The organism is Streptomyces incarnatus, assembly GCF_001027185.1.
In the GTDB taxonomy this organism is placed as follows: Bacteria; Actinomycetota; Actinomycetes; order Streptomycetales; family Streptomycetaceae; genus Streptomyces; species Streptomyces puniciscabiei.
In genome coordinates this window covers 5,259,677-5,314,542 of the sequence record NZ_CP011497.1, presented here as the reverse complement: position 1 = coordinate 5,314,542, position 54,866 = coordinate 5,259,677, and the positions used below count along the sequence as shown (strand labels likewise).

59 protein-coding genes, 1 tRNA gene and 1 pseudogene (2 of these 61 running past the window's edge) are annotated in these 54,866 nt (G+C 70.7%); 27 read left to right on the top strand and 34 right to left on the bottom strand.

Features of this window, described 5'->3' with window-relative positions; all coding sequences use genetic code 11:
• The 5 genes from ABB07_RS23935 to ABB07_RS23915 all read left to right on the top strand — a co-directional run.
• Positions 1-264: the 3' portion of a hypothetical protein gene (locus tag ABB07_RS23935; RefSeq protein ID WP_244189488.1), read on the top strand. 102 nt of this gene lie to the left of the window's left edge; the window shows 264 of its 366 coding nt (coding positions 103-366); its start codon lies off the left edge, out of view; it ends in the stop codon at positions 262-264.
• A gap of 16 nt (positions 265-280) precedes the next feature.
• Positions 281-1,183: a JmjC domain-containing protein gene (locus tag ABB07_RS23930; RefSeq protein WP_208900628.1), complete on the top strand. Its 903-nt coding sequence runs from the start codon at positions 281-283 to the stop codon at positions 1,181-1,183.
• 362 nt (positions 1,184-1,545) lie between these two features.
• The gene (locus ABB07_RS41785) at positions 1,546-1,686 is read left to right on the top strand and encodes a hypothetical protein (protein ID WP_341845898.1); all 141 of its coding nucleotides are present in this window, start codon (positions 1,546-1,548) and stop codon (positions 1,684-1,686) included.
• Positions 1,687-1,689: 3 nt separating this feature from the next.
• On the top strand, positions 1,690-2,262 hold the full coding sequence (locus ABB07_RS23920) for a DUF6879 family protein (protein ID WP_244189487.1): 573 nt from the start codon (positions 1,690-1,692) through the stop codon (positions 2,260-2,262).
• A 432-nt stretch (positions 2,263-2,694) separates the two neighbouring features.
• Complete coding sequence (locus ABB07_RS23915) at positions 2,695-2,970, top strand: hypothetical protein (protein WP_208900627.1); 276 nt, start codon at positions 2,695-2,697, stop codon at positions 2,968-2,970.
• Positions 2,971-3,244: 274 nt separating this feature from the next.
• On the opposite strand, the gene ABB07_RS23910 is transcribed toward ABB07_RS23915, so the two are convergent.
• Complete coding sequence (locus tag ABB07_RS23910) at positions 3,245-3,697, bottom strand: DUF2267 domain-containing protein (protein WP_208900626.1); 453 nt, start codon at positions 3,695-3,697, stop codon at positions 3,245-3,247.
• A gap of 213 nt (positions 3,698-3,910) precedes the next feature.
• A complete protein-coding gene (locus ABB07_RS23905) occupies positions 3,911-4,336 on the bottom strand; it encodes an Hsp20/alpha crystallin family protein (protein ID WP_208900625.1) in 426 nt (141 codons plus the stop codon).
• Between the two features lie 189 nt (positions 4,337-4,525).
• Here ABB07_RS23905 and ABB07_RS23900 point away from each other — a divergent pair, with 189 nt between their 5' ends.
• The gene (locus ABB07_RS23900) at positions 4,526-4,828 is read left to right on the top strand and encodes a hypothetical protein (RefSeq protein WP_208900624.1); all 303 of its coding nucleotides are present in this window, start codon (positions 4,526-4,528) and stop codon (positions 4,826-4,828) included.
• 136 nt (positions 4,829-4,964) lie between these two features.
• On the opposite strand, the gene ABB07_RS23895 is transcribed toward ABB07_RS23900, so the two are convergent.
• On the bottom strand, positions 4,965-5,915 hold the full coding sequence (locus ABB07_RS23895) for a GlxA family transcriptional regulator (protein WP_208900623.1): 951 nt from the start codon (positions 5,913-5,915) through the stop codon (positions 4,965-4,967).
• Between the two features lie 151 nt (positions 5,916-6,066).
• On the opposite strand from ABB07_RS23895, the gene ABB07_RS23890 reads away from it, so the two are divergent.
• Positions 6,067-6,570 carry a hypothetical protein gene (locus ABB07_RS23890; RefSeq protein WP_208900622.1) on the top strand — a complete coding sequence of 168 codons (504 nt, stop codon included), beginning with the start codon at positions 6,067-6,069 and terminating at the stop codon, positions 6,568-6,570.
• 26 nt (positions 6,571-6,596) lie between these two features.
• Here the strand turns inward: ABB07_RS23890 and ABB07_RS23885 are convergent, their stop codons facing one another.
• Together ABB07_RS23885 and ABB07_RS23880 are read right to left on the bottom strand one after the other, a co-directional pair.
• Positions 6,597-8,141: an MFS transporter gene (locus ABB07_RS23885; protein WP_208900621.1), complete on the bottom strand. Its 1,545-nt coding sequence runs from the start codon at positions 8,139-8,141 to the stop codon at positions 6,597-6,599.
• A 137-nt stretch (positions 8,142-8,278) separates the two neighbouring features.
• Complete coding sequence (locus ABB07_RS23880; protein WP_244189486.1) at positions 8,279-9,598, bottom strand: DUF445 domain-containing protein; 1,320 nt, start codon at positions 9,596-9,598, stop codon at positions 8,279-8,281.
• A 261-nt stretch (positions 9,599-9,859) separates the two neighbouring features.
• Between ABB07_RS23880 and ABB07_RS23875 the strand changes: the two genes are divergently transcribed.
• Together ABB07_RS23875 and rdgB are read left to right on the top strand one after the other, a co-directional pair.
• Complete coding sequence (locus tag ABB07_RS23875; RefSeq protein WP_208900620.1) at positions 9,860-11,230, top strand: SGNH/GDSL hydrolase family protein; 1,371 nt, start codon at positions 9,860-9,862, stop codon at positions 11,228-11,230.
• Between the two features lie 46 nt (positions 11,231-11,276).
• Positions 11,277-11,879 (top strand): RdgB/HAM1 family non-canonical purine NTP pyrophosphatase, encoded by a 603-nt coding sequence (rdgB, locus tag ABB07_RS23870; RefSeq protein ID WP_208900619.1) that lies wholly within the window; start codon positions 11,277-11,279, stop codon positions 11,877-11,879.
• 52 nt (positions 11,880-11,931) lie between these two features.
• Here rdgB and ABB07_RS23865 read toward each other — a convergent pair.
• The 4 genes and pseudogenes from ABB07_RS23865 to bcp form a co-directional block, all read right to left on the bottom strand.
• Positions 11,932-12,015: transfer RNA gene (locus ABB07_RS23865), tRNA-Leu, on the bottom strand.
• Positions 12,016-12,690, bottom strand: coding sequence for an HNH endonuclease (locus ABB07_RS23860; protein ID WP_208900618.1), 675 nt, complete (start codon positions 12,688-12,690; stop codon positions 12,016-12,018). It lies immediately after the preceding tRNA gene.
• Between the two features lie 87 nt (positions 12,691-12,777).
• Positions 12,778-13,047: pseudogene (locus ABB07_RS23855) on the bottom strand (HNH endonuclease); the annotation flags it as partial.
• A 141-nt stretch (positions 13,048-13,188) separates the two neighbouring features.
• Positions 13,189-13,656, bottom strand: coding sequence for a thioredoxin-dependent thiol peroxidase (gene bcp / locus ABB07_RS23850; protein WP_208900617.1), 468 nt, complete (start codon positions 13,654-13,656; stop codon positions 13,189-13,191).
• A gap of 103 nt (positions 13,657-13,759) precedes the next feature.
• On the opposite strand from bcp, the gene ABB07_RS23845 reads away from it, so the two are divergent.
• The 3 genes from ABB07_RS23845 to ABB07_RS23835 all read left to right on the top strand — a co-directional run bounded on the left by ABB07_RS23845 (position 13,760) and on the right by ABB07_RS23835 (position 14,805).
• Positions 13,760-14,089, top strand: a complete 330-nt coding sequence (locus ABB07_RS23845) for a DUF3618 domain-containing protein (RefSeq protein ID WP_208900616.1) — start codon at positions 13,760-13,762, stop codon at positions 14,087-14,089.
• A gap of 43 nt (positions 14,090-14,132) precedes the next feature.
• Positions 14,133-14,492 carry a GroES family chaperonin gene (locus ABB07_RS23840; RefSeq protein ID WP_031159553.1) on the top strand — a complete coding sequence of 120 codons (360 nt, stop codon included), beginning with the start codon at positions 14,133-14,135 and terminating at the stop codon, positions 14,490-14,492.
• A gap of 76 nt (positions 14,493-14,568) precedes the next feature.
• Positions 14,569-14,805, top strand: coding sequence for a DMT family transporter (locus ABB07_RS23835; protein ID WP_425264823.1), 237 nt, complete (start codon positions 14,569-14,571; stop codon positions 14,803-14,805).
• A 32-nt stretch (positions 14,806-14,837) separates the two neighbouring features.
• Here the strand turns inward: ABB07_RS23835 and ABB07_RS23830 are convergent, their stop codons facing one another.
• Positions 14,838-17,741 (bottom strand): transglycosylase domain-containing protein, encoded by a 2,904-nt coding sequence (locus tag ABB07_RS23830; protein WP_208900615.1) that lies wholly within the window; start codon positions 17,739-17,741, stop codon positions 14,838-14,840.
• Positions 17,742-19,008: 1,267 nt separating this feature from the next.
• On the opposite strand from ABB07_RS23830, the gene ABB07_RS23825 reads away from it, so the two are divergent.
• The 4 genes from ABB07_RS23825 to ABB07_RS23810 are packed head-to-tail and all read left to right on the top strand — an operon-like array spanning position 19,009 to position 22,336.
• Entirely contained in the window at positions 19,009-19,809 is an 801-nt protein-coding gene (locus tag ABB07_RS23825; protein ID WP_244189485.1) for an ABC transporter permease, read from the top strand.
• A 37-nt stretch (positions 19,810-19,846) separates the two neighbouring features.
• On the top strand, positions 19,847-20,623 hold the full coding sequence (locus tag ABB07_RS23820) for an ABC transporter permease (RefSeq protein ID WP_208903587.1): 777 nt from the start codon (positions 19,847-19,849) through the stop codon (positions 20,621-20,623).
• Between the two features lie 3 nt (positions 20,624-20,626).
• A complete protein-coding gene (locus ABB07_RS23815) occupies positions 20,627-21,631 on the top strand; it encodes an ABC transporter ATP-binding protein (RefSeq protein ID WP_208900614.1) in 1,005 nt (334 codons plus the stop codon).
• A 9-nt stretch (positions 21,632-21,640) separates the two neighbouring features.
• On the top strand, positions 21,641-22,336 hold the full coding sequence (locus ABB07_RS23810; protein WP_208900613.1) for a DUF1707 SHOCT-like domain-containing protein: 696 nt from the start codon (positions 21,641-21,643) through the stop codon (positions 22,334-22,336).
• Between the two features lie 15 nt (positions 22,337-22,351).
• Here ABB07_RS23810 and ABB07_RS23805 read toward each other — a convergent pair whose 3' ends face one another.
• From ABB07_RS23805 to ABB07_RS23795, 3 genes are all read right to left on the bottom strand, one after another.
• The gene (locus tag ABB07_RS23805; RefSeq protein ID WP_208900612.1) at positions 22,352-22,750 is read right to left on the bottom strand and encodes a hypothetical protein; all 399 of its coding nucleotides are present in this window, start codon (positions 22,748-22,750) and stop codon (positions 22,352-22,354) included.
• A 107-nt stretch (positions 22,751-22,857) separates the two neighbouring features.
• Positions 22,858-23,595: a ribonuclease PH gene (gene rph, locus ABB07_RS23800; RefSeq protein ID WP_208900611.1), complete on the bottom strand. Its 738-nt coding sequence runs from the start codon at positions 23,593-23,595 to the stop codon at positions 22,858-22,860.
• Positions 23,596-23,698: 103 nt separating this feature from the next.
• Positions 23,699-23,932 (bottom strand): PTS sugar transporter subunit IIB, encoded by a 234-nt coding sequence (locus ABB07_RS23795; protein WP_030782705.1) that lies wholly within the window; start codon positions 23,930-23,932, stop codon positions 23,699-23,701.
• A gap of 216 nt (positions 23,933-24,148) precedes the next feature.
• Between ABB07_RS23795 and ABB07_RS23790 the strand changes: the two genes are divergently transcribed.
• Positions 24,149-25,465 (top strand): PTS transporter subunit EIIC, encoded by a 1,317-nt coding sequence (locus ABB07_RS23790; RefSeq protein WP_208900610.1) that lies wholly within the window; start codon positions 24,149-24,151, stop codon positions 25,463-25,465.
• A gap of 165 nt (positions 25,466-25,630) precedes the next feature.
• Positions 25,631-26,896 carry a PTS transporter subunit EIIC gene (locus ABB07_RS23785; RefSeq protein ID WP_208900609.1) on the top strand — a complete coding sequence of 422 codons (1,266 nt, stop codon included), beginning with the start codon at positions 25,631-25,633 and terminating at the stop codon, positions 26,894-26,896.
• A 75-nt stretch (positions 26,897-26,971) separates the two neighbouring features.
• Here the strand turns inward: ABB07_RS23785 and ABB07_RS23780 are convergent, their stop codons facing one another.
• Complete coding sequence (locus ABB07_RS23780; RefSeq protein WP_208900608.1) at positions 26,972-27,724, bottom strand: MBL fold metallo-hydrolase; 753 nt, start codon at positions 27,722-27,724, stop codon at positions 26,972-26,974.
• Positions 27,725-27,951: 227 nt separating this feature from the next.
• On the opposite strand from ABB07_RS23780, the gene ABB07_RS23775 reads away from it, so the two are divergent.
• Positions 27,952-28,404, top strand: coding sequence for a type II toxin-antitoxin system PemK/MazF family toxin (locus ABB07_RS23775; RefSeq protein WP_208900607.1), 453 nt, complete (start codon positions 27,952-27,954; stop codon positions 28,402-28,404).
• Here ABB07_RS23775 and ABB07_RS23770 read toward each other — a convergent pair whose 3' ends face one another.
• The 9 genes from ABB07_RS23770 to clpS all read right to left on the bottom strand — a co-directional run bounded on the left by ABB07_RS23770 (position 28,405) and on the right by clpS (position 36,173).
• A complete protein-coding gene (locus tag ABB07_RS23770; protein ID WP_208900606.1) occupies positions 28,405-28,854 on the bottom strand; it encodes a hypothetical protein in 450 nt (149 codons plus the stop codon).
• Positions 28,855-28,993: 139 nt separating this feature from the next.
• On the bottom strand, positions 28,994-31,060 hold the full coding sequence (locus ABB07_RS23765) for a putative Ig domain-containing protein (RefSeq protein ID WP_208900605.1): 2,067 nt from the start codon (positions 31,058-31,060) through the stop codon (positions 28,994-28,996).
• 270 nt (positions 31,061-31,330) lie between these two features.
• Positions 31,331-32,281 carry a PLP-dependent cysteine synthase family protein gene (locus ABB07_RS23760; protein WP_208900604.1) on the bottom strand — a complete coding sequence of 317 codons (951 nt, stop codon included), beginning with the start codon at positions 32,279-32,281 and terminating at the stop codon, positions 31,331-31,333.
• A 17-nt stretch (positions 32,282-32,298) separates the two neighbouring features.
• Positions 32,299-32,577: a MoaD/ThiS family protein gene (locus ABB07_RS23755; RefSeq protein ID WP_055708394.1), complete on the bottom strand. Its 279-nt coding sequence runs from the start codon at positions 32,575-32,577 to the stop codon at positions 32,299-32,301.
• Positions 32,578-32,665: 88 nt separating this feature from the next.
• Complete coding sequence (locus ABB07_RS41780) at positions 32,666-32,761, bottom strand: putative leader peptide (RefSeq protein ID WP_023550193.1); 96 nt, start codon at positions 32,759-32,761, stop codon at positions 32,666-32,668.
• A 79-nt stretch (positions 32,762-32,840) separates the two neighbouring features.
• Entirely contained in the window at positions 32,841-33,263 is a 423-nt protein-coding gene (locus ABB07_RS23750; RefSeq protein WP_208900603.1) for a M67 family metallopeptidase, read from the bottom strand.
• A gap of 135 nt (positions 33,264-33,398) precedes the next feature.
• Positions 33,399-34,835, bottom strand: coding sequence for an amino acid permease (locus ABB07_RS23745; RefSeq protein WP_208900602.1), 1,437 nt, complete (start codon positions 34,833-34,835; stop codon positions 33,399-33,401).
• Between the two features lie 372 nt (positions 34,836-35,207).
• Complete coding sequence (locus tag ABB07_RS23740; RefSeq protein ID WP_208900601.1) at positions 35,208-35,813, bottom strand: DUF2017 domain-containing protein; 606 nt, start codon at positions 35,811-35,813, stop codon at positions 35,208-35,210.
• 42 nt (positions 35,814-35,855) lie between these two features.
• Complete coding sequence (gene clpS / locus ABB07_RS23735) at positions 35,856-36,173, bottom strand: ATP-dependent Clp protease adapter ClpS (RefSeq protein WP_023550189.1); 318 nt, start codon at positions 36,171-36,173, stop codon at positions 35,856-35,858.
• 57 nt (positions 36,174-36,230) lie between these two features.
• On the opposite strand from clpS, the gene ABB07_RS23730 reads away from it, so the two are divergent.
• Both ABB07_RS23730 and ABB07_RS23725 read left to right on the top strand, forming a co-directional pair.
• Positions 36,231-37,577 (top strand): nicotinate phosphoribosyltransferase, encoded by a 1,347-nt coding sequence (locus ABB07_RS23730; protein WP_208900600.1) that lies wholly within the window; start codon positions 36,231-36,233, stop codon positions 37,575-37,577.
• Between the two features lie 97 nt (positions 37,578-37,674).
• Positions 37,675-38,268 (top strand): nicotinamidase, encoded by a 594-nt coding sequence (locus ABB07_RS23725; protein ID WP_208900599.1) that lies wholly within the window; start codon positions 37,675-37,677, stop codon positions 38,266-38,268.
• Here the strand turns inward: ABB07_RS23725 and ABB07_RS23720 are convergent.
• Complete coding sequence (locus tag ABB07_RS23720) at positions 38,265-38,588, bottom strand: hypothetical protein (RefSeq protein ID WP_208900598.1); 324 nt, start codon at positions 38,586-38,588, stop codon at positions 38,265-38,267. The genes ABB07_RS23725 and ABB07_RS23720 overlap by 4 nt on opposite strands.
• A 121-nt stretch (positions 38,589-38,709) precedes the next feature.
• Entirely contained in the window at positions 38,710-41,067 is a 2,358-nt protein-coding gene (locus ABB07_RS23715) for an immune inhibitor A domain-containing protein (protein WP_208900597.1), read from the bottom strand.
• A gap of 277 nt (positions 41,068-41,344) precedes the next feature.
• Between ABB07_RS23715 and ABB07_RS23710 the strand changes: the two genes are divergently transcribed.
• The gene (locus tag ABB07_RS23710; protein WP_208900596.1) at positions 41,345-41,602 is read left to right on the top strand and encodes a hypothetical protein; all 258 of its coding nucleotides are present in this window, start codon (positions 41,345-41,347) and stop codon (positions 41,600-41,602) included.
• A gap of 69 nt (positions 41,603-41,671) precedes the next feature.
• Here ABB07_RS23710 and ABB07_RS23705 read toward each other — a convergent pair whose 3' ends face one another.
• Positions 41,672-42,487 (bottom strand): RDD family protein, encoded by an 816-nt coding sequence (locus tag ABB07_RS23705; protein ID WP_208900595.1) that lies wholly within the window; start codon positions 42,485-42,487, stop codon positions 41,672-41,674.
• A gap of 89 nt (positions 42,488-42,576) precedes the next feature.
• On the bottom strand, positions 42,577-44,394 hold the full coding sequence (locus tag ABB07_RS23700; RefSeq protein ID WP_208900594.1) for an RDD family protein: 1,818 nt from the start codon (positions 44,392-44,394) through the stop codon (positions 42,577-42,579).
• A 245-nt stretch (positions 44,395-44,639) separates the two neighbouring features.
• Between ABB07_RS23700 and ABB07_RS23695 the strand changes: the two genes are divergently transcribed.
• Positions 44,640-45,053, top strand: coding sequence for an SsgA family sporulation/cell division regulator (locus ABB07_RS23695; RefSeq protein ID WP_208900593.1), 414 nt, complete (start codon positions 44,640-44,642; stop codon positions 45,051-45,053).
• Between the two features lie 26 nt (positions 45,054-45,079).
• On the opposite strand, the gene ABB07_RS23690 is transcribed toward ABB07_RS23695, so the two are convergent.
• Both ABB07_RS23690 and hppD read right to left on the bottom strand, forming a co-directional pair.
• Positions 45,080-46,495, bottom strand: coding sequence for an FAD-binding oxidoreductase (locus tag ABB07_RS23690; protein ID WP_208900592.1), 1,416 nt, complete (start codon positions 46,493-46,495; stop codon positions 45,080-45,082).
• Between the two features lie 98 nt (positions 46,496-46,593).
• Complete coding sequence (gene hppD / locus ABB07_RS23685; RefSeq protein WP_208900591.1) at positions 46,594-47,739, bottom strand: 4-hydroxyphenylpyruvate dioxygenase; 1,146 nt, start codon at positions 47,737-47,739, stop codon at positions 46,594-46,596.
• A gap of 122 nt (positions 47,740-47,861) precedes the next feature.
• Between hppD and ABB07_RS23680 the strand changes: the two genes are divergently transcribed.
• From ABB07_RS23680 to ABB07_RS23670, 3 genes are all read left to right on the top strand, one after another.
• Complete coding sequence (locus ABB07_RS23680; protein ID WP_208900590.1) at positions 47,862-48,335, top strand: Lrp/AsnC family transcriptional regulator; 474 nt, start codon at positions 47,862-47,864, stop codon at positions 48,333-48,335.
• Positions 48,336-48,414: 79 nt separating this feature from the next.
• Positions 48,415-48,654 (top strand): ribbon-helix-helix domain-containing protein, encoded by a 240-nt coding sequence (locus ABB07_RS23675; protein ID WP_208900589.1) that lies wholly within the window; start codon positions 48,415-48,417, stop codon positions 48,652-48,654.
• Positions 48,655-48,665: 11 nt separating this feature from the next.
• Complete coding sequence (locus tag ABB07_RS23670) at positions 48,666-49,091, top strand: type II toxin-antitoxin system VapC family toxin (RefSeq protein WP_208900588.1); 426 nt, start codon at positions 48,666-48,668, stop codon at positions 49,089-49,091.
• 37 nt (positions 49,092-49,128) lie between these two features.
• Here the strand turns inward: ABB07_RS23670 and ABB07_RS23665 are convergent, their stop codons facing one another.
• From ABB07_RS23665 to ABB07_RS23655, 3 genes are read right to left on the bottom strand one after another with little or no spacing between them, the layout of a single operon-like run.
• Positions 49,129-49,920, bottom strand: a complete 792-nt coding sequence (locus ABB07_RS23665; protein ID WP_208900587.1) for a S16 family serine protease — start codon at positions 49,918-49,920, stop codon at positions 49,129-49,131.
• A gap of 32 nt (positions 49,921-49,952) precedes the next feature.
• Entirely contained in the window at positions 49,953-51,062 is a 1,110-nt protein-coding gene (gene menC, locus ABB07_RS23660) for an o-succinylbenzoate synthase (protein WP_208900586.1), read from the bottom strand.
• Positions 51,059-51,805 carry a chorismate synthase gene (locus ABB07_RS23655; RefSeq protein ID WP_208900585.1) on the bottom strand — a complete coding sequence of 249 codons (747 nt, stop codon included), beginning with the start codon at positions 51,803-51,805 and terminating at the stop codon, positions 51,059-51,061. The genes menC and ABB07_RS23655 overlap by 4 nt, the downstream gene beginning before the upstream one ends.
• 103 nt (positions 51,806-51,908) lie before the next feature.
• Between ABB07_RS23655 and ABB07_RS23650 the strand changes: the two genes are divergently transcribed.
• Complete coding sequence (locus tag ABB07_RS23650; protein WP_208900584.1) at positions 51,909-53,462, top strand: PucR family transcriptional regulator; 1,554 nt, start codon at positions 51,909-51,911, stop codon at positions 53,460-53,462.
• Here ABB07_RS23650 and dapE read toward each other — a convergent pair.
• Both dapE and ABB07_RS23640 read right to left on the bottom strand, forming a co-directional pair.
• Positions 53,443-54,513, bottom strand: a complete 1,071-nt coding sequence (gene dapE, locus ABB07_RS23645) for a succinyl-diaminopimelate desuccinylase (protein ID WP_208900583.1) — start codon at positions 54,511-54,513, stop codon at positions 53,443-53,445. The two genes, ABB07_RS23650 and dapE, sit on opposite strands and share 20 nt — an antisense overlap.
• On the bottom strand, positions 54,510-54,866 hold the final stretch of the coding sequence (locus ABB07_RS23640; protein WP_208900582.1) for an amino acid permease. It continues 1,119 nt past the right edge of the window; only the last 357 of its 1,476 coding nucleotides appear in the window; its start codon lies beyond the right edge, outside the window — the gene reads right to left on this strand; its stop codon occupies positions 54,510-54,512. The genes dapE and ABB07_RS23640 overlap by 4 nt, the downstream gene beginning before the upstream one ends.

Below are 54,866 nucleotides of genomic sequence, written 5' to 3'. Positions count from 1 at the left end.
GGGCGCACATGGACGGATCCGGCAGTGGCGCTGAAGTGGCTGACGAAGCACTACCTCGAAAACCTTCCGTTCGAACGCGAGGACGGAAGGCGGGCGTACGCCGGCCTGGAGACGAAGCGCGAGTACGCGATCGACGTCCTGCCGGTCGGAGTCGATGTGAGCTGGGTGTACTACACACGGTCGGGCAACATCGTCTCGCTCAGCGTCGTGTGCTGCCCAAACCGCCACCACCCCGAGCTGGGGTGTCCGATGCCACCCTCTTGAACTCAAGGACATAGCCGTGTCGCTGCGCTTTTTACTGCCCGAGGATGACGTGACCAGGCTCCTCACCACGTGGCCCGACGAACCGCGCGTCTTCGAGCGTGGCAGGACCGAGCTCGACGAAGCGCTCACCGAGGATCTCCTCGAGGACTATGCCTTCACCGGCTGTGTTCCCGTCCACGAGATCGCGGTCGTGAAGGCCCCCGCACCTTCCCTGAACCAGAACGCATATATGACCAACGGCCGCACCGATGCGGTCAAACTCCGCAAGCTGTACGGCAACGGATACACGATCCGGCTCGGCAACCTTCAGCGGGTCATCCCGTTCTTGGCGACCGTCTCACGTGGCATCCAGAAAGAGAGCGGATTCTCCAACTACATCCATGCCTTCCTTACCCCGCCCGGTAATCAGGGATTACGGCACCACTGGGATCAACAGATGGCTGTGATCGTCCAGGTCCATGGCATCAAGCGCTGGCAGCTTTGGCGCCCGCCCGTCGAGTCTCCCATGAGGGAGTACAACGAATCCTGGCGTGTGTGGCGCCACCATTACATCCCCAACTGGGAAGCGGCGGGGCCGGACTTCGAGATCGACCTCAAGGCCGGACAGTCACTTCTCCTCCCGAGGGGCTGGGTTCACAACCCTCTTGTGGTTGACGAGAACGAGCACAGCGCCCACCTGACGTTCGCCATCCGCGAGCGCACCCCCTTGTGGCTGGCCGAGAAGCTCGTCGCGGACGCGATCGAAGACCCCGAGTTCAGGCGCATCCTCTTGCCAGGCGACGTCACCGGCCCGGCGCTTGTCGATCGCATGCGTGAGGTCCGACGTGCGCTTCACGCGCACCTGGACGGGCTCGACCTCGATGACCTTGTCTCGACCGTTCGACAGGCTGCGCTGACCGAGTTGGAGTACACCACGTAGTTCCCCGGATCCGCGGAAGAAGGAGACCAGGTATGGCCGCTCGGCGCGGCCATCAGAGCTTGCGACGGAATGCCAGGAGGGGCGTTATGACGACGATCGACGGCGAGTCGAGTCCGGGTTCGAGGCCGTGCGTGAGGCATTCGCGGAAAATTCGCCAAGCGCGGGGACAAGGTGCGGCGGTTTGCGTGTACCGGGGCGGGCGGTCGGCCGGTGGTGGACCTGTGGGGCGGTAGCGGATACCGGCACCGGTCGCCCGTAGTCGTCGGACACCCATCAACTGGTCGCCTCGGCCACGAAGGACGCGACTTCGGCGGCAGCACATCCGCTGGTCCAGCGCGGCGCACTCGCCCCCGGGGGCTCCAGTGGCCGAATACTGGCCCGAGTTCGCTGCGACAGGTAAGGCAGAAATTCCGGTCGGCCTATTGCTTTCCCACCAGGCCGGTCTCGTTGCGCTGGACCGGCCGGTACCGCTGACCGAAGAGGTAGGCGCTGAGGAAGGTTGACCCGTGCTCTTGGCCGGTGAGGACTGGCGGAGGACGTTCGACGCCATGCACGAAGAGGCGTGGCGCCTGGAGACTCTGCCCGTCTACCGCGTGCCGCAGGAGGAAGAGGCCGTCCGCCGGTTCCTGGCCGGGGAGCCGGTGACGCGTGAAGCGACGCAGCCCTGGTTCGACCGGGTCAAGGCGTACGTGGCCAGCGGCCGTAATGTCGGGCGCGTACACATCGTCACTCAACCCTTCACCGACTACCTTCGCTTCGAGTTCGAGCACTACCGTCACAACGTCGAAGCCGGCGAGGCGATCCGCATGCTCGACGTGACCGATCGGCCCAACCCCCTCGACGGCGTTGAGGACTTCTGGATGTTCGACCGATCGCGGATCGTACTGATGCACTACGAACCGGACGGGACACAGATCAGCCGGGAAGTCTACGAAGGCGACCTCGTGCCGTATCGGGAGTACCAGCGCAGCGCCCTGGCGGAATCGGTGCCCTTCGAGGAGTACGTGAGGGCGGGCTTGCGGCAGGTAGAAAGTTGCCGTAGGCCGCCCGCTTCTTGCGGCAGTGTCGTGCCTCCGTGAGCCGAGTCAAGGGCCCTCCGTTCCGCTGCGCTCCACTCCGGTGTCGCCTGGCGGCGATGGCTTTGCAGGCCACCCTTGACACGGCTCGCTCCGGTACGGGGAAGAAGCGAGCCGGCGGCCGGGGGAAGGCGGGGGGAGGTTGGCGGACCATCAGGTTCGTTGAATTCGCGCCAGGGCGGAGGGGTGCCTGGGCGAGTTGGGGCCGCGGCTGGTTTCGGGGAAGGGAGTTCGCGGCCGGCGACGACCAGGATTGGGGCGGGCGGCAGTGTGGGGTGGGTGCTTGCGGCAACTTGTGGGGATATTGGGGGGTTGGGATGCGAAGTGGCGGGATCGGCGCGTCGCTGGCGGCGTTGGAGGATTTGCACATAATCTCCGTCACTGAAAGAAGTCGATCTGTTACAGATCGTGTTCACCGAGCGCTATGGAGATGACATGCAAAAGCTTCACAAGGCTGCCGTCCTGGTCGCCGCCCTGGGGAGCGTCGGGCTGCTGGCCTCCGGGACCGCCTACGCCGGCGGTGAGGGCGGTGGGGGCGCCAGTGTGCTGCAGAGTTCCAACTGCAGGTCGCACGACCTCAACGCCGACGTCCTCGGCGAGGTCGGCATCCTCAACGGCGTCCTGGGCAACGCGCTGAACGGCGAGGGCGACCCGGGCGCGCAGGACACGCACATCGGGTCGACGATGGGCTGCAGCAACAGCGCCTTCTAAGAGGCGGTCGGTACCGCCTGACGGCGGAAAGCGGCGGCCGGTCAGCCTTCCGGTGGGCCGGCCGGCTCGCCCCGCCGACGGCAGGGGGAAGGCGTGGTGACCTCACTCGCGCGACGGGCATATCTGGCGAAGGCCGTATGCGCGTGAGGTTGCCACGCCATCCCTGTGGACGAAGAGCGAGGACCACAGGGCAAGGACGACAGAGCAAGGACGACAGAGCGAGTGAGCAAGCCCCCCGCGGCGACGGCTGGTTCCGCGGGGGGCTTGTGTGTGGCTACGCCGTCGGGGCCAGGTCGGCCCGGCCGAAGAGCAGGGCGTAACCCGCGGGGAGTTGGGCGAGGATGCGGGTGGTCAGGGGGTCTCCGATGCGGTCGGCCAGCACGCTGAGGACCGAGCTGGCGTCCCAGCGGGCCGTTGCGGGGGTCGCGCCCTCGATGCGGATGGCGATCGAGTCGACGAACTCCCTTGCCGTCAGGGGGCGGGTCACCGGGATCTGGGACGCGATCACCTGGGCCGCCTGTCTCGGGAGGGCCTGAGCCAGGGCCACCCGTTCCTCACCCGTCACATGGCCGCCCAGGGCCGAGAGGACCGTGCGGGTCACACGTTCCGCCTCCGCCCGCGTCGTGTACTGGCCCGCCTCACGCACCGCCTCCGTCAGTTCTTCCCAGGCCGTGGTGTCGGGCTGCGTGGGGATCGTCGTTCTCGGCTGCGGGGTCGTCACGGTCATCGTGGTGGCTCCTCCTCCGGACGCTTCGGTACATGAGCGGCTCGTCAGTTCGGGGCATCGGACGCCGGTTACCCCGTGACGGCGCTGGTATGAGTGGGTGTCAGGTCGGATCTGCGGGGGCGGCCCGAGTGGGGCGGTGACAGGCGGGCGCGTCCCGGGTCACGTACGTGGCCCGGGACGCGTGGTGCCGTCAGCCGCAGGGCGGCCCGACCGTCAGCCGCTGATCTGCTTACGGTCGCCGGTGCCGCCGCTGATCTGGATCCGGCGCGGCTTGGCCTGTTCGGCCACCGGGATGCGCAGGGTCAGGACACCGGCCTCGTACGACGCGTCGATGCGATCCACGTCGAGGGTCTCGCCGAGGAACAGCTGGCGGGTGAAGGTGCCCGTGGGGCGCTCGGCGACGAGCATCTCCGCGTCCTCGGGGGCCGGGCTGCGGCGCTCGGCGCGGACGTTGAGGACATTGCGCTCGACGTCCAGCTCGATCGTCTCGGGGTCGATGCCGGGCAGGTCGAAGTGGACCAGGAAATCGTCTCCGGCGCGATAGGCGTCCATCGGCATCGCGGCCGGACGCGTGGCGTCGCCCAAGAGCTGCTGGGTGAGCCGATCGAGTTCACGGAAGGGGTCCGTGCGCATGAGCATCACAGGTCACTCCTCTCCTCAGGGACTGGTATGCGATGCCCTACGGCTTCTTATATAACTCTCTGCCGGAAACTTGACAAGACGAGACTCAGGTTAGGAGAGCGCAGTCGGCTGCGCGTTAGCCTCGGGCCAGGCATCCCGCGAAAGCGGGGTGAAGCGGAGAGAAAACAGGAGAAAGAGGAGGCTGTGGTGGCCAGGGTTCCCAGTGCAGTGGTTGCCGCTACCGGGCTCGTCGGTGGCTACGGCGTGGCCCGTTGGACCAAGAAGCGGCAGCTCGGCGGGGCCGTACTGGCCGTCGCCGGGGCCACCGCCGCTCAGCAGTGGCGTGCGCGGGCCGGCGGGAAGGCCGCGGGCGCCCTCACCGCCGCCTATGTCGCCGCGTTCGCCGGGTCGCACCCGCTCGCGAAGAAGGTCGGCGCGTGGCCGTCCGTCCTCGGCGTCGCCGGCGCGGTCGCCCTCGCCTCCTGGGCCGTCGCCGACCGCAAGGCCTGAGCACACCCCAGACCCCAGATCCCGGGCCCAGGCCCCAGATCACAGATCCCGGCCCCGGGCACCCCTGTCCCTGGACCCCAAAACCCCAGGCCTCAGGCCCCAGAGGACCCGACCGCGCCCCGTAGATCGCCCTCGCTCACACCGCCCCCGCCCTGAACGCCTTCCGGTACGCCTGCGGGCTCGTCCCCACCACCCTCCGGAAGCGCTCCCGGAAGGCCGTCGGCGAGCCGAAACCCGTCTGGGCGGCGATCCGCTCCACCGGGTACGGCGTCGTCTCCAGCAGATGCTGGGCCCGCCGTACCCGCGCCCGGTGCAGCCACTGCAGCGGAGTCGTGCCGGTCTGCTCGCGGAAGCGGCGGTTGAGGGTGCGGGTGCTCATGCCGGCCCGGGCCGCGATCTCGTCCACCGTCAGGTCGCGGTCGCAGTGGTCCTCCAGCCAGTGCAGCAACGGCTCCAAGGTGGCACCCGACGGCGCCGGGGGCAGGTCGTGGACGATGAACTGGGCCTGGCCGCCCTCCCGTTCCAGCGGCATCACCGACATCCGTGCCGCGTGCGCGGCGACCGCCGAGCCGAAGTCCCTGCGGATCATGTGCAGGCACATGTCCAGCGCCGCCGCCGCGCCCGCCGAGGTCAGGAACTGGCCGTTGTCGACGTACAGGACGTTCGGGTCGACCCGCACCCTCGGGTGCCGCGCGGCCAGGTCCCCCGCCGCGCGCCAGTGCGTCGTCGCGCGCAGGCCGTCCAGCAGGCCCGTCGCCGCGAAGAGGAACGCGCCCACGCAGATCGAGGCGATCCGGGTGCCGTTCGCGGCCGCCTCGCGCAGCGCCCCGGTCACGCCCGGCGGCAACTCCTCCGGCGGTTCCGCCACCCCCGGCAGGATGATCGTGTCCGCCTCCGCCAGCGCTGCCAGACCGTACGGCGCCCGCACCGTGAAGGCGCCCGCGCTCACCTCCCCGCGCACCGAGCACACCCGCACCCGGTACGGCACCCGGCCGTCGGGCAGCCGCGCCCAGCCGAAGGTGTCGATGGGGGCGGAGAGGTCGAAGGGGATGACTCCGTCCAGCGCCAGTACGGCCACGGTGTGCATGGCGGGATCCTAGACATGCGGCGGATCGCCGCCAACCGCGCCCATCAGCGTCGTAACGGACCCACCGCAGCTCGTCCCTCTGGCGGGAATCCGTCGTAGCGTGGCACTTCTGCCACTTCTCCATGATCCGAGCGCCCCCTACCGTCACCGCGTGACCAAGTTCCTCCTCGCCGTCCACGTCCTCGCCGCCATCGTCGCCGTGGGCCCCGTGACCGTCGCCGCCAGCATGTTCCCGCCCGCGGCGCGCCGGGCCCTCGCCGCGCCCGGCGCTCCGGAGACGCCCGGCACTCCGGGCACTCAGGAAACGCAGGGCACCCCGGGCACCCCCGGTGCGACCGGCACCCTGCACCTGCTGCACCGCATCTGCCGGGTCTACGCCCTCGTCGGCGTCGTCGTACCGGTCTTCGGGTTCGCCACCGCGAGCGAGATGGGCGTGCTCGGCAGCGCCTGGCTGATCGCGTCGATCGTGCTGACCGCGCTGGCCGCCGTCGTCCTGGCGGCGCTGGTGCTTCCCGCCCAGAGCGCGTTGGCGGAGGGGCGGGGCACGCGGACACAGACCGCACGGCTGGCCATGTTCACCGGGATGTTCAACCTGCTGTGGGCCGCCGTGACCGTGCTGATGATCGTGCGGCCCGGCTCCACCACCGGGGCCTGACGGGAGCCGTCACGGGGTTACGGCCGTTACGGCCTGCTCGCCGCCGGTGGTGCCGCGGGCCCCGTGCCCGGTCCGCGCGTACCCCCCGCCGCCGCCCTGGCCCGGCTCGCCACCACCGTCAGCGGACGGGCGATGTCCTCCAGGGAGCGGCGCTCCGCCCGTACCGCGAGGAAGGCGGCGACCAGCCCCGCCGCGCACATCAGGGCCGCGCCGATGGAGAACGCCAGGACCGTGTCGCCCACCTTGCCCGTGCCGGTGAGGTCGGCGAACAGCAGCGGGCCGCTGATGCCGCCGGCCGCCGTACCGAGGGCGTAGAAGAACGCGATGGACATCGCGCGCGTCTCCATCGGGAAGATCTCGGAGACCGTCAGATACGCGCTGGAGGCGCCCGCCGAGGCGAAGAACAGGACCGCGCACCAGCAGGCCGTCAGCGTGCCCGCGCTCAGCACGCCCCGGCCGAACAGCCAGGCCGTGCCGAACAGCAGCAGACCCGACAGCAGGTACGTCGAGGAGATCATCACCCGCCGGCCCACCGTGTCGAACAGCCTGCCCAGCAGCAGCGGGCCGCAGAAGTTGCCGACCGCGATCACCGCGAAGTAGTAGCCGGTGCGGTCCGCGGGCACGTTGAAGAACTTCGTCAGGATCGCACCGAAGCCGAAGGTGATCGCGTTGTACAGGAACGCCTGGCCGATGAAGAGGGAGAAGCCGAGGACGGCACGCCTGCGGTAGTGGCCGAAGACCGTCCGGGCGATCTCCAGGAACGTCACGCTCCCGCGCTGGTGGATCTCCAGCTCGCCGTGCGGCTCCGGCAGCGTCACGCCCTTCTCCCGCTCCACCTCGCGCTCGATGCCGGAGACGATCTCCTCCGCCTCCCGGTCCCTGCCGTGGATCAGCAGCCAGCGCGGGCTCTCCGGGACGTGCCGCCGTACCAGCAGGATCACCAGGGCGAGTACGGCTCCGAGGGCGAACGTCAGCCGCCAGCCGACGTTCTTGGCCAGCAGGTCCGTGTCGAGCGCCACGATCGACAGCAGCGAACCGCCCACCGCGCCCAGCCAGAAGCTGCCGTTGATGATCAGGTCCACCCGGCCGCGGTGCTCGGCCGGGATCAGCTCGTCGATCGCCGAGTTGATCGCCGCGTACTCACCGCCGATGCCGAAGCCGGTCAGGAAGCGGAACAGGAAGAACCACCAGGCCTCCCAGGAGACCGCGGTGAGCGCCGTCGCCGCCAGGTACACCGCCAGGGTGATCATGAAGAGCTTCTTGCGGCCGAAGCGGTCGGTCAGCCGGCCCCAGAAGAGGGCGCCCGAGCAGGCGCCCGCCACATACAGCGCGGCGGCGGTGCCGGTGATCTGCCCGGAGGTGATCGACAACCCGCTGCCGGGCTCGGCCAGCCGACTGGCGATGTTGCCGACGACCGTGACCTCAAGGCCGTCCAGGATCCAGACCGTGCCCAGGCCGATCACGATCGTCCAGTGCCAGCGGGACCAGGGCAGACGGTCCAGCCGGGCGGGGATGTCCGTGGTGATCGTCCGGCCGCTCCGCGGCGACGGTGCCTCGGCGCTCACGCCCATGGGCTCCCTCCTCGTCGAAGGACGTCCCCCCTGAGCGGGGGGACAGCAGCACGAGTGCCCGTGACGGGTGAATTCAGGCACCGACCGGCCCGGGCACCGAGCGATTCAGGCGCCACGCGCCTCAGGCGCCGACCCGTTCACGCACCGAGCGTCCGCGTCACCGTATAGATCAGCAGGCCCGCCAGGGAGCCCACCACCGTGCCGTTGATCCGGATGAACTGCAGGTCACGACCGATGTGCGCCTCGATCTTCCGAGTGGTGTGCTCGGCGTCCCAGCTCGCCACCGTATCCGTGATCAGCGAGGTGATCTCCCTGCGGTACGTCGTCACCACGTGCACCGCCGCACCCTCCACCCAGCTGTCCACCTTCCCCTGCACCTTCGGCTCGGTCGCCATCCGCGCCCCCAGCGACAACAGCGCACCACGCACCCGCAACCGCAGCTCGCTCCGCTCGTCCTCGGCCGCCGCCACCACCATCGCCCGTACGGCCGTCCACGCGGACGCGATCAGATCCTGCACCTCGCCCCGGCCCAGCACCTCCCCCTTGAGCCGCTCCACCCGCACCCGGGTGTCCGTATCGGACTGCAGATCGGAGGCGAAGTCGGTGAGGAAACGGTCCAACGCGCCACGCGCCGGATGCGACGGCATGTCCCGCATCTCGACGACGAACCGCAGCAACTCCTTGTAGACCCGCTCCCCGACCTTCCGGTCCACGAACCGCGGCGTCCAACCCGGCGCACCGCCCTCCACGGCCACCATCACATCGTCCCGGTGCAGCACCAGCCAGTCGTGCGCCCGGGCGACCACCAGATCCACCGCCCGCCGGTGCCCACCGTCGGCGACGATCCCCTCCAGCATCTTGCCGATACCCGGCGCGACCTCCTTGGTGTTCGCCCGCCGCGTGATCGCCTCGCTCACCACCGCCTGCACATCCCGGTCCCGCAGCACCGTCAGCGCCCCGCGCAACGCCGTCGCCAGCTCCGCCGTCACCCGGTCCGCGTGCTCCGGCTCCGCCAGCCACGCCCCCAGCCGACTGCCGATGCCCACCGCCCGCAGCCGCTGCCGTACGACGTCCTCGGACAGGAAGTTCTCCCCCACGAACTCCCCCAGCGACACACCCAGCTGATCCTTCTTCGTCGGGATGATCGCGGTGTGCGGGATCGGCAGCCCGAGCGGGTGCCGGAACAGCGCCGTCACGGCGAACCAGTCCGCCAGCGCGCCCACCATGCCCGCCTCGGCAGCCGCCGCGACATAGCCGGCCCACGGCCCCGCACCCTCGTGCGACGCGAGCCTGGCCAGGACATAGACCAGCGCCACGAACAGCAGCATGCTCGTCGCCGTGAGCTTCATGCGCCGCACCCCGCGCCGGCGCTCCTCGTCGGCCGGGGTGAAGGCCGTCATGGTCTTGTACGACACACCCCCGGCCGGCACCGCTTCCGTCTGGGTCGTCGGTTCCATCGGCTCCACCCGTTCAGCTCCGCCCGCTCGTGACCCCGTCCGGTGACCCCATCCGGTGGTCCCCTTCCAGTGACCCCATCCGGTGATCCCGCACACAATTGTCCCTTCCTGACCGACTCCCGGAACGGAACAAGAGTTCCCGGCGTCTGTCAGAAAGGGGATTTCGGCAGGGCCCTGACAGCCCTCCCCGGCCCATGACGCATCATGGGCACACCAAGATCGGAGCCTCGGGCTCCCATCCCCGAGGAGAACAACGCAAGCGTGACCAGACGTCGTGGTTATGCGCTGATGAGTGCGCTCATCGCACTCGTCCTGGCCATGTCCGCCGCCATCTACTTCACCGTGGCGGCCGACGACGGCACCCCGCTCGGCGCCCTCACCGACAACCGCCCCCACCACGGCGCCTCCGTCGCCCCCGCCTCCACCGGCACCTGGGTCGGCGCCTGGTCCGCCTCCCCCGTGGGCGGCGAACCCGGCACCGAGACCGGCGGCCTCGCAGGCCACTCCGTGCGCAACGTCATCCACACCAGCACCGGCGGCACCAGCGCCCGCATCACACTCTCCAACCTCTACGGCCACGAACCGCTGACCATCACCCACGCCTCGATCGCGCTCTCCGCCGGCGACGGCACCGCCGCCGCCGACCCGGACACCATGCGCCGCCTCACCTTCAACGGCGCCACCAGCGCGGTCATCCCCGCAGGCGAACAGATCGTCAGCGACGCCGTACGCCTCGCCGTCCCGCACGACAGCGACGTCCTCGTCACCACCTACTCCCCCACCCCGTCCGGCCCCGTCACCTACCACCCGCACGCCCGGCAGATCTCCTACGTCGCCACCGGCGACGCCACCGAGGACGCCACCGGCACCCCCTACACCCAACAGACCCCGCACTGGCGCTACTTGACCGCCCTCGACGTCCTCAGCAACGAAGCCGACGGCACCGTCGTCGTCTTCGGCGACTCCATCACCGACGGCATCACCTCCACCACCGGCGCCAACCACCGCTGGCCCGACCTCCTCGCCGGCCGCCTGCGCACCGAACTGGAGACCGGGCACCCCATGCCCCGCTACAGCGTCGTGAACGAGGGCATCAGCGGCAACCAGGTCCTCGCCGACGGACTCGGCCTCCCCCACGCTCGGCTTCGCTCGCGCGGGGGGACCCCCATGGCCGAGAACCAGAGCGGCCTCGGCCGCTTCGGCCGCGACGCCCTCTCCCACCCGAACATCAAGGTCGTCGTCATCGACCTCGGCATCAACGACATCCTCCGCAACCCGCAACTCGCCGACCCCAACAAGATCATCACCGGCCTGCGCACCCTCGCCCGCGACGCCCACGCCCACGGCCTGAAGGTCGTCGGCACCACCCTGATGCCCTTCCAGGGCCACCGCGGCTGGACCGCGGCCCGCGAGGCGGTACGGCAGCAGGTCAACGCCGAGATCCGGTCCGGCCGGGTGTACGACGCGGTGACCGACTTCGACAAGGCCCTCCGCGACCCGTACGACCCCCGCCGCCTCCGCCCCGACTACGACTCCGGCGACCACCTGCACCCCAGCGACCTCGGCTACGCCAGGATGGCCAAGGTCTTCGACCTGAACACCCTCAAGGGCGCCGGGCAGGCGGAACTGTAGACACCGGCGCGAGGAACACCGACGGGCAGACGGGATACTGGCCCGCATGACCCGCCTGATCCTCGCCACCCGCAACGCCGGAAAGATCACCGAACTGAGGGCCATCCTCGCCGAGGCCGGACTCCCCCACGAACTGGTGGGCGCCGACGCGTACCCCGACATCCCCGACGTCAAGGAAACCGGCGTCACCTTCGCCGAGAACGCCCTGCTCAAAGCCCACGCACTGGCCCAGGCGACGGGCCTTCCGGCGGTCGCCGACGACTCCGGCCTCTGCGTCGACGTCCTGAACGGCGCCCCCGGCATCTTCTCCGCCCGCTGGTCCGGCCACCACGGCGACGACAAGGCCAACCTCGACCTCCTCCTGGCCCAGCTCGCCGACATCGCGGACGAACACCGCGGCGCCCACTTCGCCTGCGCGGCAGCGCTCGCCCTGCCGGACGGCCGCGAGCGGGTGGTCGAGGGCCAGCTGCGCGGCGTACTGCGCCACGCCCCCGCCGGCACGAACGGCTTCGGCTACGACCCGATCCTCCAGCCGGAGGGCGAGACCCGAACCTGCGCCGAGCTGACCCCGGAGGAGAAGAACGCGATCAGCCACCGGGGGAAGGCGTTCCGGGCACTGGTGCCGGCGGTTCGGGAGTTGTTGGGCTGAGGCCAAAGAGAACGGCCTGCGTTTCGTTCCTACGATTCGCAGGCCGTTTCTGTGCGGCGGAAGGGATTCGAACCCTCAAGCCCTGTCAGGGGCCACAGGACCTAAACCTGCTGCGTCGCCGTTGCGCCACCGCCGCTTAGCCGCCTGCCATCGTACCGGGAGTCGCTCGACGCCTACCGCCTCCCCTGCACCAGGTGCTGGTCGTCGCGTGACAGTTGGGGCAAAGCAACCGCAGGTTCTCCCGCCGGTCGTCGCTCCAGTCTCCGTTGATGTGGTCGACCTCCAAAGTCATGCGTTTGCCAAGCCACTCGGGACCGATTCCGCATTCGGCGCACCTTTCAGGCACGCCCGCCTCACAGAGCGCACGACGGAGCAGTTTGGTGGCTGTCCGGCGCCTGCCTTCGTGACGGACCAGGATGTCCTCGCGGTCCTTGGCGTTGTGACTCCGCTTACCACGCCGGTGTCCCTGTCCGAGGAAGTGGGCGGTCGGGACGGCCTCTTCGGCGATCCACCGGCACAGCTGCGCACGCTGCCAGTGGTTGTCGGGGCGATTCAACCGTCGCAGCACTTCTTTGAGGGATGCCGACTCAGCGACCGCCGCGCGAAGTTCGTCTGGCGCAGGGCGCGGAATCCTGCCATGGGGGGCGAAATGCGATACGTCGATGCCGTAGTGGGCAAATCGCTTCATGAGATACCGCCGGAGTGTGGCATATGGCCGGGTCCCCAGGAAGGCGACGACTTCGTCGATGTCGGAGCACTGCGCGGCTGCCTCCTCCAGTCGCTCGCGGGTGTACCGCCGCCCGCTGCTCATCGGACGCCTGCCCCAGCACGGCCCGCGCCCCGCCCTCGGTACGTATCAGTCGTGGAATGGCAGTTCGGGCAGAGGAAGCGCAGGTTGGCCGCCCACGACCTCCAGGCCGAGATGGCGCAACACCTCGCACATGTTCGTGGAGGCGGCCACGGCCCGCTCAAGCACCTCCCGCGTCCACTTCACCCCGTCCCGCTCGAAGTGGGAGACATCCACTCCCAGCTTCTTCATCCGCTCGAGCACGTATCGCCGCGTCGGACTCCTCGGATCCACCCCCAACCTCTCCAACGCCTCCGACAACGTCCGCGCCCCGCGAGCCGCCTCTTCCAGCCGCTCCTTCGTGTATGCGCTGGCCCCCATTGAGCCCCTTCCGTTCCGGGCGTGCGTTCGCCGCCCGTACGGAGTAACGAACCGGTTATCGGACAGTCACGCTCCGGAATGAAAAAAGCGGCCCGCACCAGAGCACTCCGGTGCGGGCCGCCCAGGGACAGGATCAGGTCCTCAGATGCCCAGGTCCTTGATGATCTTGGCCACGTGGCCCGTGGCGCGGACGTTGTAGAGGGCCTTTTCCACCTTGCCCTGTTCGTCGACCACGATCGTGGAGCGGATGACGCCCAGGTAGGTCTTGCCGTAGTTCTTCTTCTCGCCGTACGCGCCGTAGGCCTCGGTGACCTTTTTGTCGGGGTCGGCGAGGAGGGTGACCTTGAGGGACTCCTTTTCGCGGAACTTGGCGAGCTTCTCCGGGGGGTCGGGGGAGATGCCGATGACGTCGTAGCCGGCGGTGGCGAGGACGTCGAGGTTGTCGGTGAAGTCGCAGGCCTGCTTGGTGCAGCCGGGGGTCAGGGCGGCCGGGTAGAAGTAGACGATGACCTTGCGGCCCTGGTGGGCGGAAAGGGAGACCTCGTTGCCGTCGGCGTCGGGGAGGGTGAAGGCGGGGGCCACGTCCCCCGGCTGGAGTCGCTCGCTCATCGGGCCAGGGTAACCGGGGGGCCTTGCGGTGCGCCGGGAGGAGAAGCTGACAGACTGTTCGGAACAGTGACAGCAGACATCGGCAGACTTCGGAGGCCGTACGGTGGCGGAGACGGCGGACACCAGGACCCCGGCGCAGATCGAGGCGGACATCAAGCGCCGCCGCGAGGTGCTGGCCGAGACGCTCGACGAGATCGGGGTGCGGGTGCATCCGCAGACGATCATCGGGGACGCCAAGGCCAAGGTCGTCGCCAATATCGATCACACGGTCGGGCGGGCCTATGTGCAGGTCAACCGGGTGGTGAGTGAGGTGCGGACGCAGTTCGTGGACGAGGAGGGCTCGCTGCGGGTGGAGCGGGTCGTGCCCGTGGCGCTGCTCGCCGTGGGTGTGGTGGGGCTGCTTGCCTTCAGCGGCAAGCGGCGCAAGGGCTGACCCGGGAGCGGACCGGCGTGGCGAAGGCAGGTAGGTTCGAGGCGTGAGCGCCAACAGAAACCAGCACAGCACCCCCCATCACGACAAGCTTCCCATCCGGATGCTGCACGACCGGGTTCTGGTCAAGCAGGAGACCGGTGAGGGTGAGCGGCGGTCGGGGGGCGGCATTCTGATTCCCGCCACCGCGGCGGTCGGGCGGCGGCTGGCCTGGGCCGAGGTGGTCGCGGTCGGGCAGAACGTACGGACCGTGGAGCCGGGTGACCGGGTTCTGTTCGATCCGGAGGACCGGGCCGAGGTCGAGGTGCGGGGTGTGGCGTACGTGCTCATGCGTGAGCGGGATCTGCACGCCGTGGCCGCGGACCGTTTCGAGGGGTCGGAGGACTCGACCGGGCTCTATCTCTGAGTCGTCCCGGGGTATCTCCGGGTCCGTGGTGGTGAAGGGGCTGGTGGCGGTGGTCACCGGCCCCTTTGTCGTTTCTTTGGCCTGGGTTCTGCTTGTCGTCGCCGGTCTGCTGGCCAGCATGCTGCTGCTGTCGTATGCCGCGAAGTCCCTGCCGATCGGTACGGCGTACGGCGTGTGGGTGGGCATCGGGGCGGCCGGTGCGGCGGTGCTCGGCATGGTGGTGCTGAGTGAGCCGGTCACCGCCGCCCGGGTCTTCTTCGTGTGTCTGCTGCTGGTCGCCGTGGTGGGGCTGAAGGCGACCGGCGGTCACTGAGACACGGTCACGGGGACAGGGGCGTCGGCGCGTCAGGCGGCCGGGTCGCCGCCTCCGGCGCCGGCGGCGGTGCCTGTCGTGCCGGGGCCGGCGTCGGTTCCGCCGCCTGTGGTGGTGCCGCCCCCGTTGGCCCCTGCGTCGGTCGTGCCGCCGTCGGTCGTGCCTCCGCCGTTGGTGGTGCCGCCGCCCGTGGTGCCGCCGCCGGTGGTGGTGCCGGTCGTGGTGGTGCCGCCGGTGGTGCCGGTGCCGCCGGTGGTGGTCGGGCCGCCGGTGGTGGGGGTGCCGGTGCCGCCGGTGGTCGGGCTGGTGGTGGGACCGCCGTTGGTGGGGGTGCCGGTGGTGCCGCCGGTGTTCTGGTCACCGGTCGTGCCGGGCGGGGTCGGGCCGGTGGCGCTGGGCGGCTGCGGCTGGTCGGCGCCCTGCTCCAGCTGGAGGTCGAAGTCGGCGGCCGGCTTGTTCTTCAGCGCGGCCCCCGTGTACTGGGCCCAGATCGCGGTCGGCGCGCCGCCGCCGTTGATGCGGGGCTGGCCGAGGGCGCCGTACAGCGGCATGTGCTTGGCCGTCACCGGGTCCTGGCCCATGACCGAGACGACCGTGGCCAGGTCGGGGGTGTAACCGGCGAACCAGGCGGCGGTGTCGTTCTCGGCGGTACCGGTCTTGCCGGCCGCCGGGCGGCCCGCGGCCTGGGCTGCGGTGGCGGTGCCGTTGTCGACCACGCTCTGCAGGATGGAGGTGGTGGTGTCGGCGGCCTCGCGGCTGACGGCCTGCTTGACCGGCTGTTCGGGCAGCTTGACCTCGTCCGTGCCGTCCTTGGTGATCTTCTCGACCATCGTGTACGTGCCGTGCTGGCCGTGGTTGGCGAGGGTCGCGTAGGACTCCGCCATGTCCAGGACGCTGGCGGTGGCGGTGCCGAGGGCGATCGAGGGGTACGGCTGCAGGTCCGGGGTGTCGGAGGGGACGCCCAGGTCGATCGCGGTCTGCTTGACCTTGGACGGGCCGACGTCGACGGCCATCTGCGCGTAGACGGCGTTCACGGACAGGTCGGTCGCCTTGGTGACGGTGATCTGGCCGTACGACTTCTGGTCCTCGTTCTGCGGGGCGTAGGCGCCGCCGTTCCAGCCCTGCACGGGGCGCTCGTTGGTGCCGTCGTACATGGTGTTCGGGGTGATGGTGCGGCCGTCCTGGGTGGTCGAGCCGTTCTGCACCGCGGAGGTGAAGACGAAGGGCTTGAAGGTGGAGCCGACCTGGAAGTCACCGCGGGTGGCGCCGTTGGTGTACTGCTTCACGTAGTCGATGCCGCCGTACATGGCGACGACCTTGCCGGTCTTCGGGTCGACGGAGGCGCCGCCTGCGCGGACGTAGTTGTCGACCTTGTTGTTCTTCTTGTCCAGCTTGGAGATCAGCTGGTCGTCGACGGCCTTGACGAAGGCGTTCTGCTTGTCCTTCTGGATGGTGGTGGTGATGCGGTAGCCGCCGGCCGCGAGCTGGTCGTCGGTGAGGATGTTGTGGGTGGTCAGGTAGTGCTTGACCGCGTCGACGAGGTAGCCGCGCTGGCCGGACATGCCGGTGGAGAGCGTCTGCTCCTTCGGCATCGGGAACTTCATGCCGGCCCGTGTGGACTCGCTGAGCCAGCCCTTCTTGACCATGCCGTCCAGGACGTAGTTCCAGCGGGCGATGGCCGCGGCCTTGTTCTCGGGGTGGGCGACGACGTCGTACTCGCTGGGCGCGTTGACGAGCGCGGCGAGGTAGGCGGCGCGTGCCGGGTCCAGGTCCCGGGCGTCGACGCCGTAGTAGGCCTGGGCGGCGGCCTGGATGCCGTAGGCGTTGCGGCCGAAGAAGCTGGTGTTGAGGTAGCCCTCGAGGATCTCGTCCTTGGACTGGGTGCGGTCCAGCTTGATGGCGATGAAGAACTCCTTGGCCTTGCGGGTGAGCGTCTGCTCCTGGCCGAGGTAGTAGTTCTTCACGTACTGCTGGGTGATCGTCGAGCCGGACTGGGTGCCCTTGCCGGTCGCGGTGTTCCATCCGGCGCGGAGCATCGCCTTGGGGTCGACGGCGGACTCGCTGTAGAAGTCGCGGTCCTCGGCGGCCAGTACGGCGTGCTGGGCGTCCTTGGAGACCTGGGCGAGGCTGACGCTCTCGCGGTTGACCTGGCTGTCGCGGGTGTCGCGGGCGATCTGGGAGCCGTCGGCGTAGAGGTAGATGTTCGCCTGCTTGGTGGCGAGCGCGTTGGCGGGCGGGATCTTGACGAGGGAGTAGCCGAGGAAGAACAGCCCGATCAGCAGGAGCACCCCGATCACGAAGGTGCCCAGCACCATGCGCCAGGTGGGGATGATCCGCCGCCACCCGGTCCGCTTGGGCCGCTTCTTCTTCCCCTTCGCCGTGCCGTTGCCGCCGGGGCCTCCGGGACCTTCCGGGCCTCCGGGGCCTCCGGTGGCGCGGCCGTCGGCGGGGGTGGCGGCGAGGACAGTGGTGGCTTCCTCGGGAGCGGTGCCGGTGGTGCTGGTGCCGGTGCCGGTGGTGCCGGTTCGGGGGCGGCGGGTGGCCGCTCCGGCCGAGCCGGCCAGTCCGGCGGCGCCCGCGGGGCCGGACTGGGAAGCCTGACCGGCGGCACCGGCGGCACCGGCGGCCGCGCCGACCGCTCCGGCCGCCTGGGCGGCGCGGCTCGCACCGGTGCCCGGACGTGCGGTGCGGGGGGTGGTGTCGGGGCCGGTCGTACGAGGGGTGCGCCCGGCGGTGTCCGGTCCGGTGGCTCGGGGCGTACGGCCGGTGGTGTTCGGCTCGCCGGCCGGAGAGGCGCCCGGCTCGGCCGCTCGGGGTGCGCTGACCCGCCGGAGCACCTGGGTGGTCTCGGGCGCGGGTGCGGCACCGGAGCCCTGAGCCGCCTTGCCGGAAGGGTCCTCCTGGGCGGCCCGGGGCGCCGTGACACGCCGGAGCACCTGCGTGCTCTCGGCCGACTGCGCCTGCTCGGAGCCACCCCGGGCCGCCGGAACCTGCGGCTTCCCGGAGTCGGTACGGGACCGACCGGAGTCCTGGGACGCGGTCGACTCGCCGGGGGCCGGGGCAGCACCGGAGCCCTTCCGGGCTCCCGAGCGATCAGCAGCGGCACGATCGGACGGCGCTCCGGACGGGGCGTCCGTGCGAGCCGCCGACCCACCATGAGCCGCCGGGCCTCGGTCCGCCGGGCCACCCGAGGCCGACACACCCCGGTCCGCCGAGCCCCCACCGGAGCCCAGGCCCTCCCCCGTTCCCGAGCCCTCACCAGCGGCGCCACGCGGCACCGCGCCGGACACGGAGCCCTCGCGGGCCACCGGGCGCGCACCGGAACCGGAGACCGCGCTGGAGGCCGAGCCTGAGCGCGCAGCCGAACCCCGGCCGGAACCCGCATCCCGGCCGGAACCCGTACCGCCGCCGGACGCCGAAGGCCCGCCGGAATCCGTGTCCCCGCCGGACGTCATGGCCCCCTCCTGCTCCGTCCGCCCGCCGCGGGCCGCCTGGCGCGCCCGGGCCATGGAAGCCGTACGGTCCACCGCCGAGCGGTCCGGCGACGGCGACGAACCAGCCGGAGTCGACGAGCCCGCCGGAGTCGACGGGTCGGCCGGAGTCGAGCGGTCCGGGGACGGCGCGCGTTCACCCGTTCGGCCGAGTCCGGCCCCCCGGGCCTCAGCACCCTGCCCGTGCCCGGCCGTACCGCTGCGATCGGCGGTACCGCCCCGCTCAGCCCGCTCAGCCCCCTGGCCCCGCGCGCCCCGCTCGGACGTACCGCTCCGCTCGGCCGTACCGCTCCGCGTGGGCGTCGCCGTACCCGCCGTGCCCGGCGTCTCCCCGGACGCCGCCCGCGGGACGGCCTCCTCGGACCGCGCCGGAGTGTCCGCCGGCCCAGGCCGTGGCGGCCTGCCGCTCGGCTCGGTCCGGGCGGCGTGGTCGCCGGGTGCTTCAGCCGGCAGCGGCTTTTCCGGCGGCACGCCTTCGGTCGGCTGCTGCGGCTGCGGCTCGTCGCTCATGTCGTGCACGGACTCCTGTTTCGCGTCGTACGTTCCCGTACGCCTCGTACGCTTCTGCGCCCCCAGTCTGAAGACTCTCGCACCTGGCGTTCCGTTCCCGGATTCCAGCACGCTTCGGGCACGAAATTGCGTGGCCGTCCGCCGGGCTCCGGGACTAGGCTCCTGCGCTTCGGTGTCGAGCGGTCCCGGGAGGTGGACTGGCGTGGGCGCGGGACGGTTGTACGTGGCCGTCGCGGCGGGGGGATTCAGACGGTACGCGACGTATCGGGCCGCCACTGCGGCAGGGGTGTTCACCAACACCGTCTTCGGATTGATCCTCGTCTATACCTATCGGGCGCTGTGGGACGAGCGGCCGCACCTGGGCGGGTGGGATCAGGCGCAGGTCGTGACGTACGTGTGGCTGGGGCAGGCGTTCCTGTCGACGCTCGCGATCGGCGGCGGAGGCGTCGAGAACGAGCTGATGGAACGCATCCGTACGGGGGACGTGGCGATCGACCTGTACCGGCCCGCTGATCTGCAGATATGGTGGCTCGCCACCGATGTCGGCCGGGCGTTCTTCCAGTTGCTGGGCCGGGGGCTCGTCCCCTTCGTGTTCGGTGCGCTGTGCTTCCCCGTGTACTTACCGACGGACGTGGGCACCTGGGTCGCCTTCTTCGTCGCCGTGCTGCTGGCGATGATCGTCGGGTTCGGCATCCGGTATCTGGTGGCGCTCAGCACGTTCTGGTTCCTGGACGGTACGGGTGTGACGCAGATGTCATGGCTCGTCGGCTTCTTCTGCTCGGGCATGCTGCTGCCGCTGAACCTCTTCCCGGGGGCGCTCGGCGAGGTGGTGCGGGTGCTGCCGTGGTCCTCGCTGCTGCAGGCGCCGGCCCAGATCCTGCTGGGGCACGCGGATCCGCTGGGCACGTATGTGTTCCAGGGGGCGTGGGCGGTGGTGCTGCTGGGCGCCGGGCGGCTGGTGCAGTCGGCGGCGACGCGGCGGGTGGTGGTCCAGGGTGGGTGAGAGCGGCCGGCTCCGGGACGGGGTGCGGGCCTATCTGATGATCGCCGGGATGTGGATCAGGTCGACGATGGCCTACCGGGCCTCGTTCGTGATGACCACGTTCGGCAACTTCGCGGCGACCTTCTTCGACTTCGTCGCGATCATGCTGATGTTCTCGCGGGTGGACGCCCTCGGCGGCTGGTCGCTGCCCGAGGTGGCCTTCCTGTACGGCCTGTCGGGTACCGCCTTCGGCCTGGCCGACCTGGTGATCGGCTCGATGGAGCGGCTGGGGCGGCGGGTGCGCGACGGCACGCTGGACACGCTGCTGGTGCGTCCGGCGCCGGTGCTGGCGCAGGTGGCGGCCGATCAGTTCGCGCTGCGCAGGATGGGCCGGGTGACGCAGGGGCTGCTGGTGCTCACCTGGGCGCTGCTCCGGCTCGATGTCGCCTGGACGCCGCCGAAGCTGCTGCTGATGCCGGTGATGGTGGTGAGCGGCTGCGGGATCTTCTGCGCGGTGTTCGTGGCGGGGGCGGCGTTCCAGTTCCTGGCGCAGGACGCGTCGGAGGTGCAGAACGCGTTCACCTACGGCGGTACGACGCTGCTGCAGTATCCGCCGACGGTGTTCGCGAAGGAGCTGGTGCGCGGGGTGACGTTCGTGCTGCCGCTGGCCTTCGTCAACTGGCTGCCCGCGACCTATGTGCTGGGGCAGCCGTATCCGCTGGGGCTGCCGCGGTGGGCGGCGTTCGCACCGCCGCTGGTGGCGGTGGGGTGCTGTGCGCTGGCGGGGCTGGCCTGGCGGGCGGGACTTCGTTCGTACCGGAGCACAGGGAGCTAGCAGATGACGGACGGCGGCTTGGCGGGGGGCTTCACCGAGGGCTTCACCGATGACTTCATCGTGCTGGAGGGGGTGGAGAAGGTCTTCGAGGTGCGGAAGAAGGCCGGGTTCCTGAAACGGGAGCGGCGCCAGGTGCGGGCGGTGGACTCGATCTCGTTCACCGTGGCGCGTGGCGAGATGGTCGGGTACATCGGGCCGAACGGTGCCGGGAAGTCGACCACGATCAAGATGCTGACGGGCATCCTGACGCCGAGTGCGGGGCGGCTGCGGGTAGCCGGGATCGACCCGTCCCGGGAGCGGCGGCGCCTCGCGCACCGGATCGGGGTGGTGTTCGGGCAGCGTACGACGCTGTGGTGGGACCTGCCGCTGATCGACTCCTACCGGCTGGCGCACCGCATGTACCGGATCCCTGAGGACCGTTACCGCGAGAACCTGGACCGGTGTGTGGAGCTGCTGGAGCTGGGCGCGCTGTTGGACGTGCCCGTGCGGCAGCTGTCGCTGGGGCAGCGGATGCGCGGGGACATCGCGGCGGCCCTGCTGCACGACCCGAAGGTGCTGTACCTGGACGAGCCGACGATCGGCCTGGATGTGGTGTCCAAGGCCAAAGTGCGCGGCTTTCTGCGGGAGTTGAACGCCGAGCGGGGCACGACGGTGCTGCTGACCACGCACGACCTGCAGGACATCGAGCAGTTGTGCTCCCGGGTGATGGTGATCGACCACGGCCGGCTGATGTACGACGGTGCGCTCGCGGGGCTGCACGAGGCCGGGGAGAGCGAGCGGACGCTGGTGGTGGACCTGGAGCGGGAGTTGCCGCCGGTCGAGGTGCCGTCGGCGCGGGTGGTGCGGGTGGAGGGGCCGCGGCAGTGGCTGGCGTTCCCGGCGGGGCAGTCGGCGGCGCCGCTCGTCGCGCATCTCGCGGCGGAGTATCCGCTGGTGGACCTGTCGGTGCGGGAGCCGGACATCGAGGCCGTCATCGCCAAGATGTACGCGGAGAAGGCGGTCTCGTAGGCTTCTGTCATGACCGACGACGCAAGTGGGGACCTCCGGGCGTCCGACAGCGACCGGGAACGGGTCGCCGAGGTCCTGCGGGACGCTCTGGCCGAGGGCCGGCTCGACATGCAGGAGTTCGAGGAGCGGCTGGAGGCGGCGTACAAGGCGCGTACGTACGGCGAGCTCGCGCCGCTCACCCGTGATCTGCCGACGGCGGGTACGGCGGTGGCGCCCACGCCCGTCTCGTTCACCAAGGAACCGGCTCCGAGCGGGAGTTGGGCGGGCCGGATCGTCGGGGGCGAGGGGTCCTCGGCGGGTGCGGTCGCCGTCATGTCGGGCTTCCAGCGCAAGGGCCGCTGGACGGTGCCGAAGCAGTTCAACTGCTTCGCGTTCTGGGGCGGCGGCGAGATCGACCTGCGGGAGGCGGACTTCGCGGACCGCGAGGTCGAGATCAACTGCGTGGCGATCATGGGCGGTGTGCAGGTGATCGTGCCGCCGGGGATCGAGGTCGTCGTCCGTGGCATCGGCATCATGGGCGGCTTCGACCATCCCCGGGACGACGGGCCGCCGGAACCGGGCGCTCCCCGGGTGATCATCGGGGGTCTTGCGTTCTGGGGCGGGGTGGACGTGACCCGCAAGATCACCCGGGCCGAACAGCAGCGGCTGAAGGAGCAACGCCGCCAGGAGAAGCTGGAGCGGAAGTTCAAGAAGGAGCTGGACTGAGGCGCGCCCGGCCGCCTACTTCGTGCACACCTTGGTCAGTTCGCCGGCCGCGTCCGTGACCGGGCCCAGGTCAGGCGTCCTGTCGCCGTTCTTGATGGCCGTGCGGACGTTCCCCACGGCCTTCCGCAGGTCGTCGACGGCCTTGTTGACGTCGGCGTTGTCGGTCTTGTCGCCGATCTTGTCGAGGTTCTTCTCGATGGAGTCGAGGGAGGCGTCGGCCTGGGTGGGGTCGTTCGCGGCGTTCTCCACGGCCTGCTGCAGGCCGGTGACGCTGTCGGCGATGGAGTCGGCGGTGTGCACGCAGTCCAGGGCCTTGTTCACGGCGTCGCAGCCGGTGGTGAGGCCGGTTGCGAGCACGGCGAGCGCCACGGCGGCGACTGCGGTGAGACGGCGTCGGCGTGGGCTGACGGCCATGGTGGTGTTCCCCTCCTCTGGTGAGGCTGTCCGTACCTAGGACGCCGCGGAGGGCGCGCGGGTTGCCCGCGCGCCCTCCGTGTTTTGATCCGTCCTTTACTTCGCGGTCACCTCGCGAGCGTGGTCTCCAGGGCCGCGCGCTGGTGGGCGGCGAGTTCGGCGCAGCCGGTGACGGCGAGGTCGAGCAGGGCGTCGAGTTCGTCGCGGGCGAAGGGCTCGGCCTCGGCGGTGCCCTGGACCTCGACGAAGCGGCCGTCGCCGGTGCAGACGACGTTCATGTCGGTCTCGGCGCGCACGTCCTCCTCGTAGCAGAGGTCGAGCAGCGGGACGCCGCCGACGATGCCGACGGAGACGGCGGAGACGGTGCCGGTGAGCGGCTGCCGGCCGGCCTTGATCAGCTTCTTGCCCTGGGCCCAGGAGACGGCGTCGGCGAGCGCGACGTACGCGCCGGTGATCGCCGCCGTGCGGGTGCCGCCGTCGGCCTGGAGGACGTCGCAGTCGAGGACGATGGTGTTCTCGCCGAGCGCCTTGTAGTCGATGACGGCGCGCAGGGAGCGGCCGATGAGCCGGGAGATCTCGTGGGTACGGCCGCCGATCTTGCCCTTGACGGACTCGCGGTCGCCGCGCGTGTTGGTGGCGCGGGGCAGCATGGCGTACTCGGCGGTGACCCAGCCCTCGCCGCTGCCCTTGCGCCAGCGCGGGACGCCCTCGGTCACGGAGGCGGTGCAGAACACCTTGGTGTCGCCGAACGAGACGAGGACGGAGCCCTCGGCGTGCTTGCTCCAGCCGCGTTCGATGGTGACCGGGCGGAGCTGTTGGGGGGTACGGCCGTCGATGCGAGACATGGCATGGAGCCTAGCCGTAGACGCGGAAGGGGCTCCTCCCGCAGGTGTGTACGAGCGGGATGCACGCGCGGGAGGAGCGCCTTCCGGGGTGAGCCGGCGGGGCTCACATCATGTCTTCGATCTCCGCGGCGATCGGGTCGGCGTCGGTGCCGATGACGACCTGGATGGCGGTGCCCATCTTGACGACGCCGTGGGCGCCGGCGGCCTTCAGGGCGGCCTCGTCGACCAGGGAGGGGTCGGACACCTCGGTGCGCAGCCGGGTGATGCAGCCCTCGATCTCCTCGATGTTGTCGATACCGCCGAGGCCGGCGACGATCTTCTCAGCCTTGCTGGCCATGTCCTGTCTCCCTGAATTCCCTGATCCGAACCGGTTTGTCGCAGTAACCCACAGTTGGCCCATCTTCGCGAGCGGTCATGCCGGGCGTGCCGAATGATGGCGATCACGACAGCGGAACCGTCCGCCGACTGGTCTACACCACAGCGGGTACGGTCGCCAAACCGCGTCCGGGCCGAGTGGCCGACGGGACGCCATGAGTGCCGCCGGGAGGACGCCATGAGTGCCGACAGCGCGCCCGCCGACAGCACGGCCCGCCCGGCACGGGAACGCTGGAGTCGTCTGTTCCAGGGCCTGCAGAAGATGGGCCGCAGTCTGCAGCTGCCGATCGCGGTGCTGCCGGCGGCGGGCATCATCAACCGGCTGGGCCAGCCGGACGTCTTCGGCAAGGACGGGCTGGGCTGGACGAACGTCTCCAAGGTCATGGCCGGCGCGGGCGGCGCCCTGCTCGACGGCTCGATCGGGCTTCCGCTGCTGTTCTGCGTGGGCGTGGCGATCGGCATGGCGAGGAAGGCGGACGGCTCGACGGCACTGGCGGCGGTGGCGGGCTTCCTCGTCTACTACGGGGTGCTGCACCAGTTCCCGCAGTCCTGCCCCGGCGGCTCCAGGGCGATTCCGCAGGTCGGCTGCCAGGTGACGGTCGGCACGGGCGCGGGTTCGGTGACTCCCTTCACCTTCCAGAACCCCGGCGTGTTCGGCGGCATCGTCCTGGGCCTGCTGGCCGCCTTCCTCTGGGCCCGGTTCCACCGCACCAGGCTGGTGGACTGGCTGGGCTTCTTCAACGGCCGCCGGCTGGTGCCGATCATCATGGCGTTCGTCGCCATCCTCTTCGCGGCGCTGTGCCTGTGGATCTGGCCGCCGATCGGCGGTGCCCTGGAGAGCTTCAGCCACTGGCTCCATTCCATCGGCTCCTGGGGCGCGGGCGTCTTCGGTGTCGCCAACCGGGCGCTGCTCGTCGTCGGCCTGCACCAGTTCCTGAACGTGCCCATCTGGTTCCAGTTCGGCAGCTACACCAAGCCGGACGGCACGGTGGTGCACGGCGACATCAACATGTTCCTCCAGGGCGACCCGCACGCGGGGCAGTTCACCTCGGGCTTCTTCCCGATCATGATGTTCGCGCTGCCGGCCGCCGCGCTGGCCATCACGCACTGCGCGAGGCCCGGCCGCCGCAAGGAGGTCGGCGGTCTGATGCTGTCGGTGGCGCTGACGTCGTTCGTCACGGGCATCACCGAGCCGATCGAGTACTCGTTCATGTTCATCGCGCCGCTGCTGTACGCCGTCCACGCGGTGCTCACCGGTGTCTCGATGGCGGTGACCTGGGCGCTCGGGGTGCACGACGGGTTCAGCTTCTCGGCCGGCCTGATCGACTACGTCATCAACTGGCGCCTGGCGACCAAACCCTGGCTGATCATCCCGATCGGCCTGGGCTTCGCGGCGGTCTACTACGCCGTCTTCCGGTTCGCGATCACGCGCTTCGACCTGAAGACGCCGGGCCGCGAGCCGGAGGACGAGGTCGAGGACATCACCAAGGCGTGAGGGTCTACAGCGCGTAGCACGGCCGTAGCGGATTCGCGGGTTCCTTATGCCGCCTTCATCGTGCTACAACAGGTCTACACCACCAAGTGGTGTAGACCAGAGACGCTGCCGTCCCCTCCCCCATGATTTCACGGGCGGCGCCTTGCATGCCCTCAGGAGGAACTTGTGACCACGGCGACTGCCGCCCCTGCGGCCGAGAAGAAGAAGGGCGCCGGCGTGATGGCTGTGCTGCAGCGCATCGGCCGCAGCCTGATGCTGCCGGTGGCGGTGCTGCCGGCCGCCGCCCTCCTGGTGCGCCTCGGCAACACCGACATGCTGGGCCGCCCGTCCTTCCCGACGTTCCTGACCAAGATCGCGTCCTTCATGGCCGCGGGCGGCAACGCGATCCTCGACAACATGGCGCTGCTGTTCGCCGTGGGTATCGCGATCGGCTTCGCGAAGAAGTCGGACGGCTCCACGGCCCTCGCCGCGGTCGTCGGCTACCTGGTCTTCAAGAACGTGCTCGGCACGTTCACCGACAAGAACCTGCCGAAGGTGGCCACCGCCGTCGACGGCAAGGTCGTCATGGTGAACGCCCCGGTGGACGCCAAGGTCCTCGGCGGTGTGGTGATGGGCATCGTCGTGGCGCTGCTGTACCAGCGCTTCTACCGCACCAAGCTGCCCGACTGGGCGGGCTTCTTCGGCGGCCGCCGCCTGGTTCCGATCCTGTCCGCCTTCGCCGGTCTGGTCATCGGCATCGTCTTCGGCTACATCTGGCCGGTCCTCGGCACGGGCCTGCACAACTTCGGCGAGTGGCTGGTCAAGTCGGGCGCGGTCGGCGCGGGCATCTTCGGTGTCGCCAACCGTGCGCTGATCCCGATCGGCATGCACCACCTGCTGAACTCCTTCCCCTGGTTCCAGGCGGGCGACTACCACGGCAAGAGCGGTGACATCGCGCGCTTCCTGGCCGGTGACCCGCACGCGGGCCAGTTCATGACCGGCTTCTTCCCGATCATGATGTTCGGTCTGCCGGCGGCGTGCCTGGCCATGGTGCACTGCGCCCGTCCGGAGCGCCGCAAGGTGGTCGGCGGCATGATGTTCTCCATCGCGCTGACCTCGTTCGTCACGGGCGTGACCGAGCCCATCGAGTTCACGTTCATGTTCATCGCGCCGGTGCTGTACGCGATCCACGCGGTGCTCACGGGTGTCTCGCTGGCGCTCACCTGGGCGCTGGGCATGAAGGACGGCTTCGGGTTCTCGGCCGGAGCGGTCGACTTCGGGCTGAACCTGGGCATCGCGACCAACCCCTGGGGCCTGGTCGTGGTCGGCCTGTGCTTCGCGGCGGTCTACTACTCCGTCTTCCGCTTCGCGATCATCAAGTTCAACCTGCCCACACCGGGCCGGGAGACCGACGAGGAACTCGCCGAACTGCAGAAGGCCGAGGCCAAGTAGGGCTCTCGCGCACACGTCGAGGCCCCGGAAACCGGCGGGTTTCCGGGGCCTTCGTCATGCCGGGAAGCCGGGAGGCTAGACCTCGTACGTCGCCCTCGGTTCCGCCAGCTCCACCGGTCCCTCGAACACCTCACGCGCGTCACGCAGGTTCACCTGCGGGTCGGTCCACGGCGGGATGTGGGTGAGCAGCAGGCGCCGCGCGCCGGCCCGCGCGGCCGTCTCGCCCGCCTCGCGGCCGTTGAGGTGCAGGTCGGGGATGTCCTCCTTGCCGTGCGTGAACGCGGCCTCGCACAGGAACAGGTCGGTCTCCCGGGCCAGCTCGTCCAGCGCCTCGGTGACCCCTGTGTCGCCGGAGTACGTCAGCGACCGCCCGCCGTGCTCGACGCGGATGGCGTACGCCTCCACGGGGTGGCGGACCCGCTCGGTGTGCACCGTGAACGGGCCGATCTCGAACGTGGACGGCTTGACCGTGTGGAAGTCGAAGACCTCGCTCATCGCGGACGCGGAGGGGGTGTCGTTGTAGGCGGTGGTCAGGCGGTGTTCGGTGCCCTCGGGGCCGTAGACCGGTATCGGGGCGCAGCGGCCGCCGTCGTGACGGTAGAAGCGTGCGACGAAGTACCCGAGCATGTCGATGCAGTGATCGGGGTGCAGATGGCTCAGGAAGATCGCGTCGAGGTCGTAGAGACCGCAGTGGCGCTGCAGCTCGCCCAGGGCGCCGTTGCCCATGTCGAGCAGCAGCCGGAAGCCGTCGGCCTCGACGAGGTAGCTCGAGCAGGCCGATTCCGCGGACGGGAACGACCCCGAGCAGCCGACGACGGTGAGCTTCATGAAGCAGAAACCTCCGTTGGCGGGAAGATCGAACGGCAAGATCGAAAGGGCGGGGAACGGGGGTCGTGCGGTTTGTCGAGCGTAAGGCGCAAAAGCGCGGGTCGCTCCTCCGCCAGGGGCCGTTGTGGGCGAACTCACCTGTGCTGTCACCGGTTCGGCTGGACCGGGGGCGCAGAAGGATTCGCAGAGGGCGCGCAATCCTCGACGTGCGCCGGTAACGTCGTCGTATGGACACGTCCTGGTGGCTGGCGCTCGCGGCGGTGGTACTGCTCGCGCTGGTCGCCACGCTCGTGGACGGCTGGGGGCGCGGTCGCCGGTACGCCGGACGGCGCCTCGGTTCGCTCGGCCGCGCGCACCCGGGCGAGGCCGCCCGGCCGGTCCCCGGGGACATCTGGTGGGCGGACGTCCCCTACGAGGACCGCACCGACGCCAAGGACCGGCCGTGTCTGGTGCTGGCCGTGCGCGGAAACCGGGCCACGGTCGCCAAGATCACCAGCAAGTACCACGACGAGCGCGCGGGCGTGATCCCCCTGCCGCCGGGCGCGGTCGGCGACGCCCGCGGCCGGCCGAGCTTCCTGGAGACCGACGAGCTGCGCGAGGTGCCGGTCGGCGACTTCCGGCGCCGGGTCGGTGTGGTGGATCCCGTTCTGTGGGACCAGGTACGGCACCTCGCCGGCTGACTACTTCACGTCCACCGTGACCGTCCACTCCTGGATGCCCTTGCAGGAGACCTGCCCCGGTGCCGTCGGCTCCGGGCACAGGGGACGGGACGACGTCAGTTTCTCGGTGCCGGTCGCCACCGCCTGGTACGCCGCCGTGGCCTGGCCCGGCTGGATGACGAACCCGGCGTTGATGCCCTTCAGCGCGGTGCCGTCGGCCACGACCGGCTTCCAGGGGCGGGACTTGGTGCCCTCCAGGGTCAGGCGGACCTCGCCGCCCTTGGCCACGCACACCGTGCGGCCGCTGTCGGAGGCCTTGAGCTGGACGAGGGGGGCACAGCCGGTGCCGGTCGGGGACGCGGACGGTGACACCTTGCCGTCACCGCCTGCGCTGTCCTTGCCGCTCTGGGAGCCGCAGCCGGCGAGGAGCAGCGCTGCCGCCGCGAGGGCGCAGAGGGTCGTACGGCGCATGGGGTTCGCCTTTCTGCCGTGCGTGGCCGTGAGGGAGGTCGGCCGCCTGGTGCAGATGTGACGTGCCGGCCGCCCAAAAGGATCCCGCACACGGAAGGAAATATTCCGCATGCGGGATCCGGTGCTCACGGGCGGCGGATCAGCTGGTCGTCAGGGCGGTGTCGTCCACGACGAAGCTGGTCTGCAGCGAGGAGTCCTCCACGCCGTTGAACTTCAGGGTGACCGTCTGGCCCGCCAGCGAGGACAGGTCGAAGGTCTTCTGCGCGTAACCCGAGTTGGCGTTGACGTTGGAGTACGTCGCCAGGGTGGTCGAACCGGCGGTGACCGTCAGCTTGTCGTACGCGGTGCTGCCGGTCTCGGCGGTGTCGATGTGCAGGTAGAAGGTGAGCGTGGCCTTGCAGCCGGCCGGGATCGTCACCGACTGGGACAGGGTGTCGGTGTGGCTGGAGCCGTAGCCGTCGAGCCAGGCGTAGTACGAGCCGCCGTGGGCCGCCTCACCGGTGTCGTTGGTGATGACGCCGCTGGAGCCGCTCCAGCCGGTGCTGCCCGATTCGAAGCCCGGGTTGGCCAGCAGCTGGGAGGAGGAGCAGGTGCCGCCGGAGGAGCCGACGGTCCAGGTGAAGGAGGTCGAGCCGGAGGCGCCGGTGGAGTCCTTGGCGGTGACCGTGACCTGGTAGGTGCCCGCGGTGGACGCCGTACCGGAGATCAGGCCGGTGGAGCTGTTGATGGACAGGCCCGTCGGCAGGCCGGAGGCGCTGTAGGTGAGGGCCGCGCCCGCGCTGTCGCCGGCCTGGATCTGCAGGCTGACCGAGCCGCCGGTGGTGGTGGACTGGCTGCCGGGGTTGGTGACGGTCACCGTGTTGCCGGTGCTGGAGCCGGAGGTGAAGGCGGCGGTGCCGTTCGGGGTGCCCCAGCCGGTCGGACCGTCGTAGCCGGTGCCCGCGGTGCAGAAGTACGAGGTGGAGCAGGAGCCGTTGTGGCCGCTGGTCACGTCGTACAGGTTGCTCGTGTGGGAGTACGGGTACTTCGCCGGGTAGTCGCTCGCGCCCGGGGTGCCCGCGAGGGCGTAGACACCGGCGATGATCGGGGCGGAGGCGCTGGTGCCGCCGACGACGCCCCAGCCGGAGCCGCCGTAGGTGTCGTAGACCGCCACGCCGGTGGCCGGGTCGGCGACCGCGGAGACGTCGGCCTCCATGCGCTTGGCGCAGCCGGAGTCGGTCTGCCAGCTCGGCTTCGGGTCGTACGCCGAGCAGCCGGAGCCGGTGCCCTCCGTGGAGTTGGTGTACCAGACGGACTCGCTCCAGCCCCGCGAGTTGGAGGACTGGCTGAGCGCGGTGCCACCGACGGCCGTCACGTACTGCGAGGTGGCCGGGTACTCGGCGCCGTAGGCGGAGTCACCCGAGGACACGGTGATCGCGACACCCGGGTGCTTGAAGTACGAGGTGTCCTCGCTGGTCTGCGAGGAGGACTCGGAGCCGCCCCAGCTGTTGGAGACGAACTTGGCGCCGAGCGAGACGGCCTCGTTCTCGGCGATGCCGAGGTCGGTGTCGTTCGCGGAGTTGGCCTCGACCAGGATGATGCTGCAGTTCGGGCAGACCGCGCTGACCATGTCGATGTCGAGCGCCTCTTCGCCGGCCCAGCCGCTGTCGTTGGTCGGCAGCGAGGTGGTGGAGCCGGTCTGGCTGACCTGCTTGAAGCAGCCGTTGGCCTTGGTGCAGGACGACAGGCCGTAGGTGGAGCGGTACGTGGCCAGGTCCGACTCGGCGTTGGGGTCGTTGTAGGCGTCCACGATGGCGACCGTCATGCCCGTGCCGCCCGTGGTGGGCAGGTTGTAGGCGCTGTGCAGGTTGGCCGGGGAGAGGCCGGAGGGCGCGGCCGCGGCGAGTGCCGAGGCGAGCCGCTGCCTGATGTCGGTACGGCGCTGGGCGAAGCAGGAAGCGTAGCCCGGCCTGGCCTGGGCGCACAGGTGCTCGGTCGGCACCTTCTGGCCGGCCTTGCCGGTCGAGTGGAAGGTCTGCCGCTCGGGGGCGGTCAGCGCCTTGGCGTTCTGCGTGACCTTGGAGGTGTGCGGGTGCGCGCCGGTGGCCTGCGCTCCGGCTGTGGGGGCCGCTGCGAGTCCTGCGACGGTGAGGGCGAGGGCGGGGAAGGCGACGGCGACGAGTCTTCGCAGACTCCGTCTCCGCCGCGTCGGGCGTGACTCACGCATGGGGTACTGCCTCCGGTTGACGTGGGGTATCGCACTGGATTGGCAGCCCGTGACGCGCGTAGCGGCGGCGAAACCGCGCAGTCATGAGCATGACACTCTCAGACACCTGACTTTTCGCTCGATGAGCGTGACATGTCAGGGTGCGGGAGGAACGTAGCCCTGGCCCCCGCATGACCGGCAGTGTTCAAAGAATTTCTTTGCCCTGCCATAGGAATGACTTAGCCCCCTCATAGGACTTCGGAGGGGGCTGAGCGGGGGTGAAGAAGGAGGTCAGGCCCAGAGCTGGCCCTGCAGCGTCGCGATGGCCTCCTCGGTGGTGGCCGCCGTGTAGACGCCGGTGGACAGGTACTTCCAGCCGCCGTCGGCCACGATGAAGACGATGTCGGCGGACTCCCCCGCCTTGACCGCCTTCTTCCCGACGCCGATCGCCGCGTGCAGGGCGGCGCCGGTCGAGACGCCCGCGAAGATGCCCTCCTGCTGCAGGAGTTCACGGGTGCGGGTGACCGCGTCGGCCGAGCCGACCGAGAAGCGGCTGGTGAGGACCGAGGCGTCGTACAGCTCCGGGACGAAGCCCTCGTCGAGGTTCCTGAGGCCGTACACCAGGTCGTCGTAGCGCGGCTCGGCGGCGACGATCTGGACGCCCGGCCGGTGCTCGCGCAGGTAGCGGCCGACGCCCATCAGGGTGCCGGTGGTGCCGAGACCGGCCACGAAGTGGGTGATCGACGGCAGGTCCGCCAGGATCTCCGGGCCGGTGGTGGCGTAGTGGGCGCCGGCGTTGTCCGGGTTGCCGTACTGGTAGAGCATCACCCAGTCGGGGTGTTCGGCGGCCAGCTCCTTGGCCACGCGCACGGCGGTGTTGGAGCCGCCCGCGGCCGGGGAGGAGATGATCTCGGCACCCCACATGCCGAGCAGGTCCCGGCGCTCCTGCGAGGTGTTCTCCGGCATCACGCACACCATGCGGTAGCCCTTGAGCTTGGCCGCCATGGCGAGGGAGATGCCGGTGTTGCCCGAGGTGGGCTCCAGGATGGTGCAGCCCGGGGTGAGCCGGCCGTCCTTCTCCGCCTGCTCGATCATGTGCAGCGCGGGGCGGTCCTTGACCGAGCCGGTGGGGTTGCGGTCCTCCAGCTTGGCCCAGATGCGGACGTCGGCGGACGGCGAGAGCCGCGGCAGGCGCACCAACGGGGTGTTGCCCACCGCGGCCAGCGGGGAGTCGTAGCGCATCGCTGCTCAGCGGCCGATCAGCGCATGCCGCCGGCCACGGCCGGCAGGATCGTCACGGTGTCGCCGTCCGACAGCTTGGTGTCGATGCCGTCGATGAAGCGGACGTCCTCGTCGTTCAGGTACACGTTGACGAAGCGGCGCAGCTTGCCCTCGTCCACGATGCGGGCCTGGATGCCCGCGTGCCGGGTCTCGAGGTCGGCGAACAGCTCGGCGAGGGTGTTCCCGCTGCCCTCCACCGCCTTCTGGCCGTCCGTGTAGGTGCGGAGGATGGTGGGGATGCGGACCTCGATGGCCATGGCTCAGGGCTCCTGTCGGGAAGTATCGGAAGGTGTGGGCGCACGGCGGCGCGCGCCGCGGCTCACGGCCGTACGGCGGCGGAGAACGTCAACAGATGGCGCTGTTCAGCCTGCACAGATCGACGTGCAGCCGCGCCACGAGCAGCATGCCCGGCGCCTTCTCGCTCACGTCGTTCAGAACCATGCGCTCATCGTAACGATTCCCGGTCCGGGTCCCGGAGTGTGATTCCGCATGCCGGACGGATTTCGTCCGGTACCTGAGATCAGTAGGTCTCCACGATCCTGACCTCTTCCTCCGTGACCTCCCCGTCCGTGATCCGGAAGGAGCGGAACTGGAACTCGCCGAGGCCGTCGGTGTCGGCGGTGGAGACGAGGACGTAGTGGGCGCCGGGTTCGTTGGCGTAGGAGATGTCGGTGCGCGAGGGGTAGGCCTCGGTGGCGGTGTGCGAGTGGTAGATGACCACCGGGTCCTCGTCGCGGTCGTCCAGCTCGCGGTAGAGCTTGAGCAGGTCGCCCGAGTCGAACTCGTAGAAGGTGGGCGACATCGCCGCGTTCAGCATGGGGATGAAGCGCTCCGGGCGGTCCGAGCCCGCCGGGCCCGCCACGACGCCGCACGCCTCGTCGGGGTGGTCCTTGCGCGCGTGGGCGACGATCTGGTCGACGAGGGCCTGGGTGATGGTCAGCATGTGGGTCAGGATAAGCAGACGGGCCGCTCCGTACCGAGGGATGGTACGGAACGGCCCATATGCCGGACGTCCTGAGCGGCAGCCGCAGCGGGGCACCACGAGAGCCCCGTGCGGCTGGACGTCCCTGGGGGAGGGTCAGCGCTTGCGGAAGGCCGCCGCCTCCGGGTTGCGGCGCCGGAGCACCCAGTAGGAGACGCCGAGGATCGCGGCCCACAGCGGAGCACAGTAAAGCGACACCCGGGCGTCCTTGTCGATACCCATGAGTACGATCACCATGACGATGAACGCGAGAGCGAAGTAGCTCGTGTACGGCGCTCCCGGCGCCCGGAACCCGCTCTGCGGCAGCAGCCCCCGGTTCGCCCGCGCCCGGTAGCGGATCTGGCAGACCAGGATGACGATCCAGGCCCACATGCCGGAGATGGTCGCGAAGGACACCACGTAGTCGAACGCCTTGCCCGGCCACTGGTAGTTGATCCAGACGCCGACCAGCATCAGCGCGGCGGAGAACGTCGTGCCGACCAGCGGGGTACCGCTGCGCGTCAGCTTGGTGAACACCCTGGGTCCCTGGCTGTTGAGCGCCAGGTCGCGCAGCATGCGGCCGGTGGAGTACATGCCGGAGTTGCAGGAGGACAGCGCGGCGGTGAGGACGACGAAGTTCACGATGCCGGCGCCGACGGACAGGCCCATCTTCTGGAAGGCGGCCACGAAGGGGCTCACGCCCGGGTGGAACTCGGTCCACGGCACGACCGACAGGATCATGATCAGCGCGCCGACGTAGAAGACGGCGATCCGCCACGGCACGGTGTTGATCGCCTTCGGCAGCACCTTCTCGGGGTCCTTGGACTCGCCCGCGGTGACACCGACCAGCTCGACGGCGAGGAAGGCGAACATGACCATCTGCAGGGTCATCAGGGTGTTGCCGACGCCGTGCGGGAAGAAGCCGCCGTCGCTCCACAGGTGGCTCACCGAGGCGGTCTTGCCGGCGTCGGAGAAGCCGATCGTGAGGATGCCGGCGCAGATCAGGATCATGCCGATGATCGCGGTGACCTTGACCATGGAGAACCAGAACTCCAGCTCACCGAAGAGCTTCACGGAGATCAGGTTGGCGCCGTACAGGACGATCGTGAAGATCAGGGCCGAGACCCACTGCGGGATGTCGAACCAGTACGTCATGTAGGCGGCCGCGGCCGTGACCTCGGTGATGCCGGTGACCACCCAGAACAGCCAGTACGTCCAGCCGGTGACGAAGCCCGCGAAGGGGCCGATGAACTCGCGCGCGTACTCCGAGAAGGAGCCCGAGACCGGGCGGTACATCAGCAGTTCGCCGAGCGCCCGCATGATCAGGAAGATGACCAGGCCCGCGACGGCGTAGGCCAGGATCAGGCTCGGGCCGGCCTTGGAAATGCCCTTGCCCGCGCCGAGGAACAGGCCGGTGCCGATGGCACCGCCGATGGCGATCATCTGGATCTGGCGGGAGCCGAGCCCGCGCTGGTAGCCCTCGCCGCCCTCGCTGTCCGCGACCCGCGCGGCCTCATTGCCGTCGCGAAGCTGGTCGACCCGCGATGAGGTCATGTGTTGGTGCGCCTTTCTCCATGCCGACCCGGGCCTTCGTCGGCCTCGGATCGGGTTTCGATCCCCCCGGATTGATGGAGCTGAGCGGAACCTCTTCAGGCCCCGCTCGTGCCTGGCCGACGGTCGTCGGCTCGGTGGCGCACCCGGCCGCACAAGGGTGGTGTGGGCCGGGCGGTCGTGAAGATTTATCACGGCCGCAATATTGATCACGGGGGTGCGATGTGGCACACCACACAGGGAAAAGGGGACAAAGAGCGCTCGAACGCGGCATACCAGGCCGCAACGGTGACGGGATCGTTATCCGGATTTGAGCGTCCGCTGAGCGAACACTCGTGCACCGTAAAATGCCCCCGTACTACGCCATAAGCCGTACTACGCCATCAGCGTGTTGACCAAGGTCTCCTGCAGCCCGCCGAGCCACAGATAGGCCATCACCATCGGCTTGCGCGGGTCCTCGTCCGGGAGCCGGTAGAGCAGGTCGGTGTCGTCCTCGTCGGTGATCTCCAGCCGGGAGCCGATCGCGAGCCGCAGGTCGTTGAGGGCGCCGAGCCACTGCCGGGACTCCTCCGGCGCCAGCTTCAGCACCGCCCCGCCCTCGTCCACCGGGGCGAGCGCGTCCAGGGCGCGGATGACCGCGAGCGCGTTCTCGCGTTTGCCGGCGCGCAGGTCGTTCTCGGTGTACCGGCGGAACTCGGCGGAGTGGGCCTGCCGCTCCTCGGCCTCGGCGGGCGAGGCGGGAGCCTGTTCCGGGTCGCTGTAGGCGTCCGGGAAGAGCCTTCTGAGCACCGGGTCGGCGGGCGGCTCGCTCGGGCCCTCCGCGAACAGCTCGGCGAGCGGGTCCTTCGGGCTGTCGGCGCCCGGCCCGGGGCCGATGAGTTCCAGCAGCTGGACGGCCAGCGACCGGATGATGGAGATCTCGACATCGTCGAGCGCGACGGCCGCGCCGCCGCCGGGGAGCGGTTCGAAGTGTCCGGGCATGTAAGTGGGTTCGCTACTTCCGGTCCTGCGGGCGGGGGCGGGTCACTTCCGGTCCTGCTGGAGGGTGGCCCACAGGCCGTAGCCGTGCATCGCCTGCACGTCGCGCTCCATCTCCTCGCGGGTCCCGCTGGAGACGACCGCCCGGCCCTTGTGGTGGACGTCGAGCATGAGCTTGGTGGCCTTGTCCTTGGAGTACCCGAAGTACGTCTGGAACACGTACGTCACATAGCTCATGAGGTTGACCGGGTCGTTGTGCACGATCGTGACCCAGGGGACGTCGGGCTCGGGTACGGCGAAGACCTCCTCCGCCGACTCGGTGCGTTCGATCTCTACGGGCGCGGGTGACGTCACAGTGCCCATGCTGCCACGGGGCCCGGAAATCGTCACACCGACGAAAAGGGAGTACGATCCCTAGTCATGAACACAGCGGACCTTGGGCTGCCGGTGGATGTTCCCTCGACGGCGCTCTTCACGGACCAGTACGAGCTGACGATGCTGCAGGCCGCGCTGAGGGCCGGTACGGCCGAACGGCGGAGCGTCTTCGAGGTTTTCACCCGGCGGCTGCCGGACGGGCGGCGCTACGGCGTGGTGGCGGGCACCGGGCGGGTGCTGGACGCGGTGGAGAACTTCCGCTTCGACGCGGGCGTCCTCGGCTTCCTGGGCGAGCGGAAGATCGTCGACGACGAGACCCTGCGGTGGCTCGCCGACTACCGCTTCGGCGGGGACGTCTGGGGCTACCCCGAGGGCGAGGTCTACTTCCCCGGCTCGCCGATCATGCGCGTCGAGGGCACCTTCGCCGAGTGCGTGCTGCTGGAGACGGTGATCCTCTCCATCCTCAACCACGACTCCGCGATCGCCGCCGCCGCCTCCCGGATGGCCTCCGCCGCCGGGGAGCGCCCGCTGATCGAGATGGGCGCCCGCCGCACCCACGAGCTGGCGGCCGTGGCGGCCTCGCGCGCCGCGTACGTCGGCGGCTTCGCGACCACCTCCGACCTGGCGGCGGGCTTCCGCTACGGCATCCCGACCGTCGGCACCTCCGCGCACGCCTTCACCCTGCTGCACGACCGCGAGCGGGACGCCTTCCAGGCCCAGGTCGACACCCTCGGCCGGGGCACCACCCTGCTGGTGGACACCTACGACGTCGCCGAGGCCGTCCGTACGGCGGTGGAGGTGGCCGGACCCGAGCTGGGCGCGGTCCGCATCGACTCCGGCGACCTGCTGCTCGTCGCCCACCGGGTACGCCAGCAGCTGGACGAGCTGGGCGCCACGAACACCAAGATCGTGGTCACCTCCGACCTGGACGAGTACGCCATCGCCTCGCTGGCCGCCGCTCCGGTGGACGCGTACGGCGTCGGCACCCAGCTGGTGACCGGCTCCGGGCACCCGACCTGCTCCATGGTCTACAAGCTGGTCGCGCGCGCCGAGTCCGGCGACCCGCGGGCGCCGCTGGTGCCGGTCGCGAAGAAGTCCAGCGGCGGCAAGACCTCCGTCGGGGGCCGCAAGTGGGCGGCGCGCCGGCTGGACGCGGACGGGGTGGCAGAGGCCGAGGTCGTGGGCACCGGAGAGGTCCCGGCCGAGCTCGCCGACCGGCAGCTGCTGGTGCAGCTGATCAAGGGCGGGGACGTCGTCGCCCGCGAGCCGCTGGACGTGCCCCGGGACCGGCACATCGCCGCCCGGGCGAACCTCCCCCTCTCGGCGACCCAGCTGTCCCGGGGGGAACCCGTCATTCCGACGGAGTACGTCGTCGGAGGCTCGGGTAGCTAAAGGCGGGACCACCGTCCGCCCTGGCCACGCCCTCTCCCCTACGGGGCCGTAACTCTCTAGGCTCAGTTACTTAATCCTCAGTCGAAGGACACCCACCATGCGCCGCGCCTTGATCGTCGTAGATGTGCAGAACGACTTCTGCGAGGGGGGCAGCCTCGCGGTGGCCGGGGGCGCGGACGTGGCCGCCGCCATCACCGAGCTGATCGGCCAGGCGGCGGGCACCGGATACCGCCATGTGGTGGCCACCCGGGACCACCACATCGCGCCCGGCGGCCACTTCGCCGACAACCCCGACTTCGTGCACTCCTGGCCCGCGCACTGCGTGGCGGGCACGGAGGGCGTGGGCTTCCACCCCAACTTCGCCCCCGCCGTCGCCTCCGGCGCGGTCGACGCGGTCTTCGACAAGGGCGCCTACTCGGCGGCGTACAGCGGCTTCGAGGGCCAGGACGAGAACGGCACGTCCCTGGCCGACTGGCTGCGCGCCCGCCACATCGACGAGGTCGACGTGGTCGGCATAGCCACGGACCACTGCGTACGCGCCACCGCGCTGGACGCCGCCGGAGAGGGCTTCCGCACCCAGGTCCTGCTGGACCTGACCGCCGGGGTGGATCCCGAGACGACGGAGAGGGCCCTGGAGGAGCTCCGGGAGGCGGGCGTGGAACTGACGGGCAAGCCCGTGGTCAGCGGCTAGGGCTGGACCACCGCCGACCTGCGGAGCAGCGCCCGGATGGGATGCCACAGCTCGTTCACCATGACACCGTTGTCGGCCGGTGCCGTGCGCCATATCAGGCCGTCGGGGTGGTGCAGCACGGCCGTGATCTCGTCCGGTGTCGGGGGCGCGGCGTTCCCCCGGAGGTAGATCGCGCGGAACCCCAGGTTGCGGAGCCTGGTCAGGGCTCGGGCGCGGTTCTGGGCGTGCACGAGCACCCGGACGCCGGCGGTGTCGTAGGGCAGGTTCAGTGCCACCACCACCGTGCCGTTCGGCAGCTTGCAGAAGCCTCCAGCGGCCATGCGGTCACATCCCCGTTTCGGTCGGTGTCAATAAGCGGTCCACAGGACGCACCTAAACACGATCGGCGGCAACCCGCCAAGGGGCTGCCGCCGATACGCGTCTGACCTGCGGAAATGCCGACTACCTCACCGCGGGGCCGACCTTGAGCAAGATCGTCGAGCCGTTCTTGGCCTCCTTGACGATCACGATCTTGGTGTTGGTGTCAGTGACCCGCACGCCCCCGGCCGGGTTCGACGGGTCGTAGTAGGTGCTGGTGTGGTCGTTGAAGACCGGGACCCCCTTCGAGGCCTTGATCACCGTCGCGACGTCCGCCTTGTGCAGCGTGACGCCGTCCGTGCCGTACAGGCTGAACGGGGAGTCGTACGCCTGCATGCGGTTGCGCATCAGCGTGCCGTCGGACCACTTCAGCGCCGTCGGGTGCGAGTCGACCGGCAGGATCAGACCGGAACCGGGGTGACCGTTGGTGCTGTTGGTGTTGTTGTCCGCCTGGGAGGTGTCCCACTTCCAGATCAACAGGCCGTTCTGGTACGGGTAGTGCTCCACCCAGCCGGGCCGCTTGGCCGAACCGAAGTTGTACGGGCCGGTCCTGAGGGTCTTGTCGTACGACACGTACTGCCGGTTCTCGGCGATGTAGTACTGCTTGTAGTCCTTGGTGAAGGACGCGCCGATGCGGGAGAAGCCGTTCGCGGTCCAACCGGCGTCCGCGGACTCGGCGTTGTCCGAGAAGACCGGCGTGCCGTCGGCGGTCATAGTGATCGCGTCGGCCGTGAAGCCGTTCTCCGCGACACCGCCGTCGGTGGCGTAGCGGAAGCGCAGGTCGATCTTCTTGCCCGCGTAGGCGTCCAGCGCGTACGACAGCTTCTTGTGGGTCTGCGAGAAGCCGGTCAGCGCCGGCTTGCCGCTGCCGTCGCGCGGGATGGCCTGGCCGTCCGCCGTGCCGTCCAGGGCGGTCCAGTTGGCGCCGCCGTCGGTCGACACCTCGGTGTAGACGTAGTCGTAGCCGTCCTCGGTGGCCCACCAGCCGTCCAGGTCCAGCTTCGCCGTCGACTTGCCGGTGAGGTCCACGGACCGGGTCAGCGTGTTCTTCAGGTCGTTGCCGCTGCCGCTCCACCACTGGGTCGAGCCCTGCCCCGGCTCGGTGATCGTGGTGGTGACCGCCTTGTCCGGCAGGGTGACCACGAGGGCCTGCTTGTCCCAGGTGTTGTACTCGGCCACGCCCAGCTTGTGCGTGGACTGCGTGCCGGCCTTGGCGGTGTCGTAGTTGAGCCAGCCGAGCTGCAGCTTGTCCCAGGCGTTCATGTCGCCCGGCAGGTCGCCGATGGACTCCTTGCCGGTGCCGAGCCAGGAGCCGGAGGACATCAGGGTCCAGAAGCCGGTGGAGTTGTCGCCGCCGGCGGTGTCGTACTCGTCCGGCAGGCCGAGGTCGTGGCCGTACTCGTGGGCGAAGACGCCGAGCCCGCCGTTCTCCGGCTGGATGGTGTAGTCGCCGACCCAGACGCCGGTGTCGCCGACCTGGGCGCCGCCGAGCTTGTTGTTCGCGGGGCCGGTGCTGCCCGCGTCGGTGCCGAAGGCGTACCAGCGGTGCGCCCAGATCGCGTCCTTGCCCTGGGCGCCGCCGCCCGCGGACTCGTCCTCACCGGCGTGCACGATCTGGAAGTGGTCGACGTAGCCGTCGGGCTCGTTGAAGTTGCCGTCGTGGTCGTAGTCGTAGCGGTCCCACTGGTCGTACTGGGCGAGGTCCTTCTTGATGTCGGTGTCGGTCTTCCCGGCCGCCTTCGCTTGCGCCACCCAGGAGTTCAGACCGTCGCTGACCACGTTCCACACGCTGGGGCAGTTGGTCTGGCCGCAGGCGTTGTTGCCGTAACGGGCCTCGTTGTAGGGGACCTTGACCCAGTCCGTGACCTCGCCGTCGACCGAGTAGCGGCCCGAGGACTGCTTCTCGTAGTACTTCTTCAGCGACTCGGTCTTGTTGCCGGTGCCGAAGTAGAGGTCCTGGTAGTGCTTCTGGTTGTAGTCCTTCTGCCAGGCCGTGGAGTTGTCGTTCTTGCGGTCCGGCGCGGCGATGGTGTTGTGCAGGGGACCGGCCGTGCCGCCGTACTTGGGATCGGCCTTGTCCCCGAACTCCACCAGGATCGTGAAGATCTTGTCGGTCTTCTCGCGGCTCAGCTCGACGTACTTGCTGCTGCCCTTGCGGCTCTTGAGAGCCACCACCTTGGAGCCGTTGCGCTCCTGCGCCTTGGCCTTCCCCGATATGAGCTGGTTCAGCGCCTCCCGGCGCTGGGCCTCCTGGGTCTTGCTGAGCGGGCCGTCGAGGTCGTGTGCCCGCTGCTTCACCGGGGCCGGGTCGTGCCGGTTCACGGCCGCGGACCGGGTCTGGGTGCTCGCCTGAGCGACGGCGAAGGTGGCGAACGCCGCGGAGGCCGTCGCGAGCGTCACCCCGATCGCGGCGGCCCTGAACGTCCAGGATCTGCTGGTCACTTGAGTTCCTCCCCTGCGCCTGTTCGGCGCATGTCAAGTGACGACATTTGACTAGACGTTGGGAAGAAAAAACAGATCTTGACTCGGCCACTTCCCGTGCACTATGCGGAGTTGGCGTCCGCTTTACGGAGACCGTGCTTCCTGTGCGCCCCCCGTGCACCTGTACCGTGGGTTAGGTCACGCTTACCAGGCGTCCCATTCGGGCATGCACGCGAAGAGAGCCGAATGGCACGCCCATCCGAAGAATCCCCCGAAGACTTCCTAGGACACGATCGCCATGCCTCGTCCGACCGCCGCACAGCTCGTTTACGGTTCGTGCACCGTGATCTTCTCGACGCTCGCCATGCTGCTGCTGTCCCAGACGAGTTCGGGCCTCGGGATCACCGTGATCGCTCTCTCCGCGCTGGCCCTCGGGCTGCTCGTGGCGATGACGGTGCCCCTGCCGAGGGCCCGTACGACCGAGGCGCCGGCCGAGGCACCGCCCGCGTCCGTCGAGCCCGCGCCGCAGGAGGAGCCGGTGTCGACGGCCCTGTGAACCGCGCTCACGCCGACGGCGGGCCCGTGAACCCCACGGACCCGCCGCTGACGTGTGTACGGCGGTCTCTCAAGCGGTGCTGACCACCACCGTCTTGGCCGCCTTGTCGTGCAGCCCCTGCTTGTAGGGCCGGTCGAAGTAGCTCCAGCCGCCGCAGATCGCCGTCCAGATGCACGCACAGCAGAAGGCGAACGGCACCCACAGCACCAGGGCGCGGATCAGGTTGGTCTGCGCCGAGGGGGTGGCTCCGTCGTCCAGGTTCGCCACCCGCATGTCGAGCCACTTCTTGCCGAGGGTCTGGCCGTACCGGGTCATCATGAACGTGTCGTACGCGATGTAGAGCACGGCCGCGATGAAGGACTGCCCCACGGACTTGCCGACCTCGACGTGATCGCCGTTGACCTGGTACTCGCGCACCCCGAACGCCCAGGTGAGCAGCCAGACGACGATACCGACGAGGATCATGTCGGCGATCCGCGCGAGCGTGCGCCTGCCGCTGTCGGCGAGCGGCGGCATACCGGCGAGCGGGTCGGCGGGATAACCACCGGCACCCGCGCCGTAGGGACCGGTGCCGTAAGGGCCCGTGCCGTAGGGGCCGCCCCCATAGGGGCCGGCGCCGCCAGGGGGTTCGCCGCCGTGGGGAGGGGGCTGGGCGCCGCCGTACGGCGGCGGGGGCTCGCCGCTGCCGTAGGGGGGTGGCTGACCACCGCCCGGGGGTCGCCCCTCGCCCGGGGGTTGCCCGGCGCCCGGGGGCGGGGGCTGCCGGCCGCCGCCGTACGGCGTGTCGTACGGCGAGCCCGACCCCTGGTCCGACGGGGGCCGCTTCCTGAACGGGTCGTCCTCGGGTGGCTGCTCTCCGGAGCCGGGGGGCGGTTCGCTGCTCATGGCCCGAGTGGACCGCGAACGCCCCCGCTCCGCATCCGGCGGACGGCCTTACGGGGTACGGCCGTCCGGATGACGGCCGTACCCCGCTGTCAGCCCGCGACGAAGGTGTGCGCCGCCTTGTCGTGCCAGCACTGGCGCCAGGGCCGGTCGAACAGGCACCACAGCACGCCCACGATCCCGATGCCGAGCAGCCCGGGCACGCTGTAGACCAGCCAGCGGCGCAGCGCCGCGCCGAAGCCCGGCGGCTCGTGCGCCTCGATGTCCCGCACCTCGAGACCGAGCAGCTTCTTGCCGAGGGTGCGGCCCCACTTGGCGGTCGGCAGCACCTCGTAGCCGACACCGAAGAGCAGCAGGACGGCCAGCACGATGCCGAGGCTGGTGCCGGTGGTGCCGTCGAGCAGCCAGACGGTGACCTCGTGGCCAGACAGCCGGGCCGCGTCGATCTTCTGCTGGACGTGGTCGACGGCCTTGGTGCCGAGCGGTACCGCGGCGACGGCCGTCACGGCGCCCACCACCAGGGTGTCGACCAGCCGGGCCGCGAACCGCTTGCCGAGCCCGGCGGGACGGGCGGCGGCCTGGCGGCGCGCGGCCGCCTGGAACGGGTCCTCCACCGGTGGCTTCCACGGCGCCACGGGCTGCTCGCCCGCGCCGCCGGCCAGCTGGTGCACCTGCTGCGCCCAGGACGCCTGCCCGCCACCGGGCCCGCTGGTCACCGGGGTCACCGGCTCGCCGCCCTGCACCGGCACCGGGGGCGCCACGGCCGCCTGCACGGGCTGCGCCGACGGGGTCTGCGGTGCCTGCGGCGGCTGCGCGGCGGCGCGGGCGGCGGCGGCCTTGCCGGCAGCGAAGCCGGGGCCTCCGGCCGGGGAGGCCGCGTTCGACGGGGCGGCGTTCGAGGAGGCGGGGTTCGCGGAGGCGGGGTTCGCGGAGGGCGCGGCGGAGGGCGGGGTGGGCGCGCCGACGGGACCCTGCGGGCCGAAGCCGCCGGGTGCCGCTCCCGGGCCGGAGGCGGGCGCGGCGAAGCCGGGGCCCTGGGCCGCGCCGTGCGGTCCGAAGCCGGAGCCGGCCCCGGCTTCCGCGCCGGACGCCGGGGAGCCGGAGGGCTGGGAGCCGGGGGCCTGCGGGCCGGGCGCGGGCTGCGCGTCCCGCCGGCTCTGGCCGGGCACCGGGCGGAACGTCATCGTGCCGTCGTCCTGCACGGCAGCGGGCCCCGGCACCGGCCGGCGGAAGAGGAAGGTGCCGCCCGGGTCCTGGTCGTCGCCGTCCGCCGGCGGGACCGGGGCAGTGCCGTCGGTGCGGCCGGCCTGTCCCGTCGACCGGACCGAGCCGTCCGCGGGCACCCGCGGGTCCGCGCCCCAGGCGGTACGCCCGTCCCCGGTCCCGGCACCGGACCGACCGGCACCCTGGCCGGCGGGCCCCGCCTGCCCGGTGCCCGGAGCGCCGGTGCCCGCCTGCCCCGTGTGCTGACCGGCCGGACCGCCCTGCGGCCCCGGGCCACCGGTGCCGGCACCCGGCTGCCCCCCGGCGAACCGGCCGCCGGTGCCCGCGGGCCCGCCGCTCCGGCCGCCCGCGCCTGGCTGTGCCGCGCCCTGGTCGCCGTACCCGGCATGACCCGTGCCCGGGCCGCTCCGGCCGTCGGCGCCCCAGGTGCCGGAGCCGTCCTGGCCGGAGGGTGCCGGCTGGGGGTCCTCGTCGAAGAAGTGCGGGCCGGTCTCCTCCACCGCCGCGGGCGCAGCGCGGACGCCGGGCGGCGGGGTGAGCGGTTCGCCGTCCTTCGGCGCCGGGCGGCTGGTGCCGGGCACCCAGGAGGCGCCGTTCCAGTACCGGACGTATCCGGGGATGGACGGGTCCGGGTAGTAGCCCTCGCGGGGCCTGTCGTCACCTGGGGCCGGGGTTGGGGCGCTCATGTCCGTCGTCCCGTATCTGCTCGGGGGTGGGATGGGGGCCTCCACATCTATCAGACCGCGGCAGCCCGCAGCGCCAGTCCCGCAGGACCCACTCCTTTCCGGGCAACGCCGTACCCGGCTCGTACACGTCCGCGAAAAAAATTTCCCCGAACCCGCGTAATGGCCCGGCCCCCGCCCCCTCTCCCCCGGTGCGGGCCCGTCCCGAGCGGGCCCGGACAGTCCCGAACAGAAAGGAAACGCAGGTCATGCAGCACACCGTGGTGGAGCGGGAGCTGGAACTGAGCCTCATCCTGTCGCCGGAGCGCAGCGTCCCGGTGCCGGCCCGGCTGAGCTACCGCTCCGACGATCCGTACGCCGTCCACATCGCCTTCCACGTCAACTCCGACCGCCCCGTGCACTGGACGTTCGCCCGGGACCTGCTGGTGGAGGGCGTCTTCCGGCCGAGTGGGCAGGGCGACGTGCGGGTGTGGCCGACGAAGGCGGAGGGGCGCAGTGTGGTGCTGATGGCGCTGAGCTCGCCGGACGGGGACGCGCTGCTCCAGGCGCCGGTCCCGCAGGTGTCGGCCTGGCTGGAGCGGACCCTGCGGGCCGTGCCGCCGGGGACCGAGGGCGGGCAACTGGGCATCGACGGCGCGCTCGACCAGCTGCTCGCCCGGTGAGCCGCCGGCCAGGCCGTACCGGGGACTCAGAGCACCTTGCCCGGGTTGAGGATGCCCAAGGGGTCGAAGGCCTGCTTCACGGCGCGCTGCATCTCGACCCCGACCGGGCCGATCTCCCGGGCGAGCCACTCCTTCTTCAGGACGCCGACGCCGTGTTCGCCGGTGATGGTGCCGCCGAGCTCCAGGCCGAGGGCCATGATCTCGTCGAAGGACTCGCGGGCCCGCCGGGACTCGGCCTCGTCCGCCGCGTCGAAGCAGACGGTGGGGTGGGTGTTGCCGTCGCCGGCGTGCGCGCAGACGCCGATGGTCAGGTCGTACTTGGCGGCGATCCGCTCGACGCCCTCCAGCATCGCGCCGAGCCGCGAGCGGGGCACGCACACGTCGTCGATCATCGTCGTGCCCTTGACCGCCTCCAGCGCGGTCAGCGAGAGCCGCCGGGCCTTGAGCAGCATCTCGGACTCGGCCGCGTCCTCGGCGGGCACCACCTCGGTGGCACCGGCCGCCTCGCACAGGGCGCCCACGGCGGCGAGGTCGGCGGCCGGGTCCGGGGTGTCGAACGCGGCCAGCAGCAGCGCCTCGGTGGTCTCCGGGAGGCCCATGCGGGCGAGGTCGTTGACCGCCTTGACGGTCGTACGGTCCATCAGTTCGAGGAGGGAGGGGACGTGCCCGCCCGCCATGATCCGGCAGACTGCGTCGCAGGCGGCCGCCGCCGAGGGGAACTCGGCGGCCAGCACCAGCTGCTGCGGCGGCTTGGGTTTGAGCGCGAGCACGGCCCGTACGACGATGCCGAGCGAGCCCTCGGAGCCGACGAACAGACGGGTGAGGTCGTAGCCCGCGACGCCCTTGGCGGTGCGGCGGCCGGTGGACATCAGGCGGCCGTCGGCGAGGACGACGTCCAGGCCGAGGACGTACTCGGCGGTCACGCCGTACTTCACGCAGCACAGGCCGCCCGAGCCGGTGCCGATGTTGCCGCCGATGGTGCACATCTCCCAGCTGGAGGGGTCCGGCGGGTAGTACAGGCCGTGCTCCTCGACCGCGCGGGACAGGGTCGCGTTGATCACCCCGGGTTCGACCACGGCGATCCGGTCGACGGGGCTGATCTCCAGGATGCGGTCCATCCTGGTGAGGGACAGCACGATGCAGCCGTCGGTGGCGTTGGCGCCGCCGGACAGGCCGGAGCGGGCGCCCTGCGGGACCACGGGGACGCGCAGTTCGGTGGCGACGCGCATGACGTGCTGGACCTGTTCCACGGTGCGCGGCAGCACGACGACGGCCGGGGTGCCGGCCGGGCAGAAGCTCGCCATGTCGTTGGCGTAGGAGGCGGTGACGTCGGGGTCGGTCACAACGGCCTCGCCGGGCAGGCCGGCCAGGAGCCGGTCGGTGAGGTCGCTCGGTGCCACGGCGTCTTCGGAGCGGGGCGCTTCGATGCGGCTCATGATCACAGGGTCGCACTCACAGCCGCCGGTGTGAACCGCTGCCGGAGCGGGACGGCCACCGTGGTCACGTGGGCCGTCCCGCTCTTCTCCGCCCGGAACCGTTCCTACAGGTTGCCGCGCTTGGCCTGTTCGCGCTCGATCGCCTCGAACAGGGCCTTGAAGTTGCCCTTGCCGAAGCCCATCGAACCGTGCCGTTCGATGATCTCGAAGAAGACGGTCGGGCGGTCCTGGACCGGCTTGGTGAAGATCTGCAGCAGGTAGCCGTCCTCATCGCGGTCGGCGAGGATCTTCAGCTCGCGCAGGGTCTCGATCGGCACCCGGGTGTCGCCGACCCACTCGCCGAGGGTGTCGTAGTAGGAGTCGGGGGTGTCGAGGAACTCGACGCCGGCCGCGCGCATGGTGCGCACGGTCTGCACGATGTCGCCCGTGTTCAGCGCGATGTGCTGGACGCCGGCGCCGCCGTAGAACTCCAGGTACTCGTCGATCTGGGACTTCTTCTTGGCGATCGCGGGCTCGTTGATCGGGAACTTGACCTTGAGGGTGCCGTCCGCGACGACCTTCGACATCAGCGCGCTGTACTCGGTGGCGATGTCGTCGCCCACGAACTCCTTCATGTTCGTGAAGCCCATGACCTTGTTGTAGAACCCGACCCACTCGTTCATCCGGCCGAGTTCGACGTTGCCGACGCAGTGGTCGATGGCCTGGAAGGTGCGCTGGGCGGGCGGTGCGACCATCGGCCTGGCGGCGACGTAACCGGGCAGGTAGGGGCCGTCGTAGCCGGAGCGGTCGACCAGGGTGTGCCGGGTCTCGCCGTACGTGGCGATCGCGGCGAGGACGACGGTGCCGTGCTCGTCCTTCACCTCGTACGGCTCGGCGACGCCCCGCGCGCCGTGCTCGACGGCGTACGCGTACGCGGCGCGGGCGTCCGGCACCTCGATGGCCAGGTCGATGACGCCGTCGCCGTGCTCGGCCACGTGCCGGGCGAGGAAGTGGCCCCAGTCGGTGCTCGGCTTGATGACCGAGGTGAACACGAAGCGGGCGGAGCCGTTCTCGAGGACGTAACTGGCGGTCTCGCGGCTGCCGTTCTCCGGTCCGGAGTAGGCGACCAGCTGCATGCCGAAGGCGGTGGAGTAGTAGTGCGCCGCCTGCTTGGCGTTGCCCACGGCGAAGACGACCGCGTCCATTCCCTTGACCGGGAAGGGGTCGGCCTGCCGGGCGGTGTCGGGAGCGTGGTGAGTGGTCTGCGTCATAGCGGAAGGGTGGACCGGCCCTGCAAGGTGCGCAATAGTTTCCGCATTCACTGGGCAATCTGCCAGGTGATACGGCCGTCTCGGCGGTCTTTCTGTACAGGATGCTCACCCCTGGGGGTGCCGTGGCGATCGATCATCTGGACGGGCGGATCATCGTGCTCCTGGCCCGGGAGCCGCGCATCGGCGTGCTGGAGATGTCCCGGCGGCTCGGGGTCGCCCGGGGCACGGTGCAGGCGCGCCTGGACCGGCTGCAGTCGAACGGGGTCATCCGGGGATTCGGTCCGCAGGTCGATCCGGCGGCCCTCGGCTATCCCGTCACGGCCTTCGCCACGCTGCAGATCCGGCAGGGCCAGGGCGCCGACGTCCGGGCCCACCTGGCGACCGTGCCGGAGGTGCTGGAGCTGCTGACCACCACCGGCAGCGGCGACATGCTGTGCCGCCTGGTGGCCCGCTCCAACGCCGACCTCCAGCGGGTGATCGACCGGGTGGTCGGCTTCGAGGGCATCGTCCGGGCCTCCACGGCGATCGTCATGGAGAACCCGGTGCCGCTGCGGATCATCCCGTTGGTGGAGCAGGCGGCGGAGGAGGGGCCGTGAGCGGATGCGGAGGCGTCAATTCCGCGCATCGTGATTTCACCCTGGTGCATCAAGATGCGCGACTCCTACATTGGAATGCATGAGGACAACAGTCGACCTCCCCGAGGACCTGATCCAGGAAGCCAAGCTGCGGGCCGCACGCAGGCGCGTCACGGTCAGTGCGGTGATAGAGGATGCGCTGCGGGCGTCGTTCGCGCGGGATGTGGCGGCGGCCAGGAACATCGTCAACCTGCCCACCTACGGCAGCGGCGGGGTGCGCCCCGGCGTCGACCTCGACAACAACGCCGCGCTGCTCGACCTCATGGACGGTATCGAGTGATTCTCTGCGACGTGAACGTCCTGGTGTACGCCTTCCGCAAGGACCTCGACCAGCACGAGGCGTACAACCGGTGGCTCACCGCGCGACTCGAAAGCGACGAGCCCGTCGGACTCAGCTCAGTGATTCTCAGCGGCTTCGTACGCATCGTGACGCACCCGCGGATCTACCGCGATCCGGCACCTGTCGACGCCGCGCTGGACTTCGTCCAGACCCTGCGCGAGGCACCCACCACCATTCCCGTGGTGGAGGGCGCTCGCCACTGGGAGATCTTTGACCGGTTGTGCCGACGAGCGGGAGTCCGAGGCGGCCTCGTCTCCGACGCGTATCTCGCCGCCCTCTCCATCGAGTCCGGCGCCACCCTCTACTCCGCCGACCGCGACTTCGCCCGCTTCCCCGGTCTGCGCTGGCAGCATCCGATGGAAGAGGACGGGACCTGATCCACTGATCCGAGCCGGTTCCCCCGAAGGAACCGGCTCAGCAGCTCGGCACCGAACCGCTGCCCTTCTCCAGTGCGTTCAGCGCGTTCACCGCTCCCTTGAGCGTGGTGACCGGTACCAGTCGCAGGCCCTTGGGGAGTTCGGCCTTGGCGTCGGCGCACTCGGCCTTCGGGACCAGGAAGACGGTGGCGCCGTCGCGCCGGGCGGCCTGGGTCTTCAGGGCCACCCCGCCGACCGCGCCGACCGTGCCGGAGGCGTCGATCGTGCCCGTGCCGGCGATGGTGCGGCCGCCGGTGAGGTCGCCGCCGCTGCCGTCGCCGTGCAGCTTGTCGATGATCCCCAGGGTGAACAGCAGGCCCGCGCTGGGCCCGCCCACGTCGGCGAGCTTCAGCGTGACGTTGACCTTGTCGGCGCTCAGCCCGAGGTACTTCAGCGCCGCCCGGGTCGCCGCGTCCTGCGACTGCTGCATCTGCGCCGCGTTGTGCTTCTCGATCTCCTTGACGGTGTTCCCGCTCGGGTAGACCGCGTCGCGCGGCATGACGGCCCGGTCGGTGCGGAACCAGTTGCCGAGCACGTCGCCCAGGGTCACCCTGGCGTCCGGTCCGGTCGCCTCGATCGTGACCATCCGCAACTGCCCGCTGGTCCTCCGGGCCGGCGCGCCGGAGACGGTGATCACCTGGGTGCCCCGGTTCTCACCGAGCACGTTCGCCGTCATCCCCGGCTGCGCCACCGAGAACGGCAGCGGCGCGAACGCCGCCGTGGCCAGCAGGGCCACGACGGGCGCGGCGCAGACGGCTACGGCCTGGGGACGCGTGAGACGTGAGAGCACGGGATCAATCTAACGTGACCACCAGCTGTGCCTTATGCCGCGTACAGGTCCCGTCGCTGACGGGTGAAGCGGCGCAGGGCCTCCGGGAGGGGCTCGATGCCGATTCCGGGGGTGGCAGGGACCGGCAGGTGGCCGTCCTGAAGGACGAACGGCTCGGTGATGTCCTCGGCGAAGTAGCGGGAGGAGGCGGAGGTGTCCCCCGGGAGGGTGAAGCCGGGTAGGGCGGCCAGGGCCAGGTTGGGGGCGCGGCCGATACCGGTCTCCAGCATGCCGCCGCACCACACCGGGACGCCGTGCGCGTGCGCCACGTCGTGCACCCGGCGGGCCTCCAGGTAGCCGCCGACCCGGGCGGGCTTGACGTTCACCACCCGGCAGGCGTCCATCGCGATCGCGGCGGCGGTGTCGGAGGCGTGGTGCAGGGACTCGTCCAGGCAGACCGGCGTACGCAGCCGCCGCTGCAGCTGGGCGTGGGCGTGCAGGTTGTTCTCCTCCAGCGGCTCCTCGATCAGCAGCAGCCCGAAGTCGTCGAGGCGCCGCAGGTGCTCGGCGTCCGCGAGGGTGTAGGCGGTGTTGGCGTCGACCTGCAGGGGAAGGGCGTCGCCGAAGCGCTCGCGCACCGCCCGGACCGGCTCCACGTCCCAGCCCGGCTCGATCTTCAGCTTGATGCGGACGTAGCCCTCGGCGAGGTACCGCTCGACGTCGTCCAGCAGCTCCGGCACCGAGTTCTTGATGCCGACCGACACCCCGGCGGGCACCCGGTCCCGTACGGCGCCGAGAAACACGGCGAGCGGCATGCCGTACGAGCGCAGCTCCGCGTCCAGCAGGGCCGTCTCCAGGGCCGCCTTCGCCAGTTCGTGGCCCTTGATCCTCGCCAGGGCGGGAGCGAGCGCGGCCGTCGTGAGGTCCGGGAGGGCGGTCACGCGCGGGATCAGGAAGTCGCGCAGCACGATCTCGGCGCCGGCGACGAACTCCGAGCAGTACAGCGGCTCGGGGTCGGCGGCGAACTCCGACCAGCCCTCGGCGGAGTCGGTGACGACGTGCAGGAGGAAGGTGTCCTTGGTCGTCATCGTCCCGAACGACGTACGGAAGGGCGTGACCAGCGGGATCGCGACGTGCACGATCTCGACGCGCTCCAGTTTCACAGGGCCTCCGTCCGGGTCAGCGTGTACCAGCCGTCGCGGGACATCCCGGTGGCCCGGAAGCCGTCCGCGAAGGCCGTCAGGAACACCTCGCGCACCGCGTGCCGCCAGCGCAGCGCCAGGGCCGGGTCGGCGGCGCGCAGCTTGACGATGTCCTCGGGCACCCTGCACCACAGGTGCCGGTCGTCGCGGCGGGCGAGGGGGTCGCCGTCGGGGGCGGTGGCGGTGACCGGTCCGCGGGGTCCGGCGTCGTACGACACCCTGGGCGCGCCCAGGTCCCAGCTGACCGTCAGCCGGTCGCTCTCGTCGCCGTCGTTCACGCCGTCGGTCATCGGGCCGTAGAAGTCGACCAGGTACTCCGTGCCGGTGGCGCCCAGCTTGGCCAGGTTGAAGCGGGCGTTGCGGCCGACCAGCGGATCGAAGGTCCAGCGCATGGTGCGGGCGCCCAGGCCGAGGGCCCAGTCACGCTGGGCCAGCTTCACGGCGTGCCCGAGCCCCCGGTCGGCGGCGGCCACCAGCGAGTAGGTGCTGCGGTCGGCGCCCAGGACGGCGACGGACGCGCCCGCGAGCCGCTGCCCGTCGTACGCGGCGTGGACCGCGCCACCGGCGTGCACCAGGCTGTGCAGGACCTCGGCCGGGTAGGGCGGGGCGGTGCGGGGCGTCTGCCAGACGTCGCTGAAGTGGTCGGCCACGGCCGCGAGGGAGGCGACGTCATGGACGGTACGGATGGTGACTCCTGCTGTCATGGCACGAGTCTCGGAGGGCCGGGCCCGGCGCGCGTTGTGCGAGCGGCCAACACGGGCGTACGTTCGTTTCACCATCCGCCAACAGCCTGCTGGGGGTACTCCCATGGACGCCTGCACCCTCGGTGACCTCCTGGACGTCGTCGGCGGCCCCGCCCTGCGCCTGCACACGGCCCCCGCCGGGCAGGCCGTGCCGGTCACCGAGGCGGTGCTGCACGACGGCCGTATCCCGCTGCCCCGGCTGCCCGGCGCCCTGCTGCTCGCGGTCGGCGTCGCGGCGGCGGAGTGCGGGCCGCTGCTCCGGGCGGCTGCCGAGGCCGGGCTGACCGGGGTGGTGGTGCGCGGCGCGGACGGCCCGGTCGCGGAGGCGGAGGCGCACGGCGTGGCCCTGCTGTCGGTGGCGGAGGACGCCGCCTGGCACCACGTGCATCTGCTGCTGGCCTCGGCCATCGCCGCCCGGCCCGCCGCCGCGGCGGCCGACAGCGGGCTGGGCGACCTGTTCGCACTGGCCGACGCGATCGCGACGGCGACCGGCGGGGCCACGGCCATCGAGGACCCCCGGCAGCGGATCCTCGCCTACTCGACCGTCCCCGGTCAGCCGGTGGACGAGGACCGCCGGCAGGGCATCCTCGGCCGGCAGGTGCCCGCCAGCGCGGAGAACACCGAGCAGTACCGCCGGCTGTTCGCCGCCGACCGCCCGCTGCGGCTGCCCGCGCTGGCCGCCGGGGACCTGCCCCGCCTCGCGATGCCGGTGCGGGCCGGCGGGGAGACGCTCGGCTCGGTGTGGGTGATCGACGGCGGCTCGCTCGCCCCGGACGCCGAGGACACCCTCGCCCAGGGCGCCTCCACGGCCGCCCTGCTCCTGCTGCGGGCGCGCGCGGCCCGGGAACTGGCCCGGCACCGGGGCAGCGAACTGCTGCGCCGGCTGCTGGACGGCACGGCGGCGGACGCGGCCACGGCCGCCGAGCGCCTGGGCCTCACCGGGCCCGCCCGGGTGGCGGCCTTCGTGCTGGACTCGGCCGCGAGCGTCCCCGACGCCGAGCGCACGGCGCTGCGCCTGCTGGACGTCGTACGGCTTCAGTGCGAGGCCCGCTACGGGCGGCACGCGGGCGTCCTGGTGGACGGGGTGGTGTACGCGGTGCTGCCCGGCCCGGGGGAACGGCACAAGCGGCTGGCCGAGGACATCGTGGCGCGGGCCGGGCAGGCGCTGCGGGTGCCGGTGCGGGCGGCGCTCGGCGAGGTCGTCCCGGACGCGGCGGGACTCGCGGACTCCCGGGCGGACGCGGATCTGGTGCTGCGGGTGCTGGACGCGGAGCTGCCGGTGGCCGGCGTGGACGAGGTACGGCCCCGCGTCACGCTGCTGCGGCTGGCCGAAGTGATGGGTGAGCGGCGGGAGTTGACCGCGGGCGCCTGGCAGCGGGTGCTGGCGTACGACGCCGCGCACGGCACGGAGTACGCCCGCACCCTGGTCTGCTGGTTCGACGCGGGCTGCGACATGGCGGGCGCGGCGAAGCTGCTCGCCGTCCACCCCAACACCTGCCGCTACCGCCTGAGGCAGCTCCAGCAGCACGCCGGGGTCGACCTGGACGACCCCGACGAGCGGCTGGTGCTCTGGCTTCAGTTGCGGGTGCTGGCGGGGCTCACCGGAGCCACCGCCTGAGCCGGTCCTCGCACCGCCGGAGGTGCTCCACGGGGACGTACTCCCCCGCCGTGTGGGCGAGGGAGGGGTCCCCGGGGCCGTAGTTGAGCGCGGGCACGCCCAGCGCGGCGAACCGGGCGACGTCGGTCCAGCCGAGCTTGGGCCGGGGCTCGGCACCGAGCGCGGCGACTAGGGCGCCGATCCGGTCCAGGTGCGGCAGCGCGCCGCCGACGACCTCGGTGAGGCGCACCTCGTACTCCGGGAAGAGCGAGCGCACGTACGCCTCGGCCTCCTCAGGTGAACGGCTCGGCGCGAAGCGGCAGTTGACGGTGACGACGCACTCGTCCGGCACGACATTCCCGGCGACCCCGGCCCGTACGGCGACGGCGCTGAGCCCCTCCCGGTACTCCAGCCCGTCCACGAGGACCCGCTCGGGTGTGTGGTCGTCGAGCCGCCGCAGGACGGGTGCGGCCTTGTGGGCGGCGTTGACGCCCTGCCAGGCGCGGGCGGTGTGGGCGCGGGCGCCCTTGACCACGATGTCGGCGGTGAGGATGCCCTGGCAGCCGGCCTCCACGCCGGCGTCGGAGGGCTCCATGAGGACGGCGAGGGAGGCGTCGGCGAGCAGGTCGGGCCGCTCGGCGGCGATGCGGGCGAGCCCGTTGCGGTCCCCTTCGACCTCCTCGCACTCGTAGAAGACGTACGTGACATCGCGGACGGGCGCGGGCACGGTGGCCGCCAGCCGGAGCGCCACGGCCACCCCGCCCTTCATGTCGCAGGCGCCGAGCCCGTGCACCCGGTCGTCGGCGAGCCGGGAGGGCAGGTTCCCGGCGGCCGGGACGGTATCCAGGTGCCCGGCGATCAGGGCGCGTTCGCCGCGTCCGAGGTGGGTGCGGGCGACGACGGAGTCGCCGACCCGGTCGACGGTGAGGTGGGGCAGGGCGCGCAGGGCGGCCTCGACGGCGTCCGCGATCTCCGCCTCCCGTCCGCTCTCGGAGGGCAGGTCGACGAGGGCGCGGGTGAGGGTGACGACGTCGGCGGCGAGGTCGAGGGCGGGGGCGGCGGAGCCGGTCATGCGGGGTCTTCCTGAAGGCTCTGGGGGTTCTGGGAGCTGTTGAGCTTGCTGTGCCGGATGCCGTAGAGGCCGTAGACGACGAGCCCGGCCGCCATCCACGCCCCGAAGGCGATCCAGGTGTCGGCGCCCAGGCTGCCCAGCATGTAGACGCAGAAGCCGACACCGAGGAGCGGGGTGACGGGGGAGAACGGCACCCGGAAGGAGCGCGGGGTGCCGGGGCTGCGCCGGCGCAGCAGTACGACCGCCAGGTTGACCAGCATGAACGCGAACAGGGTGCCGATGCTGGTGGCGTCGGCGAGGCTGCCGAGCGGGACGAGGGCGGCGAGGACGGCGATGAACGCCGAGACGATCAC

Coding starts and splice junctions, on each gene's coding strand:
- dapE (WP_208900583.1), bottom strand. CDS start 54,513: ATGACCGGCTCCGCCGCCCCCGCCCTCGACCTCGCCGCCGACGTCGTC.
- ABB07_RS23885 (WP_208900621.1), bottom strand. CDS start 8,141: ATGGGCGTGAGCGCCGAGGCACCGTCGCCGCGGAGCGGCCGGACGATC.
- ABB07_RS23910 (WP_208900626.1), bottom strand. CDS start 3,697: ATGACCGTGACGACCCCGCAGCCGAGAACGACGATCCCCACGCAGCCC.
- ABB07_RS23860 (WP_208900618.1), bottom strand. CDS start 12,690: ATGAGCAGCGGGCGGCGGTACACCCGCGAGCGACTGGAGGAGGCAGCC.
- ABB07_RS23705 (WP_208900595.1), bottom strand. CDS start 42,487: ATGAGCAGCGAACCGCCCCCCGGCTCCGGAGAGCAGCCACCCGAGGAC.
- ABB07_RS23760 (WP_208900604.1), bottom strand. CDS start 32,281: ATGCGCTACGACTCCCCGCTGGCCGCGGTGGGCAACACCCCGTTGGTG.
- bcp (WP_208900617.1), bottom strand. CDS start 13,656: ATGAGCGAGCGACTCCAGCCGGGGGACGTGGCCCCCGCCTTCACCCTC.
- ABB07_RS23740 (WP_208900601.1), bottom strand. CDS start 35,813: ATGCCCGGACACTTCGAACCGCTCCCCGGCGGCGGCGCGGCCGTCGCG.
- ABB07_RS23675 (WP_208900589.1), top strand. CDS start 48,415: ATGAGGACAACAGTCGACCTCCCCGAGGACCTGATCCAGGAAGCCAAG.
- ABB07_RS23820 (WP_208903587.1), top strand. CDS start 19,847: ATGATCGCCGGGATGTGGATCAGGTCGACGATGGCCTACCGGGCCTCG.
- ABB07_RS23710 (WP_208900596.1), top strand. CDS start 41,345: ATGCCTCGTCCGACCGCCGCACAGCTCGTTTACGGTTCGTGCACCGTG.
- ABB07_RS23655 (WP_208900585.1), bottom strand. CDS start 51,805: ATGACAGCAGGAGTCACCATCCGTACCGTCCATGACGTCGCCTCCCTC.
- ABB07_RS23895 (WP_208900623.1), bottom strand. CDS start 5,915: ATGCACACCGTGGCCGTACTGGCGCTGGACGGAGTCATCCCCTTCGAC.
- ABB07_RS23650 (WP_208900584.1), top strand. CDS start 51,909: ATGGACGCCTGCACCCTCGGTGACCTCCTGGACGTCGTCGGCGGCCCC.
- ABB07_RS23755 (WP_055708394.1), bottom strand. CDS start 32,577: ATGGCCATCGAGGTCCGCATCCCCACCATCCTCCGCACCTACACGGAC.
- ABB07_RS23720 (WP_208900598.1), bottom strand. CDS start 38,588: ATGGCCGCTGGAGGCTTCTGCAAGCTGCCGAACGGCACGGTGGTGGTG.
- ABB07_RS23765 (WP_208900605.1), bottom strand. CDS start 31,060: ATGCGTGAGTCACGCCCGACGCGGCGGAGACGGAGTCTGCGAAGACTC.
- ABB07_RS41780 (WP_023550193.1), bottom strand. CDS start 32,761: ATGGTTCTGAACGACGTGAGCGAGAAGGCGCCGGGCATGCTGCTCGTG.
- ABB07_RS23775 (WP_208900607.1), top strand. CDS start 27,952: ATGGACACGTCCTGGTGGCTGGCGCTCGCGGCGGTGGTACTGCTCGCG.
- ABB07_RS23815 (WP_208900614.1), top strand. CDS start 20,627: ATGACGGACGGCGGCTTGGCGGGGGGCTTCACCGAGGGCTTCACCGAT.
- ABB07_RS23745 (WP_208900602.1), bottom strand. CDS start 34,835: ATGACCTCATCGCGGGTCGACCAGCTTCGCGACGGCAATGAGGCCGCG.
- ABB07_RS23880 (WP_244189486.1), bottom strand. CDS start 9,598: ATGGAACCGACGACCCAGACGGAAGCGGTGCCGGCCGGGGGTGTGTCG.
- ABB07_RS23750 (WP_208900603.1), bottom strand. CDS start 33,263: ATGCTGACCATCACCCAGGCCCTCGTCGACCAGATCGTCGCCCACGCG.
- ABB07_RS23770 (WP_208900606.1), bottom strand. CDS start 28,854: ATGCGCCGTACGACCCTCTGCGCCCTCGCGGCGGCAGCGCTGCTCCTC.
- ABB07_RS23725 (WP_208900599.1), top strand. CDS start 37,675: ATGCGCCGCGCCTTGATCGTCGTAGATGTGCAGAACGACTTCTGCGAG.
- ABB07_RS23795 (WP_030782705.1), bottom strand. CDS start 23,932: ATGGCCAGCAAGGCTGAGAAGATCGTCGCCGGCCTCGGCGGTATCGAC.
- ABB07_RS23730 (WP_208900600.1), top strand. CDS start 36,231: ATGAACACAGCGGACCTTGGGCTGCCGGTGGATGTTCCCTCGACGGCG.
- ABB07_RS23810 (WP_208900613.1), top strand. CDS start 21,641: ATGACCGACGACGCAAGTGGGGACCTCCGGGCGTCCGACAGCGACCGG.
- ABB07_RS23780 (WP_208900608.1), bottom strand. CDS start 27,724: ATGAAGCTCACCGTCGTCGGCTGCTCGGGGTCGTTCCCGTCCGCGGAA.
- hppD (WP_208900591.1), bottom strand. CDS start 47,739: ATGACGCAGACCACTCACCACGCTCCCGACACCGCCCGGCAGGCCGAC.
- clpS (WP_023550189.1), bottom strand. CDS start 36,173: ATGGGCACTGTGACGTCACCCGCGCCCGTAGAGATCGAACGCACCGAG.
- ABB07_RS23790 (WP_208900610.1), top strand. CDS start 24,149: ATGAGTGCCGACAGCGCGCCCGCCGACAGCACGGCCCGCCCGGCACGG.
- ABB07_RS23805 (WP_208900612.1), bottom strand. CDS start 22,750: ATGGCCGTCAGCCCACGCCGACGCCGTCTCACCGCAGTCGCCGCCGTG.
- rph (WP_208900611.1), bottom strand. CDS start 23,595: ATGTCTCGCATCGACGGCCGTACCCCCCAACAGCTCCGCCCGGTCACC.
- rdgB (WP_208900619.1), top strand. CDS start 11,277: ATGACCCGCCTGATCCTCGCCACCCGCAACGCCGGAAAGATCACCGAA.
- ABB07_RS23700 (WP_208900594.1), bottom strand. CDS start 44,394: ATGAGCGCCCCAACCCCGGCCCCAGGTGACGACAGGCCCCGCGAGGGC.
- ABB07_RS23915 (WP_208900627.1), top strand. CDS start 2,695: ATGCAAAAGCTTCACAAGGCTGCCGTCCTGGTCGCCGCCCTGGGGAGC.
- ABB07_RS23695 (WP_208900593.1), top strand. CDS start 44,640: ATGCAGCACACCGTGGTGGAGCGGGAGCTGGAACTGAGCCTCATCCTG.
- ABB07_RS23905 (WP_208900625.1), bottom strand. CDS start 4,336: ATGCTCATGCGCACGGACCCCTTCCGTGAACTCGATCGGCTCACCCAG.